This window comes from Paenibacillus kribbensis (genome assembly GCF_001705305.1).
GTDB classification, from domain to species: Bacteria; Bacillota; Bacilli; order Paenibacillales; family Paenibacillaceae; genus Paenibacillus; species Paenibacillus kribbensis_B.
The window spans coordinates 57,672-115,342 of sequence record NZ_MCBP01000003.1 but is presented as its reverse complement, the minus strand read 5'-3'; the positions used below and the strand labels follow the sequence as shown (position 1 = coordinate 115,342).

Here is a 57,671-nt window from a genome sequence, read left to right as displayed (position 1 = left end):
ACTCACAGATGTACTATCAGCAAATGAGAAGGAGGGCACTACTGAAAATAGTAACGCTGTTGTTACAGAACTCAAGGCAATTTTTTTTACTAGTTGACCACTCATTTCATTTTACCTCCATTTATTTGTATTTTCACCTATTAATATATGTTTTTTCCTTTGTCGAAGTAAGGTGAACTCTGTAACCTAATGAAAATAGTAAAAAAATATACTTCAAAAGAAAAAGCACTTCAATTGGCAGATAATCTTTTGCCTTGAAGTGCTTTGATTTGTACGAATCCTTCTACTTCGTACCGCTCATTGGGCCAGTTGTTCCTTGGGCGGGCTCAGCTTAACGACCTGATACGTGCCTGACTGGACGGACGGAGCGGTAACGATTTCCAAACTCTTAATATGCTCATGCAAGCAGTAGAATCCACAACTTTCGGCTACTCCAGCTTGCATTCGAAGCTTTTTTAAAATTGCTATATGCTCTACATGCTCTGCGACTACAAAAAAGGGAGATGGCGCTGGCCATCTCCCTTGCCCTTACTCATGCTCCACACTTCCTGCTTAAAAAAAGGTTACTTGCACAGGTGGTCGGTCAGCGGAGCGGGCAGAATTGTTCTGAAGAAGCGTGAGCGTTCGCCTTTATCCCCGGATTTTCACCTTTAAATTTCTATTCCAATGAAAAAATCCGGGGATAACAGCGATCGGAAGAACAATCTGCACGCGTAGCGCCTCCCCGACACACACTCAAACAAGCAACTATGTTTTTAAGCCTCCACCCGATTCAAAAACACCTTCGTCCGCTCCAACTGTGGATTGCCAAAAATCTGCTCCGGTGTACCGGATTCGGCAATTTCTCCGTTGTCCATAAAAATGACGCGATCCGCTACATCTCGCGCAAAATTCATCTCGTGGGTCACGATGACCATCGTCATATGCTCCTCAGCCAGCTTTTTGATGACCCGCAGCACCTCGCCTGTCAGTTCGGGATCAAGGGCCGAGGTCGGCTCGTCGAACAGCAAAATGTCGGGATTCATCATCATTGCCCGGGCAATCGCCACCCGTTGCTTCTGTCCACCCGACAGTCGGGACGGATACGCATCGGCTTTATCCGCCAAGCCGACTTTAGCCAACAGCTCAGCGCTTTGGCGGCGCAGCTCAGCCTTGCTTACCTTTTTGACCAGCTTCGGAGCCAGCTCCAGATTATCCTGCACTGTCAAATGAGGAAAGAGATTAAAATGCTGGAACACCATTCCCATCCCGGTGGTAATGCTCTTAATATCGCCTGCCGGGGCGTACTGACCATTTTCCACCAGTGCTTTATCATGAATGCGGATCGTCCCGCCCGTCACATCCTCCAGATGCACCAGGCTACGCAGCATGGTACTTTTGCCTGAACCTGAAGGACCGATGACGGCTACAACCTCCCCCGCCTTAACGTTAAAGCTCACTCTTTTCAGAACATCGAGCTTGCCGAACGATTTTTTTAAATCGGTTACTTCAATTGCGTTAGTGTTCATATCCCGACATTCCTTTTACTCAAATTTAAACCGTTTTTCCAGTGCCCTGAAGAACAACGTCAGCACCAAAGCCAACAGCAAATAAATAACCGCCGCTACAACATAAGGTACAATGGTAAAATCACGATTCACGGCTGTATTGGCAAAATGGAGCAGTTCCGGTACTGCCACCGCATACAGCAGCGCCGTATCTTTTACCAGCGTTGTCGCCTCATTGGTGACCGCAGGTAAAGCAATCCGTACCATTTGCGGCACAATGACTCTGATCAACGTCTGTGATTTGCTCAGGCCCAGCACCTGCGAAGCCTCATATTGTCCTTTATCAATCGACAACATCCCGCCTCGGAAAATTTCAGCAAAATAAGCCGCATAATTCAGCACAAATGCCAGCACCGCTGCCGTTGTCCGATCCAGAACCAGATACTCCCCAATAACAGGCAGCATCGGCAGACCAAAACAAAAGAACAACAACTGCAGCAGAAGCGGTGTACCGCGTATAACATAAATGTACGTATGCATCAGCCAGGCAACAGGCTTAATCCGGCTTTTCGCCAGCAACGTAACGATAAAACCCAGCGGAATGGACAGAACGAGCGTGATGAAAAATAAAATAACCGTCATCTGCGCCCCTTCAAGCATAGGCTTCATAATTCGCAAAATATATTCCATACTCATGACCTTCGACTCCTAAACCTTAGTTCAATACATTACGTATTAGTTCAATACTTTATCTTCACCGAACCATTTTTTCGAAATTTCAGCCGCTTTACCGTTCTTGTGCAGCTCATCCAGAGCGGATTGCAGTTGCGTCAACAGCTCTTCATTCCCTTTTTTCACACCGATGCCGTATTCCTCAGGAGCCAGTGATTCATCCAGCAGCTTATACGTGCCTTGCTCCTTGGACATATAATATTTGGCAACAACCTCATCAATGACAACCGCATCCAGACGTCCTGTCTTCAGGTCCGTCAAAGCGAGAACATTATCCGGGAACTCGGATACTTGCTTCAATTTACTTTTGATCGGGTTTGCGTCCAGTGCATCGGCTGCCGAGGACAACGTTTGAAGACCCACGGTTTTGCCCGCCAGATCGGCCAGCTTGGTAATACTGGAAGCAGCCGGAACGACAATGACCTGACTATTTTTGAGATATGGCTTCGTGAACAGCACTTTTTGCTTGCGCTCATCGGTAATGGTGTATCCATTCCAGATCAGATCAATACGTCCGCTGTTCAGCTCAGATTCTTTGGAAGACCAGTCAATCGGCTGGAATTCCACCTGTTTGCCCATCTGTTCTCCAGCCGCCTTCGCGTAGTCTATATCAAAGCCGGTCAATTCGTTATTTTCATCTCTAAAGCCCATCGGCGCAAATTTATCGTCAATTCCAATAATCAACTTGCTGCTATCCTTACCGCCGGAACATCCGGCCAACATGATCATAATCAATCCAATCATCATCGTAAACATGGCTGCTTTTCTCATCTTTTTCCCCTCCAACAATGGTGACACCCGTATCCAAAAACAGGCGGCAAACGCTTTAGTTCGTTAACACGTTATCAGAGTATCATCATAACATACCGCAGGATACTCGTCGAGAGGAATAAGCGGAATGTTAGCCTTATAAAAATGGAAAACCTGTGACGAAAATTTGACCAATGTTCTATAATGTAAAACCTTACCTTGACATGTCACCTTATCCGTTTTATCATTTCCTAGTATTCTTATATACATTTGTTTATTTTGAAATACTGCATCCACAGTAAAAAAATCAGTAAGGAAATCAGCAAGAAAGACAGGAGAAATAAAGCCCCATGTACATTTTAAAACGTCTTTTTACGATGCTTGTTACGTTGTGGATTATCGTCACTTTAACGTTCATCATCATGCACATCATTCCGGGTGATCCGTTCTCGAACGATTCCAAAACCATTCCGGAAGCAGTGCTGCAAAATATGCGCGCCAGGTACAATCTCGACAAGCCGCTCGCAGTGCAGTATGTACTGTATCTCAAAAATCTGCTGGTGCTGGATATGGGCCCATCTATTCAGTCGAAAACGACGGACGTTAATATGCTCATTGCCAGAGGTTTTCCACCTTCTGCGCTCCTCGGTATTCAATCCATCGTGGTTGCGATTATTGCGGGCATTTCGCTCGGAACACTGGCTGCTATACATCATAATCGACCACTGGATTATATCTCGATGTTTATCGCGATTATTGGTATTTCCGTACCCAGCTTCATTTTGGCACCACTGTTAATCAAATATGTCGCCGTCAAATGGCACCTGCTTCCGGTCGCCTCATGGGGCACCTGGCAGCATACCGTGCTTCCGTCGCTGGCTCTCGCCGTTTCACCGCTTGCCGTTATCGCCCGCTTTATGCGGACGAGCATGCTGGAAGTCATGCATCAGGAGTACATACGTACCGCCAAAGCGAAGGGGCTTTCCTCTTGGGCTGTCGTCATTCGCCACGGATTGCGCAATGCGTTGATCCCGGTGCTGTCCTTTATCGGACCGCTATTTGCTTCCGTCATTACAGGAACCTTTGTCGTTGAGAAAATATTCGCCATTCCCGGCATCGGTAAATATTTTGTAGACAGCATCTTTAACCGGGATTACCCGGTCATTATGGGTACGACCATTTTCTACAGCGCGATTCTGGTCATTACGTTATTTCTAATTGATATATCCTATCGTCTTGTCGATCCACGAATCAAATTAGTCAGCAAAGGAGATTAACATGAAAGCAGCACCTACCGTCGAAAGGGACAGCCTGTTCAGTCCCGTAGACCGCAGCCAGATGCCCGTCCCCACGTGGACCAGACCCACAGAATCACCCTGGCGGAATCGGCTTCGCAGACTTCTCAACAATAAGCTTTCCCTGCTGGGACTTTCCTTACTGATCATCATCATAGCGCTGGCAATTTGCGGCCCTTCCATGGTTCCTTATGCGCCCAGCGACCAATCCCTGTTGAAGACAAACCTGCCTCCTTCGGGAGAGCACTGGTTTGGCACGGATGATCTGGGCAGAGATGTATGGGCACGGACATGGGCCGGGGCCAGAATTTCACTCATGATCGGTTTTGCCGCTGCTGCCATTGATTTGGTGCTGGGCATTCTCGTTGGCTGTGTTGCCGGCTATTGTGCGGGACACGGTAAAACGGGCGACCGGATCGACAGCATTCTGATGCGTATTATTGAAGTTTTATACAGCATCCCTTATCTGCTGATCATCATTTTGCTGCTCGTCATTATGAAGCCGGGACTGCTCACAATGATTATTGCTTTGTCCATTACCGGATGGGTCGGGATGGCGCGTGTGGTTCGCGGACAAATTTTGCAGCTCAAGCAGCAGGAATATGTGTTGGCTGCCCGCAGCTTGGGGACGTCTCATTCGCGCATTATTTTCAGGCATTTGCTGCCGAATGCAGCGGCAATTATTATCGTGAATCTGACGTTTACCATCCCATCGGCTATTTTTGCCGAATCGTTCCTCAGTTTTCTCGGTCTGGGGATTCAGTCTCCGTCCGCCAGCTGGGGGACGATGGCTAACGATTCACTTGGCGTTATTTTAAGTGGTCAATGGTGGCGCCTGTTCTTTCCGGGGTTGATGATCTCGCTCACCATGCTGGCGTTCAATACCCTTGGAGACGGGCTTCAGGATGCGCTTGATCCGCGTTCCCAGCACTAGCAACAGGGATATACCAATGGACAAGGAGGGGTGTAACATGATCCGCTGTTTCTCGCCTGAGCGCAGAACAAACGGCAGTGCCTTTATGGAAGTCCGTACACGCGGCATACCTGCCAGAAGGGAGGAGGAATGAATCCCGGAGAATACATCATTTTTTGGATTAGCATTTTGTATAACCAACTCATAACTAACCATAGTAATGGAGGAACACCACGATGAAAAAAATGCATTGGATGACTATCATCTTACTTTTGGCCGTAACGGCTTTGGCTGGATGCTCCGGTACTACGGACAAAACAGCCAGCAACGATCCGTCCGCTGCGCCTCAGGCAGATATTCCGCAAGAAATCACAGCCAATCTGGCAGGTGGCGAGCCTTATACGCTGGACCCTGCTTTCGCATCGGATACAACGTCCTACTTTGTTATTGATAACTTGTACGAAGGGCTGTATACATACGACAAAGCCGGCAAAATCGTAGAAGGTGCTGCCAGCAAAGTAGACGTATCTCCTGACGGCAAAACATACACCTTCACCATCCGTGACGGTGCCAAATGGTCGAACGGCGACCCGCTGACGGCCAAGGACTTCGAATACTCCTGGAAGCGGGTACTGAATCCAAAAACAGCTGCCTACGACCCTTCCGCCCTGTACTACATCAAAGGAGCCGAAGCCTACAACACAGGCAAAGGTAAAATCGAAGACGTGGGTGTTACAGCCAAGGACGACAAAACTCTGGTGGTCGAGCTGAAATCACCGCTGAGCTTCTTCCCAACGATCGCCGTGGGTCATGCCTATCTGCCAGTCAACCAATCTGTGGTTGAGAAAAGCGACAAATGGGCGGCAGAGGCCAGCACAATTGTCGGTAATGGCGCGTATGTAGCCAAGGACTGGAAGCATAACGAGCAAATTACGCTGACGAAAAACGATCAATATTGGAACAAGGACGCCATTACGATGGCAACCATCAACTTTAAAATGGTTCAAGACTCCACAACCTATTATCAAATGTACAAAACAGGCGATCTGGACCTGATTTTGAGCCTTCCAGTGGATACACTGGATCAGGAAAAAGGCAATAAGGAATTCCTGTCACATCCATCTTTCAGTGTGTACACGTATTCTTTTAACGTAAAACAAAAGCCGTTTGACAATAAAAAAATCAGACAGGCCATCGCTTATGCGATTGATCGCGAAGCACTGGCGACCAGTGTTACCAAGGGTGGCGAAACTCCGGCTTACGGATACGTTCCATACGGAACAACAACACCATCCGGCAAGGACTTCCGTGATGAAGCGCCAAAGAAATACTATGAATTCGACGCTGCGAAAGCGAAACAATTGCTGGCCGAAGGCCTGAAAGAAGAAGGTCTGACCAAGCTGCCACCGATCACCTTCAAGTACAACACGTCAGACAAGCACAAAAAAGTAGCCGAAGCGATTCAGGAAATGCTGAAAACAAACCTGGGCGTTGAGGTAGCACTGGAAAATCAGGAATGGAAAACGTACATTGATACCTTTAAGCAAAAGAACTTCCAGATTGCCCGTATGGGCTGGGAAGGAAACTTCCTTGACCCGCTCGGCGTATTGGGACATTATACTTCCAAAAATTCGAACAACTTTACCAACTGGAGCAATCCGGAGTATGACAAGCTGATTGAATCCTCAACCTATGAGCTTGATCCAGCCAAACGCTTCGAGCAGCTTCATCAGGCGGAAGACGTATTGATGGAGGATCTGCCGATTATTCCGATCCAGTTCTCTGCGGACACAGCATTAATCAGTCCTAAAATTCAAGGCATCGTATTTGATGCTCGTTCGAACCCGGACTTGCGCTTTGCAAAGAGAGTCGAAAAATAATGATTTTACGTTTTGGGATCACGGCCCTTATCGTAGGCACCTTGGGTTTTATGTACGCCTCACCCCAGCTCTTGAATGGTCGTGAATCTATGGCTACTGCCAATCTGCTATTCCTGTTGGGCTTGCTCGGCTTGGTGATCGGTGCGATCTTCCACGTTCTGCAAAGTGGCTTTCTCACCCTTTTCCTACGAGGATTTGCCGACATCAGACAGCTGTTCATCCGCCAATCCAAGGCACTACAGGCGGAAAACGAACGCTTGCGTTCCGATGAAGCTCTATCGGCCTGGAAAACGTCTATACTCCGCCACCTCAAGGTGTACACCTCGGGGTGCGGTGCGGGGCTTATGTTGTGCTCGATGATTTTAATGGGGATAGGGTGATTAAACGTATGAGAAGCTTTCTTGCGGTTGGTAGGCGCTGCGCGTGCAGATTGTTCTTCCGATCGCCACCGCCCCCGGATTTTTATTATTGTATAAAACCTGTAAAGGTTAAAATCCGGGGACAAAAGCGAACGCTTCGCTTCTCCAGAACAATTCTGCCCGCTTCGCTGGCAACCACCGTAATGCTTCTTTACGTTTTAGAGTGGGGTAGTAGTTTGAAAGTGGTAGTCCAAGGTCATTAACTTGGACTGCATTTTTCCTAGATACTAATAACTGAAAAACAATAAAAGAGAGAGTTCCGCAAGTATTTGTTCGCGGAACTCTCTTTTTGCGTTTTTTATATAAAAAAGCTCATACTACTTTCGGGCTTATTAATCTTAATAAATATGCTTTTCCTTTGCTTCTTGCAGCCATAATGGGAACTCGTTCAGCAATAGTTCATATAATTGATTGTCTTCCATAGATTCGATATCTTGAATTTGAAAGAAGTTGGCGTTATCTACCACGCGGCCTTTTATATTATCGAGCTTTTTTAATACGCCAAAATCAGATTCACCCACACCAACAAATTGCCAGAATATCGGTTCTCCTGACGAATCAATGACCGCATTGTCGATGTTGTCTCCTTTTCCACGCTTCACACCACCATCATTAATAAAAATAACAAAGGCCGGATCAGCAGAGGGCTCTTCCTTTGTGTATTTAGCGATGACATCGCGCATTACAGGTGGCTCATCATTACGACCGAACTTGGGCAAATCATCATTGGACAAAATATGCCTTTCGACATAATTGTCAACATCGTTTTCGGTAACAGACGGCAGACGTGAAAACCGATGATCATATACCCATACATCCAGCACACCATCATCATCCAATGAACTCGCTACGGCAACCATTCGTTCCAACACCTTTTGAACGGTTCCATTTTTGTACAAACTTCTCATAGAGCCTGAAATATCGAGTACCAATCCAACTCTGGCAGTCACATTCGTTAGATTCTTTTTAGTCAGTACAATTTGTGCATTCTTTTTAAGTAAAGAAATACCGGTCATATTCCCCACGCTCCTCTATGATGATTGCCTTGACCGCCTACTCTACCATCTGCGTCGTTCGTCGCCTCTCAAGGGGAAGTCGCTCAAATCTCCGAGTTGGTCAAGTGCATCTTTGTAAATTCGAAGGATAGCTTGTACCTTGTTAAAATCACTGTCTTCCGGACCGAATCCTTCCATATACATTTTTTGAATGATGTTTTGGAAAAAATCCATACGCTCGCGGATGAAATCCTGCTCGATTTGCAGTACCTCTTCAAAGCTGTGCGTCTCCGCAAATTCAGACAGCTCATCAGGCTCCTGTTCTTGATACCGCTCTCCTCTTATTTCTGGGTTGAGATCAATAGAGGTACGCAGGGCCGACAATAAAATATTTTCCCGCGCCAGCATGACGTGAAAGTCTTTGTTCTTAAACAGTTCCGCAACGATCAGACGGCACATTTCCTTGTTCTGCAACAGAATCCCTTCAAAAGGGTGCAGCGTCCATACACCGTAATTAAAAAACAAATTGAAATTAAAGCTGCTGCTTCCATACTGATACACAATGTTGATTTTCGATTCGTCGATGATTTCAAATGAAAATTCCAGCATGCATTCTCCTTTGGGATTCCAATATTTAACTCTATCCTATCAGAAAATGCATGGTTTTCAATAAAAAATTTTATTTCACAGAATCATTTAATTCCATTATAGAATCGGCTTTTTCGCTACTGGCAGCCACGAGTAAGTAGACAATCACACACACCAAAATAAAGGACATCATACGCTCGTTCTCTCCTTTGTGATTCGCTTTTTTTAGAGTTTATGCACGAGAATGCTATGTATGTTCATCATGTCCTTTATTGGCCACTGTCAAACCAAAAAAAGACGCTTTCAGGGTCACCCTGGCGTCTTTTCAATAGATTAGGTTTATAATTTTAATTAGTTAGGATTAGTTCAGAAACGAGCTTAGACCATCGGAGGAATCGTTATCCTTTAGTGTTGTGGACTGTTCTTTCCCTTCGATCCCTAGACGTTGGCTAAGGTTAGCGTTGATTGCCGTCATTTTGCTTGTATAATCCTGGCAGCTTTCAATAATTCGACGATTGGATTTTTCCGATAGATCCAAAGCGGCTACCAAATCGCCAATCGCCTGATTCACAGCCTCCAGTGACATAGAAGGTTTGCTAAGTAAATCCGTCGTTCTCTCGGTCGTCGTTTTGAGAAGCTTGGCATTTTCCTTAAATTGGTCTTCAATAGTGCGATTGGTCGCATCGACGGCTGAAATGATTTTGTCCTGATCGGCCAGCGCCATCGCGATCATAGCCGATACGGTGATCAGATTCGATGTTTTATCAATCGCATTATTAACAGAGTCAATCAGCTTATCATTATTATCATTAATAATATCCGTTGCCGCTATCGCCTGATTATACAACAAAATCATCTCAGTCATCGACTGCGTGCGTGTAAGCACCTTACGTAATCCCCGCTCCAGATGAGGCTTACGATTTTCATTCTCCGGCTTGGCAATCTCGGTCTCGAACAGCTCTTTTAAGCGATTGCCAAAGGCAATCTTCGTCTGTAAATTGTAGATTTCTTCAATGGAAGCCCTTTTCAGCTGCCTCATGCTGACAATGTTTTCTTCCAGATTGTCCTTGCCATCCCTTAAGGCAGTAATGATTTTCTCGATGTTCGTCTTAACAGACTGATACTTGTAAATGTAGTTTTTCAGCGGACTCTTACGTAGAAGCTTACCAAAAAAGCTTACATTTTTACTCTGCTGGAGCGCTTCACATTCATCGCGCAGCTTTAAGATCATGTTCGATACCTCGGTCCGATCACCGGACATGAGATCATTCACCGGACGATCCAGCATTTTAAGGGTCTGTCCCGCACGCTCCTGCGTTTTCACTCCCAGCTTGCCGATGTCATCCATTAAGGTATCCAGGCTCATGACATCGCTGCGTGATACCTTCTGAATCAGCTGTGAAGCCTCCTCGGTCACCTTTTGTTCATCTTCTTTTTTCAATTCAGCCCATGGGGTGGCCATAACGCTACCTCCTATCTTAAACAATAACTGTGATCTTGAGACTAATATTGATTGTTTAGGGCAGCTGTGCTGCCTATTTGTTAACTCTTAAAAATGATCTTATAATTCCGAACTGCTATACCGCTGGTGAATCAGCTCGGCTTTGCTCTGTAATTCCATCAAATCCTTGTGCTCCACCGTGGATACAATCACTGATATTTTGCTATCCACATCTCGCAACCCGTTTAATAACGTCCTCCGGTTGGTCCGCTTGGCTTCGCCGCTGAGCCGAAGGAACGGGTTAATCAGTCCGTTCAGGTCTTTTAAAATCAACCTCCGAACCATGTGGTTCACTTCGCTATTGTTTAATTCATGTAAAAGCGGAATCACCCGCTGCAAACGTGCAAACAGAGCCAGTGCCTTCTCGACAATTTCGTTATCGAGCGCATCCTTTTGTCCCTCGGAAATCACCATATCCTCCAGTACCTCCAGATACTCCATCACCTGAGCAAATTCACTGGAAATCGGGTCTGGTACATGTTGTTTTCCTGTTATAGACTCTGATGGAGCAGAAGCTTCCTGAACTGGCTGCCCTGTATCAGGGGCCTGCTCCTGTACTATCGGAATCACGGAACCGGTCAGATTGGGACGAGGATGGCGGACAGACATAATGACACTATATCCTCCTAGAGAAATGACCGGAATTGCCAAACATACAAACAGCGGCAACCAGTAACTCAGCAAAAGCGCAATCAGATAGCTGGCCACGGCAATCGTGGTGCCCCACATTTTTGACGTCATAGCTTGTACCTCCTGACGTAAACCCTTACCATATTGTAGAAAATATACTCTACATGTGTCAATGTAAGGATTTACGTATGGTGATTGGCTGCTCGATATGACTAGCTAAAATGTCGTATTGCGGATAAAGTGGACCGACCTCGTTACCCAAAGCGGATTTCACCGCCAGATAAGGAAAATTGATGCCAGACAAGCATGATACATGAAGTCCTCCAGACATCCGCGGATTGATTTCCAGCAGCTTGGGGCGCTCGCCGTTATATTTTACCTGAATGTTATAATTGTACGGTATGTGATACGCGTCAGCGACCTTATGCGCTACATCCAACAGCTCGGTATGCTGCTCCAGCAGCCGTAATCGCCCCCCTGCCTTCCTGCGCGGAACTGCTGCCAGCAGCTTCCCCTCTCGGTCAGCCAGGCAATCAATACTGTATTCGTATCCCTCCAGCAGCTCCATCACCATCAGGTTGGGGAACGACTCTGTGGATGACAATACTCGATGGGCCTCCTCGAACCCAATATGGTTCAGTGCATGCCCAAACAGCTCCTCCAGCGGGTTACGTTCGTTGTCGATGATACGAAAACCCATTCCGCCTTCTGCATTACATGGTTTGAAGCATACCTTATGCCCGCGTGCTGCTAACGATTCATAAGCCTCTTTAAACTGCTCTGCATTGCTGGCAATAGCATAATCCGGGATCGCGACAATATCTTTTTGACGAATGGATTCATAAAATAAATCCTTTTCCATCAGTTGCTCCAGCAATTCGGTATCCCGGCAGACAATCACCTTGGTTCCAATATCGTCGAACAAATGAAGATGCTTGCTAATATCAAGCATCTTCCAACGCGGAATAAATACATCAATTTCGTGGCGTCTGCAAAAATCGGCGCAAAAACGTGCATACTCCACACCACTTGTGCACGGTTCCACTTCAGCTACATCACTGGCCTGCAGAGCCATATGCTCAGGATCTGAGTGGGTCGCATAGATTTCGAACGGAATACCGTCCTCATTGTTACGAATAGCATTCATATAATGATACGCCACTGAAAACCAGCGGTTAAAATACACCTTGACCTTCTTCACAGAGCCATGTCCCCTATCTATTCTGAAAATGAAGCTTGAGTTGCAGACACACTCCGATATATTTCATAGACATACGCCATGATTTCGTCCGCTGCATAAGCACCTGACAACTCCGTAAAGCGGTAATTGACCTCCAGCTCATCCCGCAGCTGTTCCCGGTATAGCTCACCATGGCGCGGAGCAATTGCATAGTCGGCATAGTCCAGCAAGCAGCGATCCAGCAAAGAGTCGCCGGACGCCACAACAGGCCCGCCGTCTGTAAGGTGACGAATATGCTCCACGGCTGCCTGCTTATTCACGGCAGCAGGCACCAGATACACCTTTCGTCCCTGAATGGATACCTCCCAGCCCATTTCACGCATGATTCGTGCCTTCTCCAACACCTGCTCCAGCGGCATACGATCCCGTTCAATTACGAAAGCATAAAATAACTCGTCACAGTAACTCTCACTTATGACCCAGTCCTCATGCAGCACCTGTCCGAACACTTGACGTGCTTCTTCTGCATGGGCACCCTCTCGGCGTACTTGTTCGTGAATCCGCCGATTCCACTCTCGATCCACCTCGCCCCCGACGATGATGTTACCGCCATTGCTCGTCACGGCATAAGCCGGAACCAGCTCTGTTTGAAATACGGTGATCCGTCGATACTGTGCCATCGTGCGAGTCGTCACTGGTATAAACATGATATTTTCCGGCAGCGTCTTCAGCAGTTGGAGGGCCTGTGCTGAAATAAACGCCGCTGTTGCGCCGTCAATGTGTTCCGCAGGCAACAGCCCCGCAGACTCCAGCGGTACGCCAAGCGAACGCTTGGAGTATATCAGCGTCTGATCCAGGTCGCTTGCATAAATCATCCTTGTCCCTCCTTGAGTGGCTTGATAATCCCACAGCAGGAATAGGTCAATCCCTCAAAAACCTCGACAGGTACGCCACGATCCTGTGCCAGCAGCATGATATGACGGAGATTCGGATTGTCTTCACGGTTAATCAGGATTTTCCACGGCACTCTGCGCAGCAGCACACGGGTCGTCTCCCCCACACCGGGCTTGACGAGATTGATATCCCGGATACCAAAAGCCTTTTGAATGGACTCGATATCCCGCAAGCCCTGCCATGTCACCACAGGTGGATTCAATGTCATCTGTTCCGCATACGCAACGGCAGTTGCAGCCACATCTTGAAAGTAACCCGAAACCGTATCTACAAACGTATTGGACTGATCCACCGACCGCCAGGATTCATAAAATTTGGCCCCATGAAAATCGTCCGGGCCTATCAGATCGTCGCGCAATACCGTCCGGCTCATCAGACCCGATACCGTCGAATTCAGACAAGCACTCGGGATCAAATAATCCTCCCGTGTACCGAAGGTATCTGAGCACCTCCCCGGATCGGCCAGCACCGCCAGATCATCATTCAGGCGCAATCCGTAGTCCGCGTTCATCTCACGACAAGCCTCGATCAGCACCTGCCGAATCGCTCCTTTTCCCGTCCAGCCATCTACAAACTGAAGCTCAATATCGAGCCCATGCTGCTGTAAAATATACAAAATAGCATTCCGGTCAATGCCTTTGCCGCGAATAATGGAAATGCTGTAATGAGGCAGAGAAACACCATACTTCCAGTCAATATAACGCTTGATCAAGATACCGATGGGCGTTCCCGCTCGGGCAAGTGAAACAATTGCCGTGTTCAGCCCCCTTTTTCTTACGATCATTTCAGCCACAGAAGCTGCGGCTAACGCAACCTTTGCGGCAGATTGGGCAAGCGTTTCGTGAAACAATGCGATATATTCAACTGTAGGCTCATATTCCACTGGAAGCATTTCGGAATAGTGGATACCCGACTGGATCGCCTCTTCACGATCCTCCGTCCCTTTTTCCAACGTAACACGACTCAAATCCTTCAATAAGAAAGTGACATCTGATGCAGGATAGCTGCCTAACGGTTCGGGCGGATGAATGTTCTTCTGCTGTATTTGATCAATGAGTACTTGCTTCATATCCGCGCTCCTTTACTCTCCTGGCTAGTTAAACGGTTAAAATAAACTACATGTACTTTATCGCAGCCCAGGCCGATCAAAGCATCCAGCATAGGCTGCATTCGCTCTGGGTTTGACTCCCTTTCCAGCAAAACAAATATTTCGTCATACTGACCGGGGTCTACATTATAAATAAAATTGCGTACTGTACTGTCATCGGGCGAGGGATAGGTCACACCACAAGCTACGCCATACCCTTTTTCTCGATGGGGGTAAACCGGGCTGCGTGTCGTGGACTGATAATATACATTCGGGCCTAACTCTGCTGCAATCCGCATGGGAATGTACATGAATTCACCCGTACCCATCACCAACGTGCGCTGCCCTGAACGAAGCTTGCTTAATCGTTCTGCTGCACGCGTAATTTCTGCATTCAGCGCCGCATTATCAGCGGATTGCAGGCCGAAACGGCCTGTATATTTCAAATAAGGAGCCCTATTGGTGTAACCGTCCGTTGAGATGGAGCTGTGCAGTATTCGCTCAAAACTGGAAGCATCCTTTTCAAAACAGTGGTCAATTATTCCAGAGGCTTTTGCTGTATCCTCTACCAAGCTAGCAGCAGCATGTTCGGTGTGTCTGGCCTGTCCAGCGTATGCTGTGTGATCCAGCACGGGGACTCCTAGTAATTGGATTTTACCTTTAAGCAAGCTTAAAGACGTAATCGTAATGCCCAGCTCTGCCTCCAGATCAGTGAAGGCCTGCTCATCGCTGTCTGTTCGCCAATCCAATAACGAAGCAATCACATATTGCTTCCTTGGAAAATGTGCCTGAATATCCCGAATGATATTAAGGGTCGTTTTGCCTGTCGTAATTTCATCATCTACCAGTACAATGGGGGCATTTCCCGCAAATGCATGCTCATCCAGCGCATAGCAGCGATGATCAACAGCATGCGAATGCTCTTCTTCAAACCGAATGATCGGCACAAGGTCCGGAATATCCTCACGCGTCGTATGAATATACGAAGCACCGTCTGCAAACACATGGTACATACTGTGTCCCAGTGCCGTAGCCGTCTCGGCAAAACCAACAAACTTGATGGGCTCGGCAAAAGTTAAACGCTCATTCATCAGCCTTCGATAGGCTTCTTCTGCATATTCCACGTTCAGAAGCCCTTTTACGGCTTCTCCGATGAGCTGATCCATCTGTGGTCCCGCCTGTGGGACAAGCTCCTTATACAGCAGGACCGCCAGCGCCGCACCACCGAGCAGAGAGGTGTAAGGGTTCACTGGAATATGCTTGCCCAGTACCTTGCTGACAAACAAAAACGCACGCTTCTTGTTCACCCGCGCCGCCATTGCAAACAGCTTGTCCACAGGAAGGTGAAATGGATTATGTGTCTCGGTAATTTTAACGCTGAACTGCTCCAAGATGGGAAGCAGATGTGTTTTCGTGTTTGGGTAAGAGACTGACAAAATGTTGTTGTTCATGTAACACCCCGTATACTTTTGATCTACTAATAATACGATGAGCCCAATTCAGGTGCGGCTTAATTTCATTCATTTTGTTGGCATAGGTACTTTTGAACACACCCAGACTGCCGTCATTACGCTCTACAATCGCGAGGGCATCCATATACTCCTCATGTGTCACCACGTACATGGCCTGTACCGGCTTAATATGGGAGGGATGGATGATCGTTTTGCCGATAATCCCATTCTCTTTGTCCATCATGACTTCCCGGATCAGTCCGTCCATCGCATCTGAAATAAAGTCCATCCGCACGTTGCGTCCCTGCTTGCCAAATGCATCTTCGAAAGGCGACACTCTTAATTGAGGCTTAAATACACGTTCCCGATGAGAGAAATATTCCCATACAGGACCGGAAATGACATAATCCGAGCCCACCCGTCCAAACAAGTTAATAATATCCGCAATGCAATCGCGAATGACGGCAATTTCATAGATTGTAATTTCCGGACTACGTCTCAAGCCAAACAGGCTGGAGAAATCGGTTGCCCCAATGCGAACGTTCAGTACATACTCTTGATACTCATCCAAAATCGCTTTGATCTCCAGTAGCTCTTTCCAGCGCGTTTCCCGGTAAATGATTTTGGAGCTTTCGAGAATTGGTAAACCATACAATACAGGAATGTCAGCATTCGTGCCCCTACTCCGGTTATATTCGGCAAGAAGTGCAAAATACGCCCGTCCATTATCAGAAGAGAACTTGGGCAAAACAAAGCCGGTCAGCAGTATCAATGATTCTCCTAACCCGCTCAGCAGCCGTTCCAGCTGTTCCACAGAACGCACACGTACAAACAGCAGCGGCATACTCTGTTCACTCATCACACCTGTCCGTACATACGACATGAGCTGAAGCAACTGCTGCGCCAGTGACTGTTCCGCCTGTCCGACCTGCTGATCTCCTATAGCATCCTCCAAATCCAGCATGACCGTCGTTAATCCTTCGTGTTTTCCGTTTTTGATCTCTTCCGCTACCTCCGAGCGGGTCGCGGGCATATACAAAGCCGCTCCTACCGCATATGCTAATATACTTTTGGGAGATCGGTTATGAAACTCCGACGGCGGCGTACAAAAGATCGCGTCCATTTCCTCAAAGGTCAAATCATTAAAATATTTCAGGGCCTTCTCCTCCTCCTGTTTCTTGCCTGACTGAAGCCCTGTGCCTCGGGTATAAAAGAAATCCCCCCTTTAGTTCAGGAGGGATTTCGCTATACTTTGTACATTAAGCCTCTTTGTCGGCCTTTTTCTTTCTTTTTGCCGAGCTCATAACCATCGTACCTACAAAGACGGCGATCAAAATGCCGAAGAACAAGAGTTGCGGCATATGAAGGCCAAAAGCAGCAGCCAGCATTTTACCTCCAATAATGGCGATCAATATAAAGGCTGTCTGTTCCAGTTCCGGAAATTTATCAATGAGCTTGAGGAATACTTGAGCAACACCACGCATCATCAGAACGCCAAGAATACCACCCAGGAACAAAACCCATACTTTCTCGCTCACACCAAAAGCGGCAATGACGCTGTCAATACTGAAGGCAATATCCATCAGTTCGACCATTAATACCGTTTTCCAGAAGGAAGTAGCCTTGTTTTTCACTTCTCCTTCTGCTTCGGATTTGAATAAACCCTTATAAGCAATATAGAGAAGATAGGCCGCACCCAACACCTTGATTAACGTGAACTTGATGAGGAATGTACCCAAGCCAATGGCCAGAAACCTAAATATATAGGCACCCAAAATCCCGTAAAATAAGGCTCTCTTCTGTTGCTCCTTCGGTAAATGCTTAACCATAACCGCGAGAACCAAGGCATTATCCGCCGACAAAAGACCTTCCAGCAAAATGAGCGTACCAATAATCCCCCAGCTCACCGGGTCAGTAAGCGTAGCTACAACATCACTCCATGAAAAGAAGTGACCGTAGTTCTCGCTGATATTTCGAAATAAATCATTCAACATGAAAAGAGTGCCTCCGATAATTCAGTTTATTTACTCCCCTGCGACCAGCGCATGCCCCAGTTATGTGCACGGTCCAACTCACGATGTCCGCCATAGAACTGCACGAGTCTCTCAATACTGAACGTTTCATCGTTCACATTTTGGATCATGGCAATTGCACACATTCCTTTGCGGTTGTCATGTTCATTCAGATGAACGATAATGTCCGGTCCATCCTTCTGGTACAGCGTGACCACCCCGTCCGCTTGTGACCAGTTCGTGACTCCTTCATAAATGAACGTGAATACCAAAATTCGCTTGATCTCAGAAATTTTAGCGCCATTAATGCGGAGATTTTCCCCTGTTTTCACAGAACCTGTACGATCATCGCCATCCAGGGCAATGTACGGGAAGCGATTCAGAGAACCGAAAACTTCTCCGAGCGCCTGAACGACACCTTTATCTCCGTTCTTCATCTCATACAAGCAGCCCAGATCCAGATCGACACCCTTGGAGCCCCGACTGAAAAAGCCCTTGCTCTGCTGCACCTGATTCCAGTTCAGGTTGATCAGGATTTCACCTAATCCACCACTGGAGCCCTTCTTCAGATTAATGGTATCGCCCTTTTTCTTCAGTTCAATTTTCCGCAAATTCAGATTCACCGGAGTTGCAGATGGCTCTGGCTTTGGAGCGGGAGGAGCCGGCGGCGGTGTTGGCTGAGGAACTGGAGGTGGTGTAGGAACTGGCGCCGGAGGAGCCGGATTATTTTCCACTTCGATTCCGAAATTTCCACACAACGCATCCAATCCACCGGAAAAACCCGCACCAATCGCGTTAAATTTCCATTCACCGTTATGGCGGTACAGTTCACCTATAACAATGGCCGTTTCGACTGTAAATCCACTGTCCAAATTAAAGCGCAAAACCTCTCCGCTAACCGGATGAGCAAAACGTATAAATCCGCCTTGAACCTGTCCAAAATTTTGCCGTTTTTGATCCGCATCATAAATAGTGAGCGTAAACGCAATCTTCTCAATATGTGAAGGGATTCTGGTTAGATCAAGGGAAAATTGTTTCTTGTCACCGAACTGTTGTCCATCTGAATATGTGATAAAAGGTGTGGTCGGATTATTATAAAAGATCAGATCCTCATCGCCCGATACTTTCCCTCCGGGACCCAGCAAAAATGCGGAAGTATCCAGCTCCAAAGCTGCTGGGGACTCCCATCCGATCCCTACGTTGACATGAGTCAAACCCGGATTGGTTTTCGTCAAATCCGCCTTCTGTCCCTTTACTACGATAACAGCCATGATTGTGTCACCTTTCTGTCCGTTTGTCATGTGTCAGCGTACGCCATTCAATGGCTTAAAAAGAAAGGGTGGCGCCCTTTGGACACCACCCCAAGTGGATATTACTGAGCGTCCAAGCCATAGTTTTTAGCAAGCGCACCCAATCCACCAGCAAAGCCGCTACCGATCGCCTGGAATTTCCAATCCGCATTATGACGGTAAAATTCACAGAAAACCACGGCCGTTTCGGTGGAGAAATCCTCACCCAAATCGTAGCGCAGCACTTCACGATCCGTAGCTGCATCTACCACCCGTACAAAAGCATTAGATACTTGTCCAAAGTTTTGCGCACGTGCCTCATAATCATAAATCGTAACCGTGATCCCGATACGGTGGATGTTCGCTGGAACTTTTGCAAAATCAACAATAATTTGCTCGTCATCCCCGTCGCCCTCACCTGTACGGTTATCGCCCGTATGGGTGACAGCCCCCGCTCCACCGGTTGGGTTGTTGTAGAATACAAAATCGTCAGCTGCCTTCGCTTTACCATCTTCATACAGCAGAAAAGCCGAAGCATCCAGGTCAAATTCCGCGCCGCCACTATATTTATTGGTATCCCATCCAAGACCTACGACGACACGAGTCAAGCCTGGATTTGTTTTGGTCAGATCAATACGTTGTCCTTTGGAAAGACTAATGGTCATACCGCATACCTGCCTTCTTCGTATAGATTTTTTAAGCCAAACCGTAATCGCGCGTCAGCCCTGCAAGACCATCCTGGTAGCCGCTGCCAATCGCATTGAACTTCCACTCACCGCTATGACGATACAGTTCGCCTACCACAACGCCTGTTTCGATCGAGAAATCTTCTCCCAGATCAAAGCGAACCAATTCTTCATTATTGGCCTCATTTACGATACGCGCATAAGCACGTGACACTTGTCCAAAGTTTTGGCTGCGTTCTTGTGCCTCATAGATGGTAATCGTAAATGCGATCTTTTCTACGTTAGCAGGTACGCTGCTCAGATCAACTTTAATTTGCTCGTCATCTCCGTCACCGTCACCTGTACGGTTATCACCGGTATGAACGACAGAACCGTTCTCATTTTGTGGATTATTAAAGAAGACGAAGTTCTTTTCCGTTTCCACTTTACCGTCCGCATTCGCCAAAAATACGGATACGTCCAAGTCAAAATCTTTACCGCCATCGTACTTATTTGTGTCCCAGCCGAGACCAACCGTAATTTTGGACAACCCTGGGTTTGTTTTCGTCAAATCAATTTTTTGACCTTTAGATAAGTTAATTGCCATGAGTAAGAACCCCGTTTCTTATTAGTTTTGTATGAGCAATTAAAATTACATGTAACGCTCAGCCAGCACATCAATATGTTCGGCATGGGTGCCTTCACCGATTGCAGCAAACTTCCATTCGTTATTATGACGATAGAGCTCTCCACAGACCAGCGCAGTCAGTCCTTCATAATTATCAGATAAATTGAACGTCACCAGTTCCTTGGAGTTCGCACCGTCCAGAATGCGAATATACGCTTTCTCGATCATGCCAAAATCCTGTTTCCGGTTTACGCAATCATATATATTCACAACAACAAGCACTTTGTCGACATTGGCAGGAATACGCGCCAGGTCAATCGCAATCTGTTCATCATCGCCGTCACCCTGTCCGGTCAAATTATCACCGGAATGCACGACAGAGCCGCATGGACTTTTTTTATTGTGGAAACACACTACGTTGTCCGACTGAGTCAGTTTCCCGTTTGCGTCCAGCAAAATGGCAGAAGCATCACAGTCAATATTGGGTTGCTTCTTAAAGCCAAAAAATCCTTTGGACTGTACCGGGTCCCATCCCAATCCTGCTATAACCTTGGTTAGTCCTGTATTTCCTTTAGTCAAATCAATTTTCTGACCCTTGACCAGATTAATTACAGCCACTAATTAACACACCTCCTTCCGTAAAATTTACAGACTAAATTCAGACGGATTCAAGCCAAGTACGCCGCAAATTTCAGCAACAATTCGTCGTTCATCAGCATCAAAGTCACCATCGGCTGCGCCAATAGCGCTACACACACCAACGACGAGTCGGCCTACTTCGGGCTTACCTTTCAATTTACCAATCGCTTTTAATGCTTCCTGTTTACCGATTTCAGGCGAAAATTCAAAATTCGCCACATAGTGATTGAAACGGTTGATGACCTCTCCCATATCAAACACTTTCAATTCCTCACTGATATTTATGTATCCGGCCATTTTTGTTTTCTCTTCCGGACTAATCGTACCGTCTGCAAATGCCACCAACGCACAGCCCGCAACCACAGCTTCCATAAAATCTTTATTCTTAAACTTCTTAACTTGATCTCCAAGTCCCTTTTTTGTCGTATTCAGCCAATTCTTAAATGTACTCATATTTCCCTCCACAATTACGTATTTGGGTAAAATTCATCCTAGTTAAATTCTTCCTTCACTATAACCTGAATTACGATCTTTTTCTACAATTATATACAGAAATACGGTAAATCCGATCTACTTTTTTTAGGCATCGTCTCTATCTTTAGCCCTATTTTCTGTTGATAGATTCCTTTCCATTATCCACCACCTGACACCCCAATTGCAAATTCATAAGGATCGCGCAGATATGGTCAAGTAGATATGCAGCTAAAATTCAGCCTATTATTCTAGATAGATTGACAGTTTGAGAGGAACAAGATATCATTCTATCAAATTTAAAGTATTTCGCTAGGAATAATACAAAATAGATATAGCCTATTGAGGAGGAAATTTCACATGACCGCACCTTTTGCTAGCCTAAGACCATCCTCTTGGAAAATGCTCCCTCTATCTGCCGCCCTACTCATCGCTGCCTTTTCCAGCCCTGTTCATTCCTATGCCGCACAGAAGTCAATCCCGGTCGTCCAGCAAGCAAACAGCTACGCTTTAAGCACTGTTGCTAATTCGGACAACCAGCTTACCTATCTGCAAGACCGTTTTAACATTCAGCTATCTTCAACCCCCACAAAAGGAGAATATATCGCCGCCCTTGCTACTGTGCTAAACCTGAACAGTTCAAGTACAACTTCTGCGGACAAAAAAACAGCCTTTACAGGCTTAAAGTCAAATGACCCGTTGTATTTTCAAGCAGCGGCGCTGTATGCAGAAGGTATACTGGATAACAATGATGTAAATCCGTTGCTCCCCCTGACACAAAACGATGCGATCCATATAGCCGTAAAAGCCGCCGGATTGACCGAACTGGCTGCTACATACTCTGTGAATAAAGTGCAAGCCGTGCTGACTAAATCGGGTGTTCGTGCGTTAGCTGGAGCTGCCGATACCAATCTGTCCGCCTCGCAGGCTCTGGCGGTCGCTGTAGACACGGGACTGCTGCCGTCAAGTGAGCTGTCCACCTTCCAGCCGGACAGACAAGCCGATCCGGTCTTCGTCGCCAAAGTGATAAGCCGTGTACTGGCATTCCACGGCGAATACAAAAATATCATCGGTCAGGTACAGGACGACGATATTTTTGCTAAAATCCATCAGGCCTATGATACACAGATACTCGTTCAATCCCCGGAGCTACAAGCCCTGTTCGACGCAGGTCTCCAGCAAAATCTGTTTACAGGCTACAATATCAAGGACAGCCGCTACGATGCCCATTTTGATCCGAAGTTGTCCATTACCTATGGACACAGTGATCTCAAGCATGCGATCCAGCTGATCGGGCTGCTTCGCAGCGAGGGTATTCAAGCCAATGTACAGCTGGAACCGAAAACTTCGGCTTTTATATACTTGAAAGAATGGGGACAGCCTGTCCAATCCGAAGACTATAAAGTCATACAAATCAATAACGGTAATTACATCGCCTACTCCAAGGAGTATGACCTTGCCCTTGAATTCGACACCATCGGGCAAAAAAATCGTTTTGACACCATCATCAACCAATACGCCAAAAAGAACAGCAAAGACCAAATCGGCCTGATCACTCAGTCCTGGTGGCAACCACTCTATTACTCTCTTTCTTCCCCAGGGTCAGCCTACACGGAGATTGCGAACAACCGGGTTAGCGCAGGGCGCTATTACGCCCAGTCTTTCTCGCTCATCGACAGAGCTTCCTCCATTGCGGATGGCTTACGTAAGATCAAGCCAGATGTAGAAGTGGAAAGCTACCACTTCTGGGTGGATGCTCCCTTTTATCGTTATTTGAACGGGGAAGCTCAATAAGGATGTAAAAATACAAAAAGGCGCAGCCTCCCATTTCAACGGAAGCACTGCGCCTTCAAGATCTCCAACTACTTTATTCTGCTTTTCTTTCTTCACTCTTCAATTTAAGCAAAGCACTTTCCGACAACTTTATGATTTCATTTAACATCTGTGAATCATTATTTTGAAACAATTCAGCCGTCTCAGCAAACATCTTTTTGTACCCTCCCCAGATTTGTATGGCAATAAGAATACCAATACCAATTCCAAGAAAAATGAGCACTTCTTGTGGTACACTCAAGACTTTTACATGTATAGCTTTGTAAATAGCCGTCAAAAATTGCACCCACAAGGGAACAAAAAGCGCGAGGTATACACCTGATGCGAGATATTCCTTGGGCTTTCCTCGGGCAATCTCCTTTTCGATCAAATTAATCAGAACTTCCAGCTTCTTCTCATCGTATAGGTTAAACAAATGAAGTTGATTTTCGAAGCATTTGAACTGATACTGATAAAATTCTTTCGTCTGCCAAGCCCCTTTTCTGGGCTGAATGCTATAACGTGTCTTAATGATCGCTTTTGCTTTTTTTATGAAAAAATAAGCCAATATACACGTAATACACGCACACATAAGCCAAAAAACGAGACTCAACATCCCAACACTCATTTTCAAGGCCAGCAAACTTAATAGAGCACCTACAACTAACAATATTGAGGAAAAAACAAATAAAACAAGACTCCAACGTGTAACTAAATGCAGAAGTCTCATATGTCTAAATACGAGAGCACTAAATGCAACCTTTTCCCGATAATGCTTAACGAACGCATCCATCATTTTCAATTAATTCCTCCAAGCCATGATCTCTCTGTTCTTTTCACTTTCACTTATTTCAACCTTGAAAATAGCCTTTTTATACGATGAATAATTTAAATATTTACGAAAAAAAGTGGATATATATCCTTTCATTTTATATATCGGTTTTCAGAAAAATTCAGTAAACAAAAAAATCTACAGACTTCTCCGGTTAGCGAGCTTTACAGTTTCCAACTGCCGCTCATCTGTTCCAGAAAAAAGACTGTAGATGGTATATGATCCAGCCCACCAACGCCTGTCCCACACGACAAAATAAGACCTATTCCATATCCGGTGACGATCTGGGCCGTTTTACCTAGAGTGTGTTCTCCGGCGGATTGGGTATGGGTTTATCTATAGAAATATCCGTTTTGGTTCCATCTTTACCTGTCAGCTCGGTGACGGCCACGAGGGAATCGGATGTGATCTTGGAGGTTTCTCCTGCATTGTATTGTAATCTGTGCAAGTAACCGGGTCCTCATATTGATCCGCAGCTGCCCCTCTTTTCATTCGTCCGGATGGTTTGTCCGCTTGGCGGCGTCGCCAGTGGAACTTTCATCTTCTTCGTTATCCGTCGGCGATGCACTAGAATTCATCGCTGCTGCCAAAGCTGTCCAGAAGCCACGTGTGCTCTCGCCATCCGCATTTCTGAACTTTGACGCGATGCTTTTCAGCTCAATTTCAATGGATTGAACCTTGCTTAATGCAGAAGAAAGTGTATATTTAGCTGTCCGATAGTCGTTATAAAAGCGATTTCTCTCCATACCATCCCACTGGCTGTGAAGGTTGTTCATTATGCGATCCAGACCGTTCAGCTGGTTATACAGCGTTCCGTGGGCATCGGCAAATTGAGAGGCCACGCTATCCAGTTGCTCCGGCGAGACCTGGATTTTTGTCATGTTGATCACATCCCATCTATGAAAATAGGAGATAGACGTTCTATTTTACAATAATCCTCATTTCATATTGTAAGCTATAAAAGTCAGGTATTCATGAGGATTTATACGTATTTGTGTATTCATAAGCAGTTCCTTTGATATAATGAATCCATATGGGTCAATTTCGACAATAATATTATTGAAAGTCAGGTGTTGGGACATGTCAGACAAAAAGATTATCTTTTTTGATATCGACGGTACGTTACTGGACGATGACAAGAAAATGCCGCTAACGGCAGAAAAGGCTGTCTTTGCTTTGAAAGAGCAAGGACATGAGGTCGCCATTGCAACAGGCCGTGCGCCTTTTATGTTCAAGGAAATTCGCGAGCAATTGGAAATTGATTCCTATGTTAGCTTTAATGGGCAATATGTGGTGCTGCGCGGGGAAGTCGTTGCTACCAATCCGTTGAACAGAGAAGCTTTACAGACAATGACGGATCTGGCCCTCACACATAATCATGCTATCGTATATATGGATCATATGAACATGAAGGCCAATATTCCTAACGATGAGCTTGTAAAGAAATCACTCCAATCGTTCAAGGCCAAGCTTACGGTTGGGTACGATCCACTCTATTTCCATGGAAGAGATATCTATCAGACGCTGCTGATGTGTACGGCAGAAGAGGAACCGTTTTATGAAGCGGTATTCAAGGCTTTTGATTTTGTACGCTGGCATCCGAGTTCTGTGGACGTTGTTCCTCACGCTGGCTCCAAGGCGAAGGGTATTCGTGAAATCACATCCAGACTGGGCATTGCCGAAGAGAATCAATACGCTTTTGGCGATGGTTTGAATGATGTCGAAATGTTGGCCACTGTACATAATAGCGTAGCGATGGGCAACGGTTGTGATGAGGCCAAGGCCGCGGCGAAAATGGTAACCAAACGCGCCGATGAGGACGGCATTTTGTATGGGCTGCAAAAGCTTGGTTTGTTAGACTAACAGGCGTTGGGCTAATTGGATATGTTTTGGGAAAAATAAGTTTGTTTAAAGACTTACATCTGAGAAAATAGGGGGTTGTCTTTGGAATGGAGACGGAAGGCTTACGCAATGTCGAACAGCTAGCTATGAAGAAATACAAAATTTACAAGCAAAGCCTGCTCCGGTATTTGGCACGTTCCATGCTGGCAAGTATGTTCATCGGGTTCGGCGTTATTGTAGCGTTCAAGACGGGCAACTTTTTTTACATGGAGCAATCTCCATTCACTTATCCCATGGCGGCAGTCACATTCGGGGCAGCCATCATTTTGATCGCCTACGGCGGCGGGGATTTGTTTACAGGCAACACCTTCTATTACACCTATGCGGCACTCCGTAAAAAGCTGCGCTGGGGGCAGGTAATTCGACTGTGGGCTGCCAGCTATGGCGGTAATTTGCTGGGTGCCGGGGTATTTGCGCTCCTTATTTATTTGACCGGACTATTTGACTCCTCGAGCGTGAACAGCTTTCTGCTGAACGTGGTTGAGCACAAGATGGAAGCGCCCGCTATGCAGTTGTTCTTCCGGGCCATTTTGTGTAATTGGCTGGTCTGCCTTGCCTTTTTTGTTCCGATGTTTATGAAGGAGAACGGGGCGAAAATGTTTGCGATGATGCTGTTTGTATTTTGCTTTTTCATTTCGGGATATGAACATAGTATAGCCAATATGTGTACCTTCGCGATTGCGCTCGTGCTAGACCATCCAGGCACTGTCTCTGTCGCTGGCGTGATTCATAATCTGGTTCCGGTTACGCTCGGGAATCTGGTCGGCGGTGTGCTGCTTATGGGGGTTATGTACTACTCGGTGAATCTCCCGTTTCTGGACGAGGAGGAGCATTAAAAAAGAAGCCTTGGGGGTTCGTATCCCCAGGCTTCTTTGCATTACTTTAAAATAGAGTATGCAGTGTCTACAGGTGCTATCTTGCCTCTTATGCTTCTTGAGCAGGAAAATGAATAAATTCCTCCAGCTCCTTAAACAACTTCTTGGGATTAACGTTATCAGGTACAACCAGAGTTAGCGGCTCATCCAACTTCAGCACGTACATGCCCAGAATGGATTTGGCATCTGCCATACCGCTTTTGCCATGAATCCAGATGTCATACGTATAATTGGATACGATTTGATTGATCTTCTCAATATCCTTAACGTTTTTTACCTTAATGGGTGTCATCATTGCACAGCACTCCTCTGTGTTGAATTAGAGCTTGCAAAACAAGCCTAACATCACTTTACCGTATTCATGAAGAACCTTGCAAAATTATAATTTTAGAAAATACTTAAATTGGAAAATTCTTAAATTGAAAAATATCTGGCTTAGAAAATGGCTAATCTAAAAAATAACGTGCGGTGCGGTGCTGATTTTCCAGTAGCTACCGACCTTTTCGAAGTTCACAGTGATTTTTTCGTTCGCCTTTTTCGTTTCCGCCGGATAAGGCACGGTCAGCAGGTAGCTGCGCTTCACTGGAGTCATCGTTACCATTTTCGCCGTAGCCCGGTTAAACTCTAGCAAATTACCGCCATCTGCATCTAACTGCGCCAGTTTACCGTTGATTTCAACAAAAAATTTGCTCACAAATTGCTCACTCGCCTGCTTGGTATAAGCCTGAGTGAGATAGCTGATCAGCTTGGTCTTGGTGCCGATGTCCTCGGACAGGTAACGGTAGCTTTTGCCGTTCCGTTGGAACGACTCACCCACCGTGCTGCCACCGCTGATTGCGTACAGATAACGTGACTGTGCCTCCAGCACAAGCGGAATGGCACTCTCGTGGTTCAGCTTGTCCAGCTGCGTTGGCTTCACGCTCGCAGCGGCTGCGGCTGCTGGCGTAGATGCTGACGGCTGCTGCGGAGTCGACGGCACGGTTGGAGCAGCTGCTGGCGCTACCGACGCGGATGAACGCGGTGCTGGCGCGGACGGAGCTGCCGGTGTAGCGGCTTTGGCGAAACCTGCGACTGCGGCCGGGATCGACGCTGCTGGCGCAGACGGGGCCTGTGCCGGGGCCGGTGTCGTAACCGACGCAGATGCTGCTGGTGCTGGTACCTGGGTCGGGGCTGCTGCGGCCGGACTGGCAACGTCCGGTTGCGTCGCTTCCGCTGGGGCGGTCACAGCTGGCGCTGCGGCTGCGGCCTGCGCTACGCTCATAAGTGTGGCTGTGATGCACAGCGCGGATAGCTTCGTATTTATTTTCATCTTAATATACACCCCCATAAAATATGCCTGCATAAACTGCACACGTTTCTATTATAAGAATCCCGCGTCGTGATTGGGTTGCTAAATTGTTTCTATTTTCCTTTATTTGCTCATTCAGCACGAAGCTTGTCCGTATTTCCCCTGCACGGCTCTTCTGGCTCCTTGGCTCGCTTTGCCTCCATCTCTTCCAAGGATTGTGACAGTTGCTTAACAGATCGGTCAAGCTGCTCCAATCTGTGGCTGAGGGTGACCAGAATATATTTTAACAGAATCAGACTTAACGCAGCAGGGAATCCAACATTGGTTACAAGCTCAATCATGCCTTCGGTCGTCAGAGAAGTCACATATCCCGCCTCCTTTTTCATGCGTATGTTCTACTAATAGGAACTAATGTTCCCATTTCTTAAGAAATCATACGTTCTCTTTTGCATGATATGGAAAAACATAACAAAAAGAGCTCCGATACCCCGAAGCTCTTTCGTTTTTTGGTTCATTCGCATTTCAGTTCGATCTGTAATCAAGGAGTGTATATATTCGGCTGCCGCGGCTTGGACATCCCTTCTCCCAGATAAAAACTGGTGTGTGGCGGCTGATTATAGGCTACGTTCTGCCAGGCCACACTTAGGCGGTATACCGGATCATGCATAAGTGTATAGAATCGGTGTTCTGATTCGTATGGTGTTGTGTAGATTCGCAGTGCCGAATTGTCACTTTTGCGCCAAATGACTTCCTCACGCCAGTCACCGAACAGATCGGCCTGCAACGACGGTGTGCCTTTCGTTCCGTTATTAGAGCTGGTTCCTGTCGCCGTAAGCAAATTGGAAGTGGTCGAGTTGGTATAGTTCCACTTGTCGATTTTACCGGCGCTTGAGGAGGTATGATCCAGCAGTTCACGCAGCAGATCGCCATCCCACCAAATGCCAAAGTTAATGGAGGACGGCAGTGTATTTGTAATCAGCGCTCCTTTAGCCGAACGCACGCCGATCCCCGGCGCCCATTGCTCGTTCCCTTTTGTACGCGGATCAATGTCTGCCGACATGCCTCTTCCGGTATCCTTGCCTGTATTTACGCCCCATAAAATGTTGCCATTGCGTGGATCGTACATAGCAGCGCCGTAGGTGGCATTCTTGTCTTCATTTACCTTAAACACTTCATAGCCGGAACGATCCGGGTCCAAATCGCCGACATGAAGTGCATCGCCGTGCCCCATCCCCGTGTTTGCCAGCTTCGCTCCGTTATCGTCCACCACCAGCGAGCCGTACACAATCTCATCCTTATCATCTCCATCCACATCCGCCACGCTCAAGCTATGATTTCCCTGTCCAGCTGTCCCGGCATTGGTGGAGCTGTTGCTGTCAAAGGTCCAGCGGCGACTCAAGCTTCCATTGCGCCAATCATACGCGACCAGAACCGTCCGGGTGTAATAGCCCCGTGCCATCACAATGCTGGGGCGTACCCCATCCAGATAAGCAACCCCGGCCAGAAAACGATCCACACGGTTGCCATAATTATCTCCCCAGCTGGATACCGATCCGCGCGGCGGCACATAGTCAATCGTGCTGAGAGCTTTTCCTGTATTGCCCGAGAAGACGGTCAAAAACTCGGGACCTGCCAAAATATACCCATTGGCGTTGCGATGGTCAGCAGAAGAATTACCAATTTTTACACCTGTTCCATCCACCGTGCCATCTGCTGTTTTACATACAATTTCCGCTTTGCCATCACCATCAAAATCATAGACGAGAAATTGCGTGTAGTGCGCTCCAGCGCGAATGTTCCGTCCCAGATCGATTCGCCATTTGCGTGTTCCATCCAGCTCGTAGCCGTCCAAAAATACATTTCCCGTATAGCCGGATTGCGAATTGTCCTTGGCATTGGAAGGGTCCCATTTCAACACAATCTCATACTCGCCATCCCCATCCAGATCCCCTACGCTGGCATCATTCGCCTGGTACGTGTAGCTCACCTTATCCGGGGTTGTACCGCCCGCAGGCTGCTGGATGGGAACGTCCAGATAGTTGTTGCTCCATACCTTTACCGCAGGTGAAGCGGCCTGTTCTGTTCCATTCACCACGGCACGAACCGTGTACGAAGATGAGGTCGTACCTGCCTTATCCAAAAAGTTGGTTCTTGATGTAATCGGCGTATTATTCACCTTGCTTTCTCCTCTGTACAGATTGAAGCTGATCGAGTCCGCTTCCGTACCCAACAAACGCCAGCTCACAAGTACGCCCTCCGGCACCTTGACCGCAACCGCTCCACGGTTCAGCTTTTCCATTTGCCTCGTGGAGGCAGCAGAGACCTGGCTATCCATCGGAGTGACCATTCCACACAACATGACACCGAGACAGAGCAACGCGGTATACCGAAATCCTTTGTTCATAAATCCTTGGCTCCTTTTATGGTTTGTTTTTTTCAATAAATATATTTTATGTGACTGATAAGTTATTGTTGTTTAAATTTTATGATAGCGCTTACATTAAAATAAAGAGGCAAACTTAGCCTTTTCGTTCAAAAATCCGTGCAGATGCTTTAAAAATCAGAGGTCCATGAATAATCGTTCTTCATCCGCTATGCTTTGGATATCCTCCGAGCTGATGCTTATATATTGATAGCCTTCTGCATGTTGTTTCTTCAAAGCAAGCTCCTTCATAAAACGCGGACTGCCCTCTCCCGCATCCTCGTCGTAAACGAGCAACAAACCGTCTGTTTTGCGGAAAAGCAGTTCATCCCTTGCCTTGAGCTGCCATATTCCCTGATAAGGCTGGCGGCTGACGACTCCCACGTAGTCAACTGCATCACAAATTTGCTGAAAATACTCTTTTTTGTCCTCCTTCCATTTTTCCTCCATATTTTGATAAGCCATCATAATAGAGCATTTCAGGTGGGGATATTGCTGCTTTAGGGCAATGGCTACCTCACAGGCCCACAGGTCCACCCCATATTGGCCGGGGGTAATCACCCATTCCAGTCCTTCTTCAATGAGGGGAATGAGCCTGCCTGCGATGGCCTTTTTAATATAGGGAATACCTTCGTGCTTTTGGCTGAAAATATTTAATTCATGGGCACGATAGCCCGAAACGAGCAAATTTTTCATCATCTCAACGTCCTTCTCCGATTATCATAAAGGTTATTGTACCACTTCAGAGCAGGCCACTAAACACTTCGTTTTTTGGAGGAACGAATTGAATATAACGCAAAAACGAACCTCTTCCAATCGGGCTGGATCAGGTTCGTCTTTTGGAGTTTGGTGCTAGTTCTGAATGGATGCTTTACCCATTGCTATTACCTATTCTGAGCATAATCCTCACTTGGTATTTTCGTTAAAACGACATACAGGCTGGACGTAGTATCTGCACCGTTTCGATAAGCAAAATCCGCTTCCTTATGAATAATGCGTTTGGTGAACTTGTTCTCCTGATATTCTTGAAATTGGGTAAGATTATTCTTTTCCAGTTCATATCACTCCTCAGACGATTTTATGCGGATATCTTTAATTCTAATGTTGCTACTAAATATACCAGCATCACTACTTAGCTTGAACGACGGGTAACCAGGGTCTGCCTCAAGCCGCATTCTGCTATCGAACTGCTGCTCCTGCTGCCGATCTACCCAAAAAGAATAAGGCTCAGACTGAACTACTTTATCAGTTGCATTCGGCGTAGTGACAACCAAGATGACGAGTACGCCATTGCATCCACAATCCTCGGTGTCATAAAACAACTTGAACATTCCCGGTCGTCCTGAAAGGGCCATTGCTAGCCTTTCAACGGACAAGGAATCCAAGTCTAAATGTATGCTCATGAGATGAATCCTCTCCTTTGTGAGTGAAGTATTTGGAACCGTCAGCTCCAAAAAGACTAAATTTAAACTATATGCACATTATAGTCATGTTTTTCTATTTATCTATGTGACTGCACTCACTTATCATTACATTTTGTTAGTCAGGATTTTGCAAAATTCGATTCCAGTCGCTCCGAAGTGCAAGATATAGACGAACTAAACCATTTCGATCTATATCTTGTTCATTGGAAGTAGCTTATGGGATTTTTACAAAATCCTCATTATACAAAAATATCCAAATGAAGTCAAGCCAATTTAAACAGTTCACAAACCAGATGACCTCGTGTCAGGTCATTCGAAAATCGAAATGTTATTTATTTACAGGAATATCTACATGGAATATGCTACCCTTGCTTTCTTCGCTGGATAACGTGATCTGACCGTGATGTGCTTCAACAATCCACTTGGCAATGGCGAGCCCCAGACCGTGTCCTCCCAGACCTCGCGTTCGCGATTTATCTCCTCGATAGAAACGGTCAAAAATTCGGTCCACATCCCCTGCCCTGATCCCGGGACCTGTATCCTCAACGGACAGGTGAAAACCCGGACTACCTGTTTCGTCCCGATCCGATATTACCACACGGACCTCACCGCCCCGCGGAGTGAACTTGACGGCATTATCCAGCAAAATGGTCAGCACCTGCCTCAGCTTTTCCGGGTCGCCATTGAGAACCAGTTGTTCCGGGCCAATCAGCTCAATACAAACCCCCTTTGCGGATTTGAGGTGCCGTATGGATTGAATCGTCTTCTCGGCAAGCGGCCGAAAATCAAAATCACGCTTCACCAGTTCAAGGTCGTCCGAATCGGAGCGTGCCAGCACCAGCAAATCCTGAACCATCCGTGTCATCCGCCTGATCTCATCCTTCATATTGGAAAGGGTGTGTTTGGCAAAAGACGGTGCGCTCTGTCCAAGCTCCAGTTCCAGCGCATTAACGGATGCAAGCAGCACACTGAGTGGTGTTCGCAGCTCATGTGATGCATTGCCCACGAATTCCCGCTGCCGGTTGTAGGATTTCACGATCGGAACCATTGCTTTACGTGACATCAGCCAGCCGATCAGACAGGCAATAAATACAAAAACAATAGCAAGTAAAATCAGCAACATTAGCAATCTGTGGAGCAGATTGTATTGGGGTGTAACATTAATGCCTGCGTAGAGTGTCAGATCCGGGCCGTTCTTGGTCAGAGCTGCCTGCCCTGTCACCATCAGATGGAGAGTTGACGGAGCAACAGGCTCCGCACCCGCTTCCCCGTTATCCAGCACATCCGCAGGTACAGACAGACTGACCTCCATGATCTCCTTGGCACGTGGTTTCCAGTCTTGAACCAGTCCCAGAAGCTCAGGACGCATCCCTGGAAAAATCTCGTTCCCCGAGATCAATTCACCCTTATCGTTGATCACATAATAGAAAAACTGTTCGCTTCCCGATCCCCATAATCTTCGATTGTCCAGCGTATCTTCAGGCTTGCCTTCCTGCATGTTGTTCTCCACCATGATCCGTTCCACAGCAACGAGAGAGAGCAGATTATCCTTCTGACCGCTAATGACAATGTAAGACAAAAGAAGGTAGACCACGCCTACAAATAATGCAAGCAAAACAATCGTCAGACTGCTATATGCAAGCGTAAGCCGACTTTGCGTACGTCCAAACAAATTGCCCCCGGGTTTGCCACGTTCAGTGCCCTCTTCTTCAGCCATTCGTTTCTTGTTATTCAAGCTTGTAACCCACCCCTCGGATGCTATGAATCAGATGTTGTCTGTTAAACAGCTCCAGCTTTTTGCGCAGCAGCTTAATGGTGGCATCGACAATTTTGGTTGAAACGTCCGAATCATATCCCCAGATTCGTTCCAAAACCAGCTCACGGCTGAGAGCAGCACCCCTGTTGCGCAATAACAGATCCAGCATCTGAAATTCACGGGGACTTAATTGGATGACTTCATCTTCAAGACTGAGCGTCAGACTGGAACGATTGAGGTGCAATCCATCCAGCTCAGCGATTTCCTCCAGCAGGGGTGCATAATTGCGTCGGCACAAGGCTCTCAGTCTGGCTTGCAACTCCTCCAGTTCAAAGGGCTTCACCAGGTAATCATCCGCACCGGCATCGAGCCCCTGAACCCGATCGCGCAGCGCGTCTTTGGCGGTTAACATCAGGATCGCTCCGGTATAACCGTTCTCTCTCAATTTTTTACATGTCGACAACCCTGTCCAACCAGGCAACATCCAGTCCAGCACGGCCACATCATAATGGGAACCCATGCAATATTCATAGGCTTCTTCTCCATTTTCGACCCAATCCACAGTACCGAATCCCGTCTTCTCCAACATATGAACAACCAACTCACCCAACAAGGGATCATCCTCAGCCAGTAAAATGCGATGTTTAGTCATAATGAACCTCCTAAGAATCAGTATGTGATAAAGGGAGGCTCTCCACCCCTGTACAGTTTCAATTTTCAAACATTCTCGCACTTTCGGATGCCTATGTCCAATTCTTCGTCTTTGTAAAAATACTCCAGCTTGCTTTTCTCCGTTTTTTCACCTTTCGGGATTACAGTAAGGGGGCAACAACAAACACACACGAAAATAGGAGTGAATGTACAATGAACAAAATGAAAAAATGGATTCCTGCAATGCTGGGTGCAACGATGATATTCTCTGCCACATCAGCTTCGGTATTTGCCGCAACACCGACAGCTGTAACTCAAGCCTCCACTTCGACCAATGCCAAGGCGAGTTCGAATGGATACAACATCAGTCTGGATCAGAACTCCCTGTGCTCCAATACATCGCTGCAAAAAGTGCTCGACCTGAGCAAAACCGAATTGCAAAAGCAATTCCAGACTGGCAAAACATTGTCGGATCTGGCTAAAGCCAAAGGCATCAGCACAGACGAAGTAACCAACGCCCTGCTTCAACCGCAGTTGACCAAGCTTGCGGGAGATCATAAGTCCGGAAAACTGACTCAAGACAAAGTGGCTTCAATTAAGACAGATCTGACCAAGCAGCTGAACAATTCACTGACCAAAAAAGTGACAACCGTGACTACGGTAACTACAACGTCGACTACCACTTCAACAACGTCCAATCCAGCTGTAGCTTGGGCGAAATCATCGGATACGACGTCTACCCACGCCCTGACGAATCTGAAAAAATCTGCAGCGGCCTCGGTGCTCAACCTGTCCCAGCCTGAGTTGGACCGACAGATCAAGGCTGGCAAATCCATTGTCGACATTGCCAAGGATCAGGGCGTCGACAAGAGCAAAGTCATTGATACCGTCGTTGCCAAGGAAAAAAACCGGGTAACCTCTCAGCTGAATAATTCATGGAATAACACTTCCGGTACATTAACAACAGAGCAACAACAATTCAAAGAAAGCGGCTATTTGGACAAGGCTGCACAGTTGTTCGGCACCTCAGCTGACAAGCTGCAAACCCAACTGACAAATGGGAAAACGTTAACCGCCATTGCCAAAGAAAAAGGCGTAGATTCCAGCAAACTTACGGATACACTCCACACCTATGCCAAGCAGCAAGTAACTGCCCAGTGTGACCAAGCGAACTAAAGTCGATCCTTCATATCCTCAAAACCCCAATCTACCACCAAACCAAAAAAATGGAGAGTCCTGTGTACCAGACTCTCCATTTTTTTGCAACGTGCGATATCGTGACAGCGTCAGACATTCAGCAAACTTTAAGCTTCACACAACCGCCCATACAGTCGAAAATTAATCCCCCTTTCAGCTTGGTCGCCTATACTTGCACCAATCTCAAACGCTCATGAAGCGCCGGCACATTATCCGCTCCGAACAGTTGCTTCAATTGCTGGCCGATCAAATAGGGATTTCCATCCATATAGGCAATATCCCCGTCGATACGAGAAAAGATACCCGTCCGTTCATCCGATTGGATTAGTGAAAAGATCTTATCATCCGCCACTGAACCAATTCTGAATAATATTAGTTTCTTTTCACAGTCTGGATTTTGTAGAAAATGAAAAAAGAGCGCTCGGCCAGATGGGCTAAACGCTCTAAAGCTTCTATAAACCGTTAATGTACATGCCATATCATGAAGCTGCAGGATTCCATTGAAAGGTAGCCGCCGACTTGGATGGAAGTGTAGAAGTGAAAACTTTGCTTCCCTGCCGAACCTTAAATGTCTTTTCGCTCGCTCCCGTATTGGCAACAATCAGAACAAGCGTGCTATCGGGATTGTGGTAAGCGACCGTTTCGATACTTCCGCTATAATGCGTAGAATCAATACGTACCGCACCCGGACGGACGAACTTGCTGGCATGACCAAGCGCATAGTATTCCACATTTTTCGTAACGGCACCGCTTAACGGGTCGATGGTCACTACACCTCTACAGTTGGTACAGCCGCCATTGGTTGGGCCGCCGGACGGGTCAAGTGCAACATTCCAGAAAAGCACGTTTTGCGACCAGTTTCGGGGTGCACCAATGATCAGCTTCGACATGTCCCAGCTTAAATCATCCCCAAATCCAGGGCTCCATGCTCCCCCGCTGCATTCTGTCATGTAAACAGGCTTATCCGGAAAAGCATTGTGCACGTCTGTCATCGCTGTCGGCTCCCCTTTGTAGCAATGAAAGGCCGTGCCGTGCGTATAGCTTCGGGCTTGCTCATCGCCGAGCACAGTCTTGGCATAATCGCTCCCTGTATCCCAGTTATGGTCAAAGGCAATAATTTGGGTGGACAAATGGCTTTGACTTAAGGCAGGACCCAAATATTGCTTGATAAATTTCGCCTGCTCGGCTGCTCCCATACTCATGCTGGGATACTTGGACGTCGTAAATTCCGGTTCATTTTGAATGGAAATCGCCTGAATCGGAACGCCCTCGTTCGCATAAGCCTGTATATAACGAACAAAATAGTCGGCATACGCCGAGTAGACACGCGGATCGGTATAGTCCAAATACCAGCCGTTATATATCTGCTCCCCGTATTTCATCCAGGGAGGGGCAGTCCATGGCGTCCCCATAATCCGTAGATCCTGATTTCTTCTCAGGATTTGCTTCAGTACATCGATCACATCCCGATCCTTGGCAATGGAGAAATGGTTCAGCTCATAGTCCTTGCCTGTGGCCACATCGTCATAGGTATAGCTGCTAGGCTGTCCCTGTTCATCCACCGAATAATCCGATGCCCCAATGGTATGACGTATATAGCTCAGTTGAATGCCGCTGGCGGTAAACAAATCATTGAGCAGTTGATCACGCTGATTCGCAGACATGCCATGGTTCATCAGGTAAGCAGACGAGCCAGACACCGCTGCGCCAAACCCCTCCATCTTTTGATAACGAATATCCGGCTTAACCTCAACCGTCAGTGTATCTGAATTCGCTGCTTCTTCATTACTTTCTTTACTGTTGTCATTTTTCCAATGGATGGGGGCTTGTTCAGTTAGGCGATTCGCCGGGTCCGGAGTTGTTAGCCACATGCTGACATCATGCTCAGATTCCGGCTTTAGAACCTTCTGTATAGCCATACTGGTCAGAACAGCAACGATCAAAATGGCAGCTGCAGCTACGAGCAGCCAGAGGTCGGCACGTCGTTGCTTTTGGAGTTTCTTCATCTAATGACCCCCTCTCTCTATACTCGGCTCGTCCTCAGCCTTCCTTCCATTTCAGCTTTCACTCGGGTTTCTCTTTGCATACCTATTGGACAATACATGCCTATTAGACGTTAAATGCCTGGTGGATGTTACATACCTATGGCAAAAAGAGAGCCGGTGCTTGTGCCCGTGCTCTCTTGAATGTAACGCTTTAAAACAAATGTAGCGGGATTACTTCGCTGCCTTTCCTTTGGAAGCTGCCGGAATCGTAACACTTCCTGTCAATCGTATATCCTGAGAGGAACTGCCTACATAGATCGGCACTTCACCAGACGGCATAACCCAGGCCTTGGCATTTTCATCCCAGTAAGAGAAAGCTTTCGGGTCCAGCTCAATACGAACCTTCTTCTCCTGTCCCGGCTTCAGCTCGATCTTGGACCAGCCTGCCAGCTGACGGGATGGGGTTTCTACGGTTGTCGGAAGCTTGCCGCTGTACACCTGTACAACCTCTGCTCCGGCAGTTTTTCCGGTATTTTTCAATTTTAGCGAAACCTCGATGGTACTTGTACGACTGGATTTCTTTCCGCTCGTGTGCTGTTTTACCTTCAGATCACTGTATCCGAACGTCGTATAGGATAAGCCGTGTCCAAAGGAGAATGCGGGTTGAATACCCGATTTCTCATATCCACGGTAGCCTACAAAAATACCGTCTGAATAGTCGCCAATTCCGTTCACGCCCGGAAATTTCTCCGGTGAGGATACGGGGGTAGACTGCTCGTTAACCGGGAAGGTTACCGGCAGCTTGCCGGAAGGATTCACATCCCCAAACAGGACACGTGCTATGGCATTTCCTTGCTCTTGTCCTGCAAACCACGCTTGTACAATGGCAGGGACCTTGTCCTGCCAGGTATCCATTTGAACGGCTCTGCCGCTCATTTGCACGACAATCGTTTTCGGGTTTGCAGCAGCAACCGCACGGATCAGACGATCCTGATTATTCGGCAGTTCCATATCGGAACGCTCCACATAGCCTTCACTATCATACGTACGTGTGACAATGATCGCGACATCCGACTTTTTCGCCAGCTTCACTGCATTGTCAATCAGCTTGTCCGAAGCATCTGCCGGAGGCTCCCAGCCCAGACGAACCATACCGCCGGAATCACGACCGTTAACCTGATAATCGGCACGGTATTCGATGCGTATTTTATGCTTTTCACCCGCTTTGAGCGAGATGTTTTTCTTTGTCGTGCTCAGCTTTGTACCTTGATTATCCACGAATAGCTTGTCGTCGAGATACAGCTTGCTTGATCCCAAGCTGGTTAAAGACAACGCATAGTCACCGTCTTTGGGTGCTGCAATTGCACCTGTCCAGCGCGCAGATATCAAGCCGTTCAGTGTCGTAGGCGTATTCGGAATTTTAGGGGACTTCGCATTAAGGCCCTGATAATTATAAAATCCAAGATTCATGTTGACTTGGCCATCATTACGTACAAGAATCGGATTGCCTTCCATCTTGTTATTTTTCCAGTATTCGCCTCGCAGCCCCTGCTCACCATCTCCATAAGTGACGTATCCAACACTGGTATTCTCTTTCTCATCGGATGTCGTCAACAGTGAAGATGGAACAGCCGATGGTCCTGGCATAATGTCTCCTGCAGAAATCGGGTCTGTGCCCGGCGCGTATTGGACGCTAACTCCTTTGCCGACACGATTGCGGATGCCCTCCAACGGACTCACAGTATATGTCGGATTCACCAACGAGCTGCCTCCGCCTGCTACAGTGCCGTTATCTGCATCAGGGCCAATCACAGCAATGGATTTGAGCTTATCCTTGGACAACGGTAATGCATTGTTTTTATTCTGAAGCAGTACCATACTTTCCTCAGCCAATTGGCGGGCTATCTTACCGTGTTCGCGAGCATCAATCTGATTATTTTGAACCGGGTGATCAAACAACCCTTTGCTGAACATTTGCACCAAAATGCGTCTAGCCTTATCATCAATCGTTTTTTCACTGACCTTGCCATTTTTGACAGCAGCCAGCAGCTGATCTCCCCATTTACCATAAGGTGTCCCCGGTGTTTCCAGATCCAAACCGCTATTTGCCGATTCGGCTGTACTCAGGTTCGCACCGTAATCACTCATCACGAAGCCTTTGAATTGCATCTCCTTCTTCAAAAGGTCCGTTAAAAGCGTTTTGTTCTCACATGCAGACTCGCCGTTGACCTTGTTAAAGGAGCACATAGCCCCGCCCAAATCAGCCTTGGCGATGGCCTCCTGAAACGGACGTATGTAAATTTCATGCAACGCACGGTCACTGACTTTGACATTCGTCGTGAAGCGCTCCGTTTCCTGATTATTCATCAGGTAATGCTTCGCAGTCGCCAAAACAGGGTGGCTCTGTATGCCTTTTACATAAGCGGTCGCCATTTTGGATTGCAGCAACGGGTCCTCACCCATCGATTCAAAGTTTCGCGATCCCCATGGAATTCGGGCAATATCCATCCCCGGCCCAAGCACAACATTGTGAGTTGTATTATAAGCCTCGTCCCCGAGCAGATCACCGTACTGTTTGGCAGCTTGCGTATCCCACGTTGCAGCCAGCGCAATTGGAGCAGGCAGCGCGGTCGATTGCTTGTCCTGTACATCCGGATTGGCAATACGCACACCCGCAGGGCCATCTGCCATCGTCAACGCCGGGATACCCAGACGCTCAATCGGATCATTGTAAAATCCATAATAATTGTTGACCTTGCCAGTCACCAAATCTATTTTCTCTTCCAGTGTCATTTCCTGTAACAGTAGAGCTGTCCGTTTCTCTGTCGAGAGGGACGTATTCATCCAGGGCCGATCTACTCGATCTATCCGGCTTCCTGCCGCTCCTGCAATATTCATCGGTCCGATCACAACAGCCGCGATAACTGTCATCATCACCATTCGGAACAACCATGTTGATTTCACGTTCACGTTTGTAATTCCTCCTTGATGTTTGGTCATGAAGTGAATGCGCCTATTCACTTTCACAGGCTTGCAAAGTCTCTTGATCCTGCGAGCTCCGACAAGAATCAAGAGCCACGGAATAAGCAAGCAAGTCAGCAAAAGCCGAAATGGCTCAAGTGACACGTAACCACCCTACCGTACATTTTCGAAAATTTCATTGAAAGTTTCTGGAAATAAAGCACTAGGACTCTCATTCTGCTCCCCAAAAAGAGAGCGCTAACAATTCATTTAACTGACGACAAAATTACATTTTTGTAACTTTTAAATGACGTTTTTTTAACTAATTTTAATCACAAAAAATGATTCATATGTCCCACTCTGTGAGATCTTTCCATGCCGGTTCATCGTGTGCGACCAAAGTCGCTATTTCAAAAATGGAATATATTATGTATGGAGATACAACGATAAAAACAAAAAAATTCCAGAGAACCCGAAAGGTCCCTGGAATTGGTGTGATTATACGATTATTCGAACGGATACCGCAGTCCCCACTGTCCGCGAATCTGATCCATCAGCTTCATAATCCCTAGTGATTCATCCAACGAAATCGTGGAGCTTTCGAGCAAGCCTTCGTTCAGGCAGCGCCCCACCTCCTCCGCTTCAAAGGCGTATCCTGTAGAAGCACGATCATCTTGAAAATGCTGTACTTCTTCACCATCCATATATAAAGCAGCCGATCTGGTGTTCAGGAATGACGGGATGTGGATATAGCCCTTTGTTCCATGAATATAAGCTTCATTCGTCAGTCCGAGTCGAACCGCCCCGTTAAGCATAGCCGTGCGGCCTTTGCCGTAATCCAGCAGGATGGAAAATGTCTCATCAACGCCCGTTTCCCCGATATGAGCAGTACTCCATACATGCTCAGGTTCAGGACCGAAGATCATCGAAGCAAAGGAAACCGGATAAATTCCCGTATCTAATAAAGCGCCTCCGCCCAGCTCAGGGTTCAAAAGCCGTCCCTCCGGGTTCCAGTCTACACGGAAGCCAAACTCCGCCTTAACCAGCTTGACCTCGCCAATGCGATCCTCATGTATCCACTCCCGCACTTGGCGGATCGGAGGCAGAAAACGTGTCCACATGGCTTCCATCAAAAATAACTTACGCTCACGCGCAAAGCCGATCAGTTCCTCCAACTCTTTGCTATTCACGGTGAAGGGCTTCTCACACAAGACGGCTTTGCCGGCCCGAAGAGCTGTCAGAACATTTTCTGTATGAAAAGGATGAGGGGTTCCTACGTAAATAGCATCAACCTCGGAATCCTGCACTAATTCCTCATAGCTTCCGTAAGCCCGCGTCATTTGATGCTTGTCCGCAAATTCGGTAGCGCTTTCAATAGTGCGTGAGCCAACAGCATACGCTTCCCCATTTGTAACATGTGCCAAATCCGCAACAAATTGATCCGAGATCCATCCCGTGCCGACAATTCCCCATTTAATCTTATTGCTCATACTTGTGTCCCTCCCAGCAATATGGTTAACGTTGACTTGCACAATCTTCTTTATTCTAGCAAACACCTGCCCTAAACAAAAGGAGAACCTGCTTATGCCTGAGTATTACATGACTCAACTTCCGCAGCTAGACTTAAAACCAATTTCTCTTCCATGATATCAAACAGGCGGATGTTTGGGTATAACTAGTGACCAAACTGAGTTTCCACCTAAACAGTTAAGGATTCGAAACGATTTTCCAGGTGCGAAAGTTGAGTTCATACGTCCTACGCTTGAAGCTGTGTAAGAATTTGCGGGTCCTTGATCTTCTGATCCTCAGCCAGCAGCACAATTTTGGATAAAATCTCGGCTGTTCTTGGGTCCTCATCCAGAAACGGCAGGAATATGCGCCCACGATGCTGGGAATGCACCGGAATGATATGCAGCGCTCCCTTCGCTTGTTTGTAGACACCACCGCTTCCCAAATGCACCGCATATTCACCAAGCATGCCATCAATACGTGCATAATTCCCGTCCAGGCGTACATTGCTGATTTTCAGCAAGCGTAACGATTCCTGCACAATAACGCTGCGCATCTCAATGGTCGTAAGACTGGCTTCCGGATCGACGCCGCCCACATGGGCAACACTGACAACCAGATCCACATCCCGCATGACTTCGGAAAACAGGACAGGGGGAACTTCCTCCAACGGTACACTTTTATACGTTGTCCGATCAAAGAATTGCACCGTTTCCAACGTAGGAGCCTCAGTATCCGCCGGTGAGAACCAATCTGCCATGGCATACAGGTTCGCAATCAGATTTTCAGCATAGTACACCTTCTGGAGTCCATCCTCATAGCTGACCGTCCACTGTCGTCCCTTCAGCAGGGATACCGTTTTGTTCGGCTGTACCTGATGTCCTGCATATCGGCGGGAAACCGTTGCACTTGCACGTTCATCTGCGTTCGGCAAGTACAGCTCACGGAACACCTGCTTGAACGGCTGACGAATTTGACGGTTGAATAAGTCCTTCTGGAAGTTGTCCCAATGGCCGCTTTCGTACAAATGAAGCGGATGAGCGATAATCAGCTTGTCTTCTTCTCCCACAGTATGCTGTTCTGCAGAGGGAGCGACCAATACCAACGTATCCTCATGGAAATATCCGAGATGATCCCCAGCCTTGAATACCAGCGTCCGTACCAACGGAGCAAGCACTGGATTACCCAATAATCCCTTCAGTTCCTTCACCATGAAAGCCGTACCGGATTCCATAGAGCGTTCCAGCTCCTTGCGGGCTCTGCGGTACTGATCTGACAAATCCCCTTTAAGTTCCTTTAAGGCAACAACATACTCATCCTTCTTAAAGCGAGCCGGAATAGACTTCAGCGTCTTCCCTTTGCTGACAATCTCAATGTCAGCTGTTCCTTCTGCATCAATGACAAGTTGTATCGTTGTACCCTCTTCCAAAGCATATGGCTCAAAATAAGATCGGAGATCTTCCAGCTTACGTGCTTCCATATCCCATACGAGCCGGGTTACATCATCATAACCTGCATTGCGTGCCAAATTTCCGAGCGCAATCCGCGAGACCAGAGCCTCACTAGCCTTCCGCTGTGCTCCGAATTTCTTGCTTTGCTCCAGAAACCGTTGAATAAAGTCATAACGTTCCCGTACATCCGGTGCAGGAGGCCCTGCAAGTGGAATCAGACTGTAGGTCAGTAAATGATCCTTATTCCGCTTATCTTCCACGGATTGTTTTATCTCGTCCAGCTTCAGCTTGCCCAGCGTCGCATCCGCAAACAACTGGGATCGGCGATGATTGGCTCCAGCCGAAATATACTTGGCACAATCGTACAGCAGATCAAATCGTTCTTCACCCAACGTCTCATAGGCTTCATGGAACCAATGAATATCGAAGGCACCGTCATTAAAATCCTGCGGAGCAATAGGTGAATAGTGAGCTACAATCGTTTCCTTTTCAGCCGAAAAGCCTTCATTGATATGTGCATGGAAGTACCATGCCGCACTGCGAAGCCCTTCCCAACCGAGATAATCGGCTACAATTTCAATCCACTGCGGGGCATACATCGCCGCCTCCAGCAGACGTTTATCCGTAATTTTAGCGTTTTCCAGCTTTTCCTTGAGCTGCACGGCATCTTCGCCTCCACTCGGATAACACGCCTTGAGCAAGTGGCTGAACGATTCCTTTTTGGTAATACGATCGCCATAGCCGTACACATAACCACGGACAAACGTTTCCTTGTCAAGACCTTCCAGAATGCGGATAAAATAATCCATGCCTTCAATCCGGCTCAAGCCCATGACCTTTGGCGTAGCCTCAGTAGGCAAGTCACCCCGAAGCAATTCAACCGCCAGCAGCCGATCAATAACTGTACGTCGTATTTCTACAAATTCTGGCGAGCTGGTAATCCATGTATTACGTGCGTTTGTTAAGGTACTCATATGACTCCGGCTATCACTGCCAGCCAGCAGCTCCCGATATACTTCCTCTACACCAATCAATCCGTTTCTATACGCCTTGAAATAATCTTCCAGATCCAGCGGGGAATAAAAGCGATTTTCTGCTCCTGACAGTTCTGCGTAGTTCACAAAGGTATGGAAAAAGCGCTTAAAGGACTCGCCATCATAGACTCGCCCCTTCTCCAGTGTCACCCACGGGCCGGACAATAGGTGAATCATTCCCTTATCCTCAGCAGGTCTGTCCTTAGGTATGGCCTGCATTAGTGAATTTAAAGCAAGATCAATTACGTCAAATGTTTCCTCACCGGATGTGTCCATAAAATAAGCATTAACCAATGTGCTTACCTGATCGGAATAGGTCAGCTCTGCCATCCACCTCTGAACCTCGTTAATCCGATCCAAAGGATACATTTGCTTGGCGAAGTCTTTACGCCACCCTTCCAGCAGCTTGTGCTTGCTTCGTTCCGAATAGTCCATGTTATAAGAGAAATACCGATAGTAGCGATCCAGCGTTTGATCCATTGGCTCCAACCGGTCATAAAAAACAAGCTCCAGCAGTTCACTCGCTTCCATGCCGCTTTCCTTCAAATAACGGTCCCACTCCTCGTAAAGAGGATATAAAGACAGCCTGGAATCTACTTCTTCATCGACCTGAACCAGCCGCAGAGGACGAAGGTTGGTCCCAATAAGCAACGTATCTTTGTAGCCCGAATAATATTCCGCAGTATATTCCACATCACGATGATGGTGGACAAGCTCATCCAGTCCACTCAAGAACTGCTTGAGCTTCTCCAAGGGGCATACAAAAACATCGGCCAATCGGAAATCACCCAGATCAGTCTTCTCTTCCAGCCAGGCTTCCCTGACATTTGGATCGTATAAACCAAAGCCGTTTGCCCCTGTATAGGCCTCATCCTGTCCCAGCTTGGACAGCAGTTGCTCCTCCTTGGCTGTCGGTTGCTGGATGATATCCGCCAAAGCCCGCAGGCTTTCATATTGTTCTGCACACTCAGGGTCTGCATAGATCTTCGTCAATATTTCCAGTCCACCCAATCGTTGCAGCTCCGCCTTGGCTCGAAGCAACCGTTCCAGCGAGCCAGCCAGAGGCTCTTGGGGCTGTGAAAGCAATACACCAATAACACTTTGCCGCAGCGAGCCTGTCTTGAGCTTTAATAAAGCCTCCATCTGCTGCATTTCTGCTTCCGTCAGCGTCAGCTTGCGTGCCTTGGCAACAGCAAACTCACGGATACTCATGCTTTTGTCGGACAAGCTGGAAAATATAAAATCACGTTGCACCGTGTCATCAGGGCTTTGTACAAAATGATTCAACAGCTCACCCCGCAGGTTAGGGCTAATCTGATCCTTCAAGGCTATGATTTCCCCAATCCAGTCCGCGTCCATATCATAGCCAGCGAGATACAGCATTTTTTGAATTGGAGCATCTGAGCGGTAATAGACGTTTACAAAATCCAGCACCTTGGAGAACTCGGTGGACTCCCCCTTTTTCATATGTACAAACAGGTCATGAAGTCGCTCAAAATCCTTGCGCCGCTCCTCTTTACTGTCCAGCAAAGGAGTATGCGCTACCTTAACGATCCGATCCGCGACCGTCCCGCCTTCTACCCATTCATAAAAATAATTGCTTGTATAGTTCGTCAGTATCCAATATTGAAGCTCCGGGTCCGTCTGGTCCAAATACTCTCTGGCAACTCCGAGACGTACATCCTTGTTCTCACTGTTAGACAGCACATAAAGTGCTACAATTTTCTGGTAAGTTGCTCCCTGCTCCATGAGTTTCCGCACCTGCCCATACAAGTTACGCTCCTCATGTACCGCCGTTGCCCACAGACTCATATACACTTCATTGGCATTTGCGCTGGTCAACCATGCTTGCCTCAGTTCACTATGAGTCAATGCTTCATACGCCTGCTCGATCAATTGGCGAACTACCCGCTGATTGGCAGATTCCAGTCCCATACCCGTCCATACCGCAAGCGCCCGGACTACTGAGCTGTAACGAATAAAGCCTTGGTCTATAATCAACTTCAACAGATATATAAGAGCCTCTAGGGTTCCTTCATCCATTTGCTCCACAATGCTTTGGCGCAGCCCCTCCTGAAGCTTGGCTGCTGTCAGCAGCTCGCCAATCATGTGATAATTCTCTTCCTGATGACTCAGGAGCATGCCTTTAATCATATTGCGTGTAAGCAATGCCGCCTGATTGTCGCCATAAATAATACCTTTTAACGCCTCAAGCACCTGTGAATTACCGCTATCCAGCTCGTAGGCTATCCAATCACTAATCGTCTCTTGAATCCGGTAATCCCTGCCTTGCTCATAATCCTTTTTCGTTAAATAATCCATCACGGAGAAGCCGATCCAGTCCATTCGGATCAACTGCACCATTCTTTTATAAATCCGGGAAGTATGGGCGGTGATATCCGAAGTGCGAAACGGTTTGCGCTCATACCCTGTACTGTACGGATATTCGGTCACATGCTTCGTTATATGTGTGAACACATCACCTGTCGTTTGTCCAATTAGCCGACGCAACACCTCTGCCAATGGCTTGAACAGCGGCTCTCCGCTTTCTGCTGACTGTGCTTTCAAGATTCGCTGACATTCATTAAAAGGCTTCTCATCCTCGTGTATGTAATGAAGCTGACCCAGTTCTATAACATACTGCGCCAACTCCTGTTGTTGTCCATCCAGTTGCGCCGCGCGCTCCCTTAGTATGGTGAAATATTCTTGCTCATTTTTCTCTTGATGCATATTTCATTTCCCCCTCTACCATAGGCCTCCGGCCAGCATTGTAAACCTTATAAATACGATCTCGTCTCCATCCTCCAGCAACAAAGGAGCATCTGGTTCAGCAGCTTCCTCGTCACGTACAAAAACCCTGTACAAGCCATCTTCAAAAGCCTGCATCGCCGTGTCTACAGCATCCTTAATATCAGGTATAGCGTCATTATAAATGGAACCAAATCCGACCTTGCCTGTCTCGCCTTGCATCTGAATTTCCTCCTCTGTAAGGAAAGGAATCAGCGCTACGCTATCCTGCTTTTCCCGCAGTCTTTGGATATTCAGGGCAACTGTTGCGGCAATCAATTCTCGTAATGTTTGTGGAACAGGACTCAGCTCCATCTCTTGTCGTGCGAGTGCTGGCTTGCGTTTTCCTAAACTTTTTACAGTTACCATCAGCTTCATAACGTTCCCCTTCCTTCTTACTTCCACTTTTGATCCGTTGTCAGCTGAATTTTTTGCCTATATACAAAACATTGTTAACGAAATCGAAAACGAAATCGAAAACGAAATCGAATGTTTGTTCGTATATTTATTTTAATATGCTCACAAGCATTACTCCATCACCCTTAATGACCAAAATTTATAGCAGTATCGTACGCTGAAATCTTAAAAACTAAGACTTTATACCCTGTTTTCACTAAAAAATATCCATATAAAGGTTAGAAAAGAAAAAGACCTGCACAAGGAATTTCATCTGCTCATTACAGACTTCATTACCTTATACAGGTCACATTTCACCATAAAACGATGCTTCACAATACTTATTTATTAAAATGCCGGAACAACGCTGTCCTTGTAATTATCCTCAAAAAATTTGCGGACCTCTGGTCCGGTCATGCGTTTCGCCAGCTTTTGAATCGCATCGGAATCCGCGTTATCCTTGCGTGCTACCAGATTAATAGCAAAGTGGGAATCATCTTTTTCCGTAATCAGCGCGTCCTTCTTCGGAGTCAGACCCAGCGGCTTGGCATAGGCAGGATACATGGCAGCCATGTCCACATCATCCAGTGACCGCGCCAGCATCAACAGATCCACTTCTTTAAACACAAACTTTTTCTTGTTCTCAATAATATCGGCCTGTGTAGCATTATAGCCTACACCTTCTTTAAGCTTGATCAGACCGTTTTGTTCCATCATGACTAAAGAACGTCCAGTATTAGCCGGGTCATTGGCAATAGCAATGGTCGCACCTTCAGGCAGGTCTTTAATATTCTTGTATTTTTTGGAGTACGCGCCATAGATGGCGTTGTAAATCGGCTTCACTGCTACCAGATCGGCCTTATTGCTTTCATTATATTGCTGCATATAAGGAGCATGCTGGAAAAAGTTAGCATCCACTTCGTGGCTTGCCAAGGCGTTGTTGGGTTGGATATTGTCCGACAGCACGACGATTTCCAGATTGACTCCGTCCTGCTTGAGCAACGGTTTCACGATATCCAGCACATCCGTCATCGGCGGGATCAGTGTTGCTACTTTCAGGGTCACTTCTTTTTGAGAAGTCGCTTCTTTAGATTGTGTGTCTTGTGCTGCCTGCTTTTGACCGCCACATCCGGCAACCAGCAGCATAATGACAGCCAATAGTGTAAGTAATTTCAGGTTCGTTTTCATATTGTTTTTGCGACTCATTCGATGAGCAACCTCCAAATAAATTGTGATTGGGAAGATGAGAGTGAGTTACAGATGGAGCCGCTTCGCGTGCAGATTGTTCTTCCGATCGCTGTTACCCCCGGATTTTTTTCATTTTATAAACCATTACATGGTAAAAATCCGGGGGTAAAGGCGAACGCTACCGCTTCTCCAGAACAATTCTGCCCGCTCCGCTTTTGAGCCACTGTAAAGTCATTTTCACTTCCCATAGTGGGTGGTGCAGATGTAGTGAAATGATGTATTGCCCTCTACATATACGTCCGTCCTAACATAGCTGGCTACGACTTATCTTCACCGCTTGTCGATCCGGCGGGATATGGTGCTTCCGGTGAACTGGATCGTTTGTACGAAAATAATCATGACGATGATGGTGAACGCCATCAAGCCTGTTTCAAACCGCTGGTAACCGTAGCGGATGGCAAAATCGCCTACCCCGCCGCCGCCCACAATGCCCATCACCGTGGAGTAGGAGATAAAGCTGATGGTCGACGTGGTCAAACCCAGTACAAGCCCGGAACGGGCTTCCACGTATAAAAATTTGAAAACAAGCTGATGGGTAGACGCGCCCATTGAAGTAGCGGCTTCAATCACACCCTTGGGCACCTCCAGCAATGATTGCTCTACCAGCCTTGAATAATAGGCAATGGCAACTACGGACAAGGGAACCGTAGCAGCCATCGTACCCAGCGCCGTCCCCACGACCAGACGTGTAAATGGAATCATAAACACAACGAGCAGCAAAAACGGGAATGAGCGGATGACATTGACCAGACTGTTCAGTATAGTGAACAGCAGCCGATTTTCATATTTTTGCCCTTTGCCGCACAAATATAAAATCGTTCCTGCCGGAAGCCCCAATAGTACGGCCGCTGCGATGGAAATTCCCACCATGATGAACGTCTCCCCAATGGCTTTCCATATCTCAGACTGATACTGTGCAATGATGCTCAGCATGTCATTCATCAGCTTCACCTGCTTTCACGGTTGAGCCGACTACAGGGTCAGCCACCCGCTGCGTTGAAAGCAAATGTCCGTCCCGCATTTCTGATACGCGGGTACAAATGCTGCGTACCACATCCATATCATGCGTGACGATCACAATGGTAACCCCCAGCTCACGGTTGATCTCCCGCAGCACGCCAAGGATATCCGCAGTCGTCTGCGGATCAAGCGCCGAGGTCGGCTCATCACAAAGCAGCACCGCAGGTCGATTGGCCAGTGCTCTGGCAATCGCCACACGCTGCTTTTGACCTCCGCTCAGCTGTGCTGGATACTGCTCTGCCTTGTCAGCCAGACCTACGAATTGCAGGCATTCCCGCACGCGTTCCGCTCTCTCTTTTTTCGGGACGCCCGCCAGTTCCAGCGGCATGGCCACATTTCCGCTAACCGTCCGATTGTGAACGAGATGATAATGCTGAAAAATCATCCCGATAGACCGCCGCGATTCACGGAGACGTTTTTCCGGCATGCGAGTCAGCTCTTCCCCATTCACAATCACGTTCCCCTCATCCGGTCGTTCCAATACATTCATCAGCCGGAGCAACGTGGACTTACCGGCACCGCTGGCACCTATGATACCGTGAATTTCCCCTTCCTCCACTTGAAGGGACACGGATTGAACCGCATGAAATTGGCCGCTTGAGGTGGTATAATGCTTGCTTACCTGATGCAGCGTAATCATGAAACCGGCCTCCTGATGTTCCTTTTCTCAGGGAAAATGTAATAAGCTCGCCAGCCCGGTCAGGTCTGTACGAGCCGTCAATTCCCATTGCATTAATATAACACACAGCAGAAACCGGGCATAGCCTTTTGGCAGTAAATTAGCGCACATCCCACACTTCCACATAAGGAAAGCGAATACCTAGCTCCCAAGCCAGCATAAGCATCACCACAAAATAACCAATAAACACAATATCTACAGCCGAATAACGGATCTCATAATAATACGTGCGCCTGGTTTCGTTCACAAAGCCCTTGGCCTCCATGGCGACAGCGATTCGCTGTGCCCGCCGGATGCTCTGAGCGAGCAGCGGAATCGCATATCTGCGAAGCGTGGCATACATATTCCATTTGGACACATGCTGCTGCGAGCCTCGAATACGATGGGCATGCCTCAATGTCTGGAATTCCTCCAGCATAATCGGCATCAGCCGCATGGCTGCCAAAAAGCTGTATGCATACTTCGGTGGAAGCCTCCATTGCTGCATCAGCGAATAAAAAAGATTTACCGGACGCGTCGTCAAGCCAAATAACAAGCCTGCTACCGCCATACTCAACGCACGAAAGCCCAAATGCATGCCCCGATAAAAGCTTTCCTCCGTAATATGGATCAGGCCCCATGTCCACCAGGTCGTCACCCCTTTTCCGAACAGCATCATGCCTGTTGAGGTCGAGATAAACACCAGTATAAAAGGAGAACCATACAGCAGCAGTCGCTTCCACGGGTACCCCGACCAGACGAGCAGCAGCAGCATAGCACACGCTGCATTCAACATGACGTTCGGATTATGAATGACAATAACGACCACGAACAGCAAGAAAAACATCACGAGTTTTAGTCCCGGATTAACACGATGCAGCCAAGTTTCACGATGGGGAAAAGACAGGTTCATGCCGCAGCTCTCCCTTCTGCACCCGCCATGTACCTGTGCAGTACCGACGAACGATTTCCAGGTCATGTGTGACCATCACTATGGCTGTACCTGCCGCTCTAAGCTCCTCCAGCATGTCCAGAATAACAAAGGTATTGCGCGCATCCTGCCCAAAGGTCGGTTCATCCAGCAACAGCACGGCTGGTTCACGGATCATAGCCGTGGCAATGCTCAGCCGTCTCTTTTGTCCGAGTGAAAGCTGATACGGATGGTGTTCGTCCAGTCGCTCCAGTCCGAACTGTACGAGCATTCGATTCACGCGCTCACTGCGCTGTTCGGCTGTAAACAAGCTCGCAGGTAACGAATACTCCAGTTCCTTCCGTACAGTGTGCGCTACGAATTGCAGCTCGGGATTTTGGAACACGAACGCAATACGCTCTGCCAGTTCCTCCGTACCGCCAGCCTCTACTCCGTCCACACGATAACGCCCCTGGGTGTGAAGCAAACGCATCATGGAAAGCAGCAGCGAGCTTTTACCCGCTCCGTTTTCACCGACCACGCCAATCCAGTCGCCTGGATTCACCTGTGCCTGCTCTACATGAATGACTGAACTTGATCCGCGCAGGCCGTAGAAATGTTCCAGCTCCAGTAAAGCAGATTCAGACGTCGAGACGGCCAGTCTATCGATATTACCCGCGCCATTTTCCTGTATCGTTTGCTTTCTCCAACGTGGCGAGGACGCTTCATCCCATACCCCCGGATACCATACACCATACTCGGACAATGCCTGCCGATGCACATGAAATACTTCTTCCGCGTCTCCGTCCGCAATGATCTCTCCTTGAGCAGAAAGCACTACAATCCGATCCACATCATGGACAATTTCATTCACTTTATGCTCTACGATCACCAGCGTCTGGTCTTGTGAAAGGTGGCGAATCGTATCCCACACCTGTGCGGTGCCTTCTTCGTCCAGCAAAGCTGTGGGTTCATCCAGAAAAAGCACCTCCGGCTCCATCGCCAGCACTGACGCAATGGCCAGACGCTGCTTCATCCCCTGTGACATGCTGCCAATAGGCATGTGTACATCACCTACCGAAAGTCCGACCTGCTTGAGCAGCTCGCGAATACGGGACGGCATTTGCTCCCGCGGAACCTGATTATTTTCCAGCACAAAAGCCAGTTCCTCATCTACATATGACATGCAAAACTGCGTATCCGGGTCTTGAAATACGATACCGGAAAGAGCCGGGATTACGGCAGCATCGCATTTCATAGGTACTTCTATCGTACGCGGAATCAGACCGCTCAACACCTGCAGCAGCGTTGATTTGCCGCATCCACTTGGCCCGAGCAGCAGCAGCTTTTCCCCTTTACGGACGGATAAAGACATATTATGAAAAAGCAGTTCCTGCTCACCGGGAAATTTCAAACGAAGACGGGTGATCGACGCCACCACATCCTCGGCTGCCCGGCTCACTAATCCAGCCCCTTGTAATCCTGCTCCGTTGCAGGTCTCAAGGTTCGTGTGACCCCGGTTACCTCCAGCGCCTTGGCCAGATAGAATGCGAATACCCCTGCAATCACAATGCTGCCTATCATTCGGAACCCAATATACAAAATGTAATTCCAGGTCGAAAGCTGATCAACATACCCGTAGCTGAAGTCCAAAATCAGAGAGGCGACAGCCGATCCAACAGCAGCCAGTGATGTGACCCAAAGGTTGGCGTTCCTGTACAGAAAAATCGCGAATAACAGCTCCGCTCCCAAGCCTTGCAGCAGACCATAGTACAAGGTGGACATTCCCCATTCGCTTCCCAGAAAAGCACTGACCGTGGCCGCAGCCACCTCTGCCAAAATCGCAACTCCCGGCTTGCGAATGATGAGATAAGCGAACGTGCCTGCCATGAACCACATGCCATACATCAGTTGTTCGGCGTGCAGACCGAATGGCTTCATCAAATCATAGGCAGGCCCCCATATTTTATAGACCAGCCCGAACACAACGGATATCACAATCGTGACCAAAATATCTGTCAGCTTCAACCCTTTGGACGCTCTTACATTCGTATTCATTGATGATACGCTCCCCTTTTTCCTTAAAATAGGCCTCTTGGCCAATAAAAAAAGCCTGTCCGGAGCTGAATCTCCAGGCAAGCTTTATGCGCAGTACTAAGGTGATCACCATACAAATCATCATTTGTCGATATATCTCATATAACCGTAGCCTATGCCGTTCTACTGAAATCAACCAAAGTCAGGGGCAAAACAAAATGCTCCCTCCATGGTCGTCCGCAGCATTTTACAGACCCGCAGTTCCTTAGCTTGTTATATGATATAAATCCATCGACAAACCGCAAAACAGGTGGTATTCCTGTTTCTTGTATAGTGCTCCAGGTTTCTCTACGCTGGCATTACCCAGATCAGATTTCACGGTCGGCGGCAAGGGCCACCCTCTCAGCCTGACTTTCTCAAGCTCCCGACAATGCTTTTTAATTCACTATAATGTACACCACATCTATGGCTTTGACAATCCTATTTACAATTCAATAACGATCTACACGGAAGATTGGCTCCCGGCTGAGGAATTCCTGTTCTGAATAGCATGTATGCCCATGACAACCACAATCAGTTCATAGCTATCCAGTAACATGGAACCATTTTCCAAATGAAATGCCCCGGACTGGAACCAGCGACTGGTCTGATTGAATACCGCCACGGTTTTCCCATCCTGCCCCAGTATGGTGTATTCCTTGGAGAATGCAGGAGATGTGATCTCATAGACACCTCGCGGTCCAGCATCATATTCATATCTTTTGGACATCAAGCTCATTCGGACTCTCAGGACACCGGCCAACTGCCCGGTAGCATCTCTCACTTCCCACTTTCCAACAAAAAAACGAAATTTGCCGCCAAACGCTAGTTGTCCTCCAGCGTCATATACATCTACGGACGAGTTAAAGGCGCTTTTCAAATCCACACTTCCCGCCACTTCGCCATTGCCATCCATAATCTCGGTCAGTCCTGTGCTAAAAAAGTTGTCTCTGAAAAACATCTCCATCTCTCATCACCCCGATTGCATAAATCATCCGTACTACTTTGCAGCCTTATTCCGCAATAGTTAATCCGAAAAAGCGTTTGGCCGTCTCCGTCGTCGCAATTTTAATTTCCATGACGCCTCGCCCTGTACATTCGGCAATCGTAGCGGCAATGTGAGCGAGATACAAGGGCTCATTACGGCCATCTTTCGGCTTCACGGGCAAATTACGCGGGGTCAGAAATGGAGCATCCGTTTCAATCATCAAACGGTCCAGCGGAATATCCCTGACCAGTTCACGCAAATGCTTGCCGCGCCGTTCGTCACAGATCCAGCCTGTAATACCAATATACAGATCCATTTCTATATACGTATGCAATTCCTGTGCAGTTCCGGTAAAGCAATGCACCACTGCCTTATCCACAACTCCCTGATGCTCCCGCAGCATAGCGACAAAGTCCTCATGCGCATCTCGTTCATGCAGAAATAACGGCATATTCAGCTCACCCGCCAGTTGGATTTGCTCCCCAAACCATCGGCGCTGCACATCACGTGGAGAAAAATCACGGTTATAGTCCAGTCCGCATTCCCCAATGGCTACGACTTCCGTCTGCCCCGCGAGCTGGCGGAGCTGCTGAATCGTATCTGTGCTGCAGCTTTTGGCATCATGGGGATGCACACCTGCCGTTGCATACAGCTTGCCCGGATAACGCGCCGCATATTGAGCAGCGTCTCGACTGCTGCGGACACTTGTTCCGGTAATAATCAGCGGCGTAATCCCTTCGACTGCCGCTCTCTCTACCACCTGCTCCTGATCCGCATGAAATGAACGGTGCATCAAATTCACGCCGATATCAATCAATGGTGTACCCATACCCATCTAAATCCCTCCTTTGTAAGCTACAATCTCGGATCAATCGGCTCCGATTCCTATGCTTCCCATACTTCCTTCACCGCAGCGCGGAACAAATCATCCAGTTGCTGATCACGCCCACCCTCCGTCTGCCGGAGCAAAGGTGCCTTCTGTTCAAAATAAGCAATTTGCTGCTGTATAAAATCATTCACCACCGAAAGCTGTGGCTCAATATCCAGCTCCTCGCCCGCTTTTTTACGTTCCAGCAAATGCCCGATGACCCGATAAAGCTCCGTATCTGATGGAACTAATTCCTCCAACAGTGTTTCAAATTCCATCGGAGGCATGCTGTTGTAACGCTCAATCCAGCCACAGGCCAGCAGCGGGCGCAGCACATAAAAATACTTTTTGATCTTCACCTGTTCTCCTTGCAAATAATCCCGGTAATTCCCCTTGGCCATATTCAGATAGTGATACAAGCAGGACTTCGGGGAAAAGGTTAACGGCGATATAGCGCGAATCTGATCAGCGACTGAGTATTGTTCCAGATAGGGAATCGGGGATTGCAGCCATTCCAGTAAAGGCGGATTGGACTTGCGAAACAAATTGAGCGCCTTTTTCAAATCCCAGCCGTTCATATCCAGCAAATCACTGATCGGCCGCTCAATCACATCGCGCTTGTCAAAAATGGACAAATACCATTCCATCGGCCTTACATAGATAAAACGCACATCATAGTCACTGTCCTGCGAAGGAAATCCCCATGCCCGACTGCCTGATTCACAGGCATATACAATACGCACTTGCTCCTCCTGCTCCAAGGCTCGCAGCTCACGCAAAATCGTTGCGCGCATGTCCGGCTTGATTAAATCGTGCTTATGCTCCATATCGGTCATGCTTATTCCCCCCATATATTTTAGCGTATTTTTTGAAGCTCTTCCCGGATGGATGCTTGCGTTCCATGCCTTAAGTACATGAAGCGCTGCATACCGATTGGAGATCACTGGACTCCAAAGTCCGGTAACAACCAGTTGTTGTCCTACTTCTGTCTCCAGCAATCCAAACAGCACCCTTGTATCCCTATGATCCTTAATTTTGGAAGTCGTGAACATGGTGAAAGTATTACAAACATGAATAAATTCCCTTTTTCATGCATTCCTTCCCTGTTAAAATAAAGAGATACATCCTTTCGCAGAATAGCACAGAAATGGGGAATCATCATGGCGAGAGAAAGCTTTGATAAAGAAATTCAATTTCTACGCATGTTGACATTGACCAGCGGCGCTTACAATCGGCAGCAATTTGCAGACAGACTGGGCATTTCGGTACATACCTTCGACAAGACAATTCGGCGGCTCAAAGAAATCGTCCAATCCGTGCAGCAGCAGCTGCCTGCGGAGCAGGGACATGATTTTAACGAGATGCTGCGCTTTAATTATTATGAATCCGCTGATCCACTACTACTATTCTTGTTTCGGGCCAAATCGCTCAAGGAATCGGAGAGTGTCCGTCTGGCTTTACTGCTGACAGTACTGCAATTACAGCCCCTGACCACCATGGAACTGCTGGATGCCTGCTGTGACGGACTGCCTTCCGACAGTACACTGCCGGATGAGAAAACAATCCGTTCGGACCTGAAATATCTGGTCGAAGTTGGTGTAGTTCGCAAGGAGCCCGGCGGCAGACCTTACCGCTATGCTGTTCGCAACGATCTGATCACAGGTCTGACAGATGAGGAATTACTGGACTTGTATGATTTTGTGGACATTATGGCCAACACCCAGCTTCCCTCCGTGCAGGGATATCTGCTGCGTGATCATTTGAAAAAAGCGATGCGCCGTCAAAGCGGAGATCGTGATATAGCGACCCCTTTTTTATATAAGTATCACTACTACTCACGCATTCTGGACGAGGCCCATATTCACCCGCTTTTGCATGCCATTCGGCAGCGGCGCTGCGTGACCTTTTTATATTTTTCGACGTCCAAACGTAGCATGTACGGGTCACAGAACACCAATCCGCTGTTTGAAAAAGAAACGGAAGGCCGGAAGCATACGATCCTGCCCTTGCAGGTCATCTATGATCATCAATACGGACGCTGGTATGTGCTGGGAC

Annotated in this window: 55 protein-coding genes (2 of these 55 cut by a window edge); 9 read left to right on the top strand and 46 right to left on the bottom strand. The window is 47.4% G+C overall.

What is annotated here, in order from left to right; genetic code table 11:
- From BAZ21_RS06520 to BAZ21_RS06505, 5 genes are all read right to left on the bottom strand, one after another.
- Positions 1–105, bottom strand: partial view of a hypothetical protein gene (locus BAZ21_RS06520; protein WP_068498259.1) — the start only. Its footprint begins 384 nt before the window's first position; only the first 105 of its 489 coding nucleotides appear in the window; it begins with the start codon at positions 103–105; the stop codon falls past the left edge of the window.
- Between the two features lie 192 nt (positions 106–297).
- Positions 298–444: a hypothetical protein gene (locus BAZ21_RS28875; protein WP_176718111.1), complete on the bottom strand. Its 147-nt coding sequence runs from the start codon at positions 442–444 to the stop codon at positions 298–300.
- 311 nt (positions 445–755) lie between these two features.
- Positions 756–1,508, bottom strand: a complete 753-nt coding sequence (locus BAZ21_RS06515) for an amino acid ABC transporter ATP-binding protein (RefSeq protein ID WP_068498257.1) — start codon at positions 1,506–1,508, stop codon at positions 756–758.
- Positions 1,509–1,523: 15 nt separating this feature from the next.
- Positions 1,524–2,183, bottom strand: coding sequence for an amino acid ABC transporter permease (locus BAZ21_RS06510; RefSeq protein WP_068498254.1), 660 nt, complete (start codon positions 2,181–2,183; stop codon positions 1,524–1,526).
- A 39-nt stretch (positions 2,184–2,222) separates the two neighbouring features.
- Positions 2,223–2,990, bottom strand: a complete 768-nt coding sequence (locus BAZ21_RS06505; RefSeq protein WP_068498252.1) for an amino acid ABC transporter substrate-binding protein — start codon at positions 2,988–2,990, stop codon at positions 2,223–2,225.
- A 329-nt stretch (positions 2,991–3,319) separates the two neighbouring features.
- Here BAZ21_RS06505 and BAZ21_RS06500 point away from each other — a divergent pair, with 329 nt between their 5' ends.
- The 4 genes from BAZ21_RS06500 to BAZ21_RS06485 all read left to right on the top strand — a co-directional run bounded on the left by BAZ21_RS06500 (position 3,320) and on the right by BAZ21_RS06485 (position 7,437).
- On the top strand, positions 3,320–4,246 hold the full coding sequence (locus BAZ21_RS06500; RefSeq protein ID WP_068498250.1) for an ABC transporter permease: 927 nt from the start codon (positions 3,320–3,322) through the stop codon (positions 4,244–4,246).
- A 1-nt stretch (position 4,247) separates the two neighbouring features.
- Positions 4,248–5,198 (top strand): ABC transporter permease, encoded by a 951-nt coding sequence (locus BAZ21_RS06495; RefSeq protein WP_068498248.1) that lies wholly within the window; start codon positions 4,248–4,250, stop codon positions 5,196–5,198.
- Positions 5,199–5,413: 215 nt separating this feature from the next.
- Positions 5,414–7,057, top strand: coding sequence for a peptide ABC transporter substrate-binding protein (locus tag BAZ21_RS06490; RefSeq protein WP_068498247.1), 1,644 nt, complete (start codon positions 5,414–5,416; stop codon positions 7,055–7,057).
- Between the two features lie 50 nt (positions 7,058–7,107).
- On the top strand, positions 7,108–7,437 hold the full coding sequence (locus BAZ21_RS06485) for a DUF3899 domain-containing protein (RefSeq protein WP_256020001.1): 330 nt from the start codon (positions 7,108–7,110) through the stop codon (positions 7,435–7,437).
- Between the two features lie 377 nt (positions 7,438–7,814).
- Here the strand turns inward: BAZ21_RS06485 and BAZ21_RS06480 are convergent, their stop codons facing one another.
- From BAZ21_RS06480 to BAZ21_RS06410, 15 genes are all read right to left on the bottom strand, one after another.
- Positions 7,815–8,492, bottom strand: a complete 678-nt coding sequence (locus BAZ21_RS06480) for a vWA domain-containing protein (RefSeq protein WP_068498241.1) — start codon at positions 8,490–8,492, stop codon at positions 7,815–7,817.
- A gap of 42 nt (positions 8,493–8,534) precedes the next feature.
- Positions 8,535–9,080, bottom strand: a complete 546-nt coding sequence (locus BAZ21_RS06475; RefSeq protein ID WP_068498239.1) for a hypothetical protein — start codon at positions 9,078–9,080, stop codon at positions 8,535–8,537.
- A gap of 340 nt (positions 9,081–9,420) precedes the next feature.
- Positions 9,421–10,521 (bottom strand): toxic anion resistance protein, encoded by a 1,101-nt coding sequence (locus tag BAZ21_RS06470; protein ID WP_068498237.1) that lies wholly within the window; start codon positions 10,519–10,521, stop codon positions 9,421–9,423.
- Positions 10,522–10,620: 99 nt separating this feature from the next.
- Complete coding sequence (locus BAZ21_RS06465) at positions 10,621–11,301, bottom strand: hypothetical protein (protein WP_068498235.1); 681 nt, start codon at positions 11,299–11,301, stop codon at positions 10,621–10,623.
- 58 nt (positions 11,302–11,359) lie between these two features.
- Positions 11,360–12,391 carry an ATP-grasp domain-containing protein gene (locus BAZ21_RS06460; RefSeq protein ID WP_068498233.1) on the bottom strand — a complete coding sequence of 344 codons (1,032 nt, stop codon included), beginning with the start codon at positions 12,389–12,391 and terminating at the stop codon, positions 11,360–11,362.
- 17 nt (positions 12,392–12,408) lie between these two features.
- Positions 12,409–13,245, bottom strand: a complete 837-nt coding sequence (locus tag BAZ21_RS06455) for an HAD family hydrolase (protein ID WP_068498230.1) — start codon at positions 13,243–13,245, stop codon at positions 12,409–12,411.
- On the bottom strand, positions 13,242–14,393 hold the full coding sequence (locus BAZ21_RS06450) for a cysteine protease StiP family protein (protein ID WP_068498227.1): 1,152 nt from the start codon (positions 14,391–14,393) through the stop codon (positions 13,242–13,244). The genes BAZ21_RS06455 and BAZ21_RS06450 overlap by 4 nt, the downstream gene beginning before the upstream one ends.
- Complete coding sequence (locus BAZ21_RS06445) at positions 14,390–15,730, bottom strand: phosphoribosyltransferase family protein (protein WP_068499001.1); 1,341 nt, start codon at positions 15,728–15,730, stop codon at positions 14,390–14,392. Before BAZ21_RS06445 ends, BAZ21_RS06450 begins: the two co-directional genes overlap by 4 nt.
- A gap of 52 nt (positions 15,731–15,782) precedes the next feature.
- Positions 15,783–16,985, bottom strand: a complete 1,203-nt coding sequence (locus BAZ21_RS06440; RefSeq protein WP_084011544.1) for an HpcH/HpaI aldolase/citrate lyase family protein — start codon at positions 16,983–16,985, stop codon at positions 15,783–15,785.
- Positions 16,986–17,121: 136 nt separating this feature from the next.
- Positions 17,122–17,856: a TerC family protein gene (locus tag BAZ21_RS06435; protein ID WP_068498225.1), complete on the bottom strand. Its 735-nt coding sequence runs from the start codon at positions 17,854–17,856 to the stop codon at positions 17,122–17,124.
- Positions 17,857–17,882: 26 nt separating this feature from the next.
- Positions 17,883–19,145, bottom strand: a complete 1,263-nt coding sequence (locus tag BAZ21_RS06430) for a TerD family protein (protein ID WP_068498223.1) — start codon at positions 19,143–19,145, stop codon at positions 17,883–17,885.
- A 101-nt stretch (positions 19,146–19,246) separates the two neighbouring features.
- Entirely contained in the window at positions 19,247–19,828 is a 582-nt protein-coding gene (locus BAZ21_RS06425; RefSeq protein WP_010347451.1) for a TerD family protein, read from the bottom strand.
- Positions 19,829–19,859: 31 nt separating this feature from the next.
- The gene (locus BAZ21_RS06420) at positions 19,860–20,435 is read right to left on the bottom strand and encodes a TerD family protein (RefSeq protein ID WP_010347450.1); all 576 of its coding nucleotides are present in this window, start codon (positions 20,433–20,435) and stop codon (positions 19,860–19,862) included.
- A gap of 45 nt (positions 20,436–20,480) precedes the next feature.
- On the bottom strand, positions 20,481–21,074 hold the full coding sequence (locus tag BAZ21_RS06415) for a TerD family protein (RefSeq protein WP_068498220.1): 594 nt from the start codon (positions 21,072–21,074) through the stop codon (positions 20,481–20,483).
- A 27-nt stretch (positions 21,075–21,101) separates the two neighbouring features.
- On the bottom strand, positions 21,102–21,548 hold the full coding sequence (locus BAZ21_RS06410) for a tellurite resistance TerB family protein (protein ID WP_025717136.1): 447 nt from the start codon (positions 21,546–21,548) through the stop codon (positions 21,102–21,104).
- Positions 21,549–21,926: 378 nt separating this feature from the next.
- Between BAZ21_RS06410 and BAZ21_RS06405 the strand changes: the two genes are divergently transcribed.
- Positions 21,927–23,360, top strand: a complete 1,434-nt coding sequence (locus BAZ21_RS06405) for a hypothetical protein (protein ID WP_068498218.1) — start codon at positions 21,927–21,929, stop codon at positions 23,358–23,360.
- A 73-nt stretch (positions 23,361–23,433) separates the two neighbouring features.
- Here BAZ21_RS06405 and BAZ21_RS06400 read toward each other — a convergent pair whose 3' ends face one another.
- The 3 genes from BAZ21_RS06400 to BAZ21_RS29515 all read right to left on the bottom strand — a co-directional run bounded on the left by BAZ21_RS06400 (position 23,434) and on the right by BAZ21_RS29515 (position 25,091).
- On the bottom strand, positions 23,434–24,180 hold the full coding sequence (locus BAZ21_RS06400) for a hypothetical protein (RefSeq protein ID WP_141694946.1): 747 nt from the start codon (positions 24,178–24,180) through the stop codon (positions 23,434–23,436).
- Between the two features lie 328 nt (positions 24,181–24,508).
- A complete protein-coding gene (locus tag BAZ21_RS29520; RefSeq protein WP_256019995.1) occupies positions 24,509–24,658 on the bottom strand; it encodes a hypothetical protein in 150 nt (49 codons plus the stop codon).
- Positions 24,659–24,698: 40 nt separating this feature from the next.
- A complete protein-coding gene (locus BAZ21_RS29515) occupies positions 24,699–25,091 on the bottom strand; it encodes a WXG100 family type VII secretion target (protein WP_068498212.1) in 393 nt (130 codons plus the stop codon).
- Positions 25,092–25,290: 199 nt separating this feature from the next.
- Here BAZ21_RS29515 and BAZ21_RS06390 point away from each other — a divergent pair, with 199 nt between their 5' ends.
- Together BAZ21_RS06390 and BAZ21_RS06385 are read left to right on the top strand one after the other, a co-directional pair.
- Positions 25,291–26,073: a Cof-type HAD-IIB family hydrolase gene (locus BAZ21_RS06390; protein WP_068498209.1), complete on the top strand. Its 783-nt coding sequence runs from the start codon at positions 25,291–25,293 to the stop codon at positions 26,071–26,073.
- Positions 26,074–26,159: 86 nt separating this feature from the next.
- Complete coding sequence (locus tag BAZ21_RS06385) at positions 26,160–26,948, top strand: formate/nitrite transporter family protein (RefSeq protein WP_068498207.1); 789 nt, start codon at positions 26,160–26,162, stop codon at positions 26,946–26,948.
- A gap of 88 nt (positions 26,949–27,036) precedes the next feature.
- Here BAZ21_RS06385 and BAZ21_RS06380 read toward each other — a convergent pair whose 3' ends face one another.
- The 8 genes from BAZ21_RS06380 to BAZ21_RS06345 all read right to left on the bottom strand — a co-directional run bounded on the left by BAZ21_RS06380 (position 27,037) and on the right by BAZ21_RS06345 (position 34,529).
- Positions 27,037–27,282, bottom strand: coding sequence for an HPr family phosphocarrier protein (locus BAZ21_RS06380; RefSeq protein WP_007428972.1), 246 nt, complete (start codon positions 27,280–27,282; stop codon positions 27,037–27,039).
- Positions 27,283–27,438: 156 nt separating this feature from the next.
- Positions 27,439–28,296 carry a DL-endopeptidase inhibitor IseA family protein gene (locus BAZ21_RS06375; RefSeq protein ID WP_068498205.1) on the bottom strand — a complete coding sequence of 286 codons (858 nt, stop codon included), beginning with the start codon at positions 28,294–28,296 and terminating at the stop codon, positions 27,439–27,441.
- Positions 28,297–28,406: 110 nt separating this feature from the next.
- The gene (locus BAZ21_RS06370) at positions 28,407–28,640 is read right to left on the bottom strand and encodes a hypothetical protein (RefSeq protein ID WP_068498202.1); all 234 of its coding nucleotides are present in this window, start codon (positions 28,638–28,640) and stop codon (positions 28,407–28,409) included.
- A 173-nt stretch (positions 28,641–28,813) separates the two neighbouring features.
- Entirely contained in the window at positions 28,814–30,679 is a 1,866-nt protein-coding gene (locus tag BAZ21_RS06365; protein WP_068498201.1) for a rhamnogalacturonan lyase, read from the bottom strand.
- Positions 30,680–30,835: 156 nt separating this feature from the next.
- Positions 30,836–31,393: an SLOG family protein gene (locus BAZ21_RS06360; protein ID WP_068498997.1), complete on the bottom strand. Its 558-nt coding sequence runs from the start codon at positions 31,391–31,393 to the stop codon at positions 30,836–30,838.
- Between the two features lie 365 nt (positions 31,394–31,758).
- Positions 31,759–32,100, bottom strand: a complete 342-nt coding sequence (locus BAZ21_RS06355) for an iron-sulfur cluster biosynthesis family protein (protein WP_068498199.1) — start codon at positions 32,098–32,100, stop codon at positions 31,759–31,761.
- Between the two features lie 349 nt (positions 32,101–32,449).
- Complete coding sequence (locus BAZ21_RS06350; protein ID WP_084011526.1) at positions 32,450–33,856, bottom strand: sensor histidine kinase; 1,407 nt, start codon at positions 33,854–33,856, stop codon at positions 32,450–32,452.
- Positions 33,849–34,529: a response regulator transcription factor gene (locus BAZ21_RS06345; protein WP_068498197.1), complete on the bottom strand. Its 681-nt coding sequence runs from the start codon at positions 34,527–34,529 to the stop codon at positions 33,849–33,851. Before BAZ21_RS06345 ends, BAZ21_RS06350 begins: the two co-directional genes overlap by 8 nt.
- A gap of 212 nt (positions 34,530–34,741) precedes the next feature.
- On the opposite strand from BAZ21_RS06345, the gene BAZ21_RS06340 reads away from it, so the two are divergent.
- On the top strand, positions 34,742–35,704 hold the full coding sequence (locus tag BAZ21_RS06340) for a hypothetical protein (RefSeq protein ID WP_068498195.1): 963 nt from the start codon (positions 34,742–34,744) through the stop codon (positions 35,702–35,704).
- A 187-nt stretch (positions 35,705–35,891) separates the two neighbouring features.
- Here BAZ21_RS06340 and BAZ21_RS06335 read toward each other — a convergent pair whose 3' ends face one another.
- The 15 genes from BAZ21_RS06335 to BAZ21_RS06265 all read right to left on the bottom strand — a co-directional run bounded on the left by BAZ21_RS06335 (position 35,892) and on the right by BAZ21_RS06265 (position 56,452).
- Positions 35,892–36,077 (bottom strand): hypothetical protein, encoded by a 186-nt coding sequence (locus BAZ21_RS06335; RefSeq protein WP_068498192.1) that lies wholly within the window; start codon positions 36,075–36,077, stop codon positions 35,892–35,894.
- Positions 36,078–36,204: 127 nt separating this feature from the next.
- Entirely contained in the window at positions 36,205–37,731 is a 1,527-nt protein-coding gene (locus tag BAZ21_RS06330) for a glycoside hydrolase family 30 protein (protein ID WP_068498191.1), read from the bottom strand.
- 210 nt (positions 37,732–37,941) lie between these two features.
- The gene (locus BAZ21_RS06325; RefSeq protein ID WP_068498189.1) at positions 37,942–40,680 is read right to left on the bottom strand and encodes a beta-glucosidase; all 2,739 of its coding nucleotides are present in this window, start codon (positions 40,678–40,680) and stop codon (positions 37,942–37,944) included.
- A gap of 497 nt (positions 40,681–41,177) precedes the next feature.
- Positions 41,178–42,161, bottom strand: coding sequence for a Gfo/Idh/MocA family protein (locus BAZ21_RS06320; protein WP_068498187.1), 984 nt, complete (start codon positions 42,159–42,161; stop codon positions 41,178–41,180).
- 266 nt (positions 42,162–42,427) lie between these two features.
- A complete protein-coding gene (locus BAZ21_RS06315; RefSeq protein WP_068498185.1) occupies positions 42,428–47,395 on the bottom strand; it encodes a DUF4132 domain-containing protein in 4,968 nt (1,655 codons plus the stop codon).
- Between the two features lie 15 nt (positions 47,396–47,410).
- Positions 47,411–47,830 (bottom strand): hypothetical protein, encoded by a 420-nt coding sequence (locus BAZ21_RS06310; protein ID WP_068498183.1) that lies wholly within the window; start codon positions 47,828–47,830, stop codon positions 47,411–47,413.
- Between the two features lie 366 nt (positions 47,831–48,196).
- Complete coding sequence (locus BAZ21_RS06305; RefSeq protein ID WP_068498181.1) at positions 48,197–49,054, bottom strand: MetQ/NlpA family ABC transporter substrate-binding protein; 858 nt, start codon at positions 49,052–49,054, stop codon at positions 48,197–48,199.
- 312 nt (positions 49,055–49,366) lie between these two features.
- Complete coding sequence (locus BAZ21_RS06300; protein WP_068498179.1) at positions 49,367–50,038, bottom strand: methionine ABC transporter permease; 672 nt, start codon at positions 50,036–50,038, stop codon at positions 49,367–49,369.
- The gene (locus BAZ21_RS06295; RefSeq protein WP_068498178.1) at positions 50,031–50,756 is read right to left on the bottom strand and encodes a methionine ABC transporter ATP-binding protein; all 726 of its coding nucleotides are present in this window, start codon (positions 50,754–50,756) and stop codon (positions 50,031–50,033) included. The genes BAZ21_RS06300 and BAZ21_RS06295 overlap by 8 nt, the downstream gene beginning before the upstream one ends.
- A 139-nt stretch (positions 50,757–50,895) precedes the next feature.
- On the bottom strand, positions 50,896–51,687 hold the full coding sequence (locus BAZ21_RS06290; protein WP_068498176.1) for an energy-coupling factor transporter transmembrane component T family protein: 792 nt from the start codon (positions 51,685–51,687) through the stop codon (positions 50,896–50,898).
- Positions 51,662–53,146, bottom strand: a complete 1,485-nt coding sequence (locus BAZ21_RS06285; RefSeq protein ID WP_068498174.1) for an ABC transporter ATP-binding protein — start codon at positions 53,144–53,146, stop codon at positions 51,662–51,664. Before BAZ21_RS06285 ends, BAZ21_RS06290 begins: the two co-directional genes overlap by 26 nt.
- Positions 53,146–53,742, bottom strand: a complete 597-nt coding sequence (locus tag BAZ21_RS06280) for an ECF transporter S component (protein ID WP_068498171.1) — start codon at positions 53,740–53,742, stop codon at positions 53,146–53,148. Before BAZ21_RS06280 ends, BAZ21_RS06285 begins: the two co-directional genes overlap by 1 nt.
- A gap of 481 nt (positions 53,743–54,223) precedes the next feature.
- Positions 54,224–54,727: a hypothetical protein gene (locus tag BAZ21_RS06275; protein ID WP_068498170.1), complete on the bottom strand. Its 504-nt coding sequence runs from the start codon at positions 54,725–54,727 to the stop codon at positions 54,224–54,226.
- Between the two features lie 46 nt (positions 54,728–54,773).
- On the bottom strand, positions 54,774–55,583 hold the full coding sequence (locus tag BAZ21_RS06270) for a TatD family hydrolase (protein WP_068498167.1): 810 nt from the start codon (positions 55,581–55,583) through the stop codon (positions 54,774–54,776).
- A gap of 50 nt (positions 55,584–55,633) precedes the next feature.
- Entirely contained in the window at positions 55,634–56,452 is an 819-nt protein-coding gene (locus BAZ21_RS06265; protein ID WP_068498994.1) for a nucleotidyltransferase domain-containing protein, read from the bottom strand.
- A 324-nt stretch (positions 56,453–56,776) separates the two neighbouring features.
- Here BAZ21_RS06265 and BAZ21_RS06260 point away from each other — a divergent pair, with 324 nt between their 5' ends.
- Positions 56,777–57,671, top strand: partial view of a helix-turn-helix transcriptional regulator gene (locus BAZ21_RS06260; protein ID WP_068498165.1) — the 5' portion only. It continues 431 nt past the right edge of the window; 895 of the gene's 1,326 nt are visible here — the first part of the coding sequence; it begins with the start codon at positions 56,777–56,779; its stop codon lies beyond the right edge, outside the window.

Coding starts and splice junctions, on each gene's coding strand:
- BAZ21_RS06480 (WP_068498241.1), bottom strand. CDS start 8,492: ATGACCGGTATTTCTTTACTTAAAAAGAATGCACAAATTGTACTGACT.
- BAZ21_RS06420 (WP_010347450.1), bottom strand. CDS start 20,435: ATGGCAATTAACTTATCTAAAGGTCAAAAAATTGATTTGACGAAAACA.
- BAZ21_RS28875 (WP_176718111.1), bottom strand. CDS start 444: ATGCAAGCTGGAGTAGCCGAAAGTTGTGGATTCTACTGCTTGCATGAG.
- BAZ21_RS06430 (WP_068498223.1), bottom strand. CDS start 19,145: ATGGCTGTTATCGTAGTAAAGGGACAGAAGGCGGATTTGACGAAAACC.
- BAZ21_RS06425 (WP_010347451.1), bottom strand. CDS start 19,828: ATGACCATTAGTCTTTCCAAAGGACAACGTATTGATCTGACCAAAACA.
- BAZ21_RS06515 (WP_068498257.1), bottom strand. CDS start 1,508: ATGAACACTAACGCAATTGAAGTAACCGATTTAAAAAAATCGTTCGGC.
- BAZ21_RS06455 (WP_068498230.1), bottom strand. CDS start 13,245: ATGATTTATGCAAGCGACCTGGATCAGACGCTGATATACTCCAAGCGT.
- BAZ21_RS06305 (WP_068498181.1), bottom strand. CDS start 49,054: ATGAGTCGCAAAAACAATATGAAAACGAACCTGAAATTACTTACACTA.
- BAZ21_RS06330 (WP_068498191.1), bottom strand. CDS start 37,731: ATGAAGAAACTCCAAAAGCAACGACGTGCCGACCTCTGGCTGCTCGTA.
- BAZ21_RS06445 (WP_068499001.1), bottom strand. CDS start 15,730: ATGGCGGCGCGGGTGAACAAGAAGCGTGCGTTTTTGTTTGTCAGCAAG.
- BAZ21_RS06280 (WP_068498171.1), bottom strand. CDS start 53,742: ATGAATACGAATGTAAGAGCGTCCAAAGGGTTGAAGCTGACAGATATT.
- BAZ21_RS06410 (WP_025717136.1), bottom strand. CDS start 21,548: ATGAGTACATTTAAGAATTGGCTGAATACGACAAAAAAGGGACTTGGA.
- BAZ21_RS06275 (WP_068498170.1), bottom strand. CDS start 54,727: ATGGAGATGTTTTTCAGAGACAACTTTTTTAGCACAGGACTGACCGAG.
- BAZ21_RS06510 (WP_068498254.1), bottom strand. CDS start 2,183: ATGAGTATGGAATATATTTTGCGAATTATGAAGCCTATGCTTGAAGGG.
- BAZ21_RS06490 (WP_068498247.1), top strand. CDS start 5,414: ATGAAAAAAATGCATTGGATGACTATCATCTTACTTTTGGCCGTAACG.
- BAZ21_RS06450 (WP_068498227.1), bottom strand. CDS start 14,393: ATGAAGCAAGTACTCATTGATCAAATACAGCAGAAGAACATTCATCCG.
- BAZ21_RS06435 (WP_068498225.1), bottom strand. CDS start 17,856: ATGTTGAATGATTTATTTCGAAATATCAGCGAGAACTACGGTCACTTC.
- BAZ21_RS06500 (WP_068498250.1), top strand. CDS start 3,320: ATGTACATTTTAAAACGTCTTTTTACGATGCTTGTTACGTTGTGGATT.
- BAZ21_RS06355 (WP_068498199.1), bottom strand. CDS start 32,100: ATGAGCATACATTTAGACTTGGATTCCTTGTCCGTTGAAAGGCTAGCA.
- BAZ21_RS06440 (WP_084011544.1), bottom strand. CDS start 16,985: ATGGACGCGATCTTTTGTACGCCGCCGTCGGAGTTTCATAACCGATCT.
- BAZ21_RS06375 (WP_068498205.1), bottom strand. CDS start 28,296: ATGAAAATAAATACGAAGCTATCCGCGCTGTGCATCACAGCCACACTT.
- BAZ21_RS29515 (WP_068498212.1), bottom strand. CDS start 25,091: ATGACAAAAATCCAGGTCTCGCCGGAGCAACTGGATAGCGTGGCCTCT.
- BAZ21_RS06340 (WP_068498195.1), top strand. CDS start 34,742: ATGAACAAAATGAAAAAATGGATTCCTGCAATGCTGGGTGCAACGATG.
- BAZ21_RS06405 (WP_068498218.1), top strand. CDS start 21,927: ATGACCGCACCTTTTGCTAGCCTAAGACCATCCTCTTGGAAAATGCTC.
- BAZ21_RS06485 (WP_256020001.1), top strand. CDS start 7,108: ATGTACGCCTCACCCCAGCTCTTGAATGGTCGTGAATCTATGGCTACT.
- BAZ21_RS06465 (WP_068498235.1), bottom strand. CDS start 11,301: ATGACGTCAAAAATGTGGGGCACCACGATTGCCGTGGCCAGCTATCTG.
- BAZ21_RS06270 (WP_068498167.1), bottom strand. CDS start 55,583: ATGGGTATGGGTACACCATTGATTGATATCGGCGTGAATTTGATGCAC.
- BAZ21_RS06390 (WP_068498209.1), top strand. CDS start 25,291: ATGTCAGACAAAAAGATTATCTTTTTTGATATCGACGGTACGTTACTG.
- BAZ21_RS06345 (WP_068498197.1), bottom strand. CDS start 34,529: ATGACTAAACATCGCATTTTACTGGCTGAGGATGATCCCTTGTTGGGT.
- BAZ21_RS06300 (WP_068498179.1), bottom strand. CDS start 50,038: ATGAATGACATGCTGAGCATCATTGCACAGTATCAGTCTGAGATATGG.
- BAZ21_RS06360 (WP_068498997.1), bottom strand. CDS start 31,393: ATGAAAAATTTGCTCGTTTCGGGCTATCGTGCCCATGAATTAAATATT.
- BAZ21_RS06315 (WP_068498185.1), bottom strand. CDS start 47,395: ATGCATCAAGAGAAAAATGAGCAAGAATATTTCACCATACTAAGGGAG.
- BAZ21_RS06385 (WP_068498207.1), top strand. CDS start 26,160: ATGGAGACGGAAGGCTTACGCAATGTCGAACAGCTAGCTATGAAGAAA.
- BAZ21_RS06365 (WP_068498201.1), bottom strand. CDS start 30,679: ATGAACAAAGGATTTCGGTATACCGCGTTGCTCTGTCTCGGTGTCATG.
- BAZ21_RS06290 (WP_068498176.1), bottom strand. CDS start 51,687: ATGAACCTGTCTTTTCCCCATCGTGAAACTTGGCTGCATCGTGTTAAT.
- BAZ21_RS06380 (WP_007428972.1), bottom strand. CDS start 27,282: ATGATGACACCCATTAAGGTAAAAAACGTTAAGGATATTGAGAAGATC.
- BAZ21_RS06320 (WP_068498187.1), bottom strand. CDS start 42,161: ATGAGCAATAAGATTAAATGGGGAATTGTCGGCACGGGATGGATCTCG.
- BAZ21_RS06265 (WP_068498994.1), bottom strand. CDS start 56,452: ATGACCGATATGGAGCATAAGCACGATTTAATCAAGCCGGACATGCGC.
- BAZ21_RS06495 (WP_068498248.1), top strand. CDS start 4,248: ATGAAAGCAGCACCTACCGTCGAAAGGGACAGCCTGTTCAGTCCCGTA.
- BAZ21_RS06475 (WP_068498239.1), bottom strand. CDS start 9,080: ATGCTGGAATTTTCATTTGAAATCATCGACGAATCGAAAATCAACATT.
- BAZ21_RS06470 (WP_068498237.1), bottom strand. CDS start 10,521: ATGGCCACCCCATGGGCTGAATTGAAAAAAGAAGATGAACAAAAGGTG.
- BAZ21_RS06310 (WP_068498183.1), bottom strand. CDS start 47,830: ATGAAGCTGATGGTAACTGTAAAAAGTTTAGGAAAACGCAAGCCAGCA.
- BAZ21_RS06505 (WP_068498252.1), bottom strand. CDS start 2,990: ATGAGAAAAGCAGCCATGTTTACGATGATGATTGGATTGATTATGATC.
- BAZ21_RS06295 (WP_068498178.1), bottom strand. CDS start 50,756: ATGATTACGCTGCATCAGGTAAGCAAGCATTATACCACCTCAAGCGGC.